At 62.3% G+C, this 53,336-nt stretch carries 60 protein-coding genes and 4 pseudogenes (2 of these 64 running past the window's edge); 34 read left to right on the forward strand and 30 right to left on the reverse strand.

The window, feature by feature from the left end; genetic code table 11:
* Positions 1-750: the 3' portion of an aminotransferase-like domain-containing protein gene (locus tag VOM14_RS01815; RefSeq protein ID WP_327626948.1), read on the forward strand. Its footprint begins 672 nt before the window's first position; the window shows 750 of its 1,422 coding nt (coding positions 673-1,422); the start codon falls outside the window, past its left edge; it ends in the stop codon at positions 748-750.
* 22 nt (positions 751-772) lie between these two features.
* On the opposite strand, the gene VOM14_RS01820 is transcribed toward VOM14_RS01815, so the two are convergent.
* Complete coding sequence (locus tag VOM14_RS01820; protein WP_327626949.1) at positions 773-1,399, reverse strand: LysE family translocator; 627 nt, start codon at positions 1,397-1,399, stop codon at positions 773-775.
* Between the two features lie 346 nt (positions 1,400-1,745).
* Between VOM14_RS01820 and VOM14_RS01825 the strand changes: the two genes are divergently transcribed.
* A complete protein-coding gene (locus VOM14_RS01825) occupies positions 1,746-2,054 on the forward strand; it encodes a hypothetical protein (RefSeq protein ID WP_327627404.1) in 309 nt (102 codons plus the stop codon).
* 38 nt (positions 2,055-2,092) lie between these two features.
* Here the strand turns inward: VOM14_RS01825 and VOM14_RS01830 are convergent, their stop codons facing one another.
* Complete coding sequence (locus tag VOM14_RS01830) at positions 2,093-2,965, reverse strand: endonuclease/exonuclease/phosphatase family protein (protein WP_327626950.1); 873 nt, start codon at positions 2,963-2,965, stop codon at positions 2,093-2,095.
* A gap of 219 nt (positions 2,966-3,184) precedes the next feature.
* Here VOM14_RS01830 and VOM14_RS01835 point away from each other — a divergent pair, with 219 nt between their 5' ends.
* The 3 genes from VOM14_RS01835 to VOM14_RS01845 all read left to right on the forward strand — a co-directional run bounded on the left by VOM14_RS01835 (position 3,185) and on the right by VOM14_RS01845 (position 4,945).
* Positions 3,185-3,631, forward strand: a complete 447-nt coding sequence (locus VOM14_RS01835; RefSeq protein ID WP_327626951.1) for an SRPBCC family protein — start codon at positions 3,185-3,187, stop codon at positions 3,629-3,631.
* A 131-nt stretch (positions 3,632-3,762) separates the two neighbouring features.
* A complete protein-coding gene (locus VOM14_RS01840) occupies positions 3,763-4,557 on the forward strand; it encodes a protein-L-isoaspartate(D-aspartate) O-methyltransferase (RefSeq protein ID WP_327626952.1) in 795 nt (264 codons plus the stop codon).
* Between the two features lie 52 nt (positions 4,558-4,609).
* Positions 4,610-4,945, forward strand: a complete 336-nt coding sequence (locus tag VOM14_RS01845) for a DUF190 domain-containing protein (protein ID WP_327626953.1) — start codon at positions 4,610-4,612, stop codon at positions 4,943-4,945.
* Positions 4,946-5,017: 72 nt separating this feature from the next.
* Here the strand turns inward: VOM14_RS01845 and VOM14_RS01850 are convergent, their stop codons facing one another.
* Complete coding sequence (locus VOM14_RS01850) at positions 5,018-5,434, reverse strand: organic hydroperoxide resistance protein (protein ID WP_327626954.1); 417 nt, start codon at positions 5,432-5,434, stop codon at positions 5,018-5,020.
* 439 nt (positions 5,435-5,873) lie between these two features.
* Between VOM14_RS01850 and VOM14_RS01855 the strand changes: the two genes are divergently transcribed.
* The 5 genes from VOM14_RS01855 (at position 5,874) to VOM14_RS01875 (ending at position 9,641) form a co-directional block, all read left to right on the forward strand.
* Entirely contained in the window at positions 5,874-6,905 is a 1,032-nt protein-coding gene (locus VOM14_RS01855) for an alpha/beta hydrolase (RefSeq protein ID WP_327626955.1), read from the forward strand.
* A gap of 157 nt (positions 6,906-7,062) precedes the next feature.
* Positions 7,063-7,434 (forward strand): GFA family protein, encoded by a 372-nt coding sequence (locus VOM14_RS01860; RefSeq protein WP_327626956.1) that lies wholly within the window; start codon positions 7,063-7,065, stop codon positions 7,432-7,434.
* A complete protein-coding gene (locus tag VOM14_RS01865; protein WP_327626957.1) occupies positions 7,431-7,553 on the forward strand; it encodes a hypothetical protein in 123 nt (40 codons plus the stop codon). Before VOM14_RS01860 ends, VOM14_RS01865 begins: the two co-directional genes overlap by 4 nt.
* Positions 7,554-7,560: 7 nt before the next feature.
* Entirely contained in the window at positions 7,561-8,301 is a 741-nt protein-coding gene (locus VOM14_RS01870; RefSeq protein ID WP_327626958.1) for a response regulator, read from the forward strand.
* A complete protein-coding gene (locus VOM14_RS01875) occupies positions 8,298-9,641 on the forward strand; it encodes an ATP-binding protein (protein WP_327626959.1) in 1,344 nt (447 codons plus the stop codon). The genes VOM14_RS01870 and VOM14_RS01875 overlap by 4 nt, the downstream gene beginning before the upstream one ends.
* Positions 9,642-9,773: 132 nt before the next feature.
* On the opposite strand, the gene VOM14_RS01880 is transcribed toward VOM14_RS01875, so the two are convergent.
* Together VOM14_RS01880 and VOM14_RS01885 are read right to left on the reverse strand one after the other, a co-directional pair.
* The gene (locus tag VOM14_RS01880; protein WP_327626960.1) at positions 9,774-11,477 is read right to left on the reverse strand and encodes a hypothetical protein; all 1,704 of its coding nucleotides are present in this window, start codon (positions 11,475-11,477) and stop codon (positions 9,774-9,776) included.
* Between the two features lie 190 nt (positions 11,478-11,667).
* Positions 11,668-12,219, reverse strand: a complete 552-nt coding sequence (locus tag VOM14_RS01885) for a thioredoxin family protein (protein WP_327626961.1) — start codon at positions 12,217-12,219, stop codon at positions 11,668-11,670.
* Between the two features lie 293 nt (positions 12,220-12,512).
* On the opposite strand from VOM14_RS01885, the pseudogene VOM14_RS01890 reads away from it, so the two are divergent.
* Positions 12,513-13,271, forward strand: a pseudogene (locus VOM14_RS01890) (cytochrome c biogenesis CcdA family protein); the annotation flags it as partial.
* Positions 13,272-13,509: 238 nt separating this feature from the next.
* Positions 13,510-13,947, forward strand: coding sequence for a response regulator (locus VOM14_RS01895; RefSeq protein ID WP_327627406.1), 438 nt, complete (start codon positions 13,510-13,512; stop codon positions 13,945-13,947).
* 70 nt (positions 13,948-14,017) lie between these two features.
* Here the strand turns inward: VOM14_RS01895 and VOM14_RS01900 are convergent, their stop codons facing one another.
* Positions 14,018-14,785: a DUF4410 domain-containing protein gene (locus tag VOM14_RS01900; protein WP_327626962.1), complete on the reverse strand. Its 768-nt coding sequence runs from the start codon at positions 14,783-14,785 to the stop codon at positions 14,018-14,020.
* Positions 14,786-15,402: 617 nt separating this feature from the next.
* A complete protein-coding gene (locus VOM14_RS01905) occupies positions 15,403-15,876 on the reverse strand; it encodes a hypothetical protein (RefSeq protein WP_327626963.1) in 474 nt (157 codons plus the stop codon).
* A 354-nt stretch (positions 15,877-16,230) separates the two neighbouring features.
* Here VOM14_RS01905 and VOM14_RS01910 point away from each other — a divergent pair, with 354 nt between their 5' ends.
* The gene (locus VOM14_RS01910; protein WP_327626964.1) at positions 16,231-16,662 is read left to right on the forward strand and encodes a phasin family protein; all 432 of its coding nucleotides are present in this window, start codon (positions 16,231-16,233) and stop codon (positions 16,660-16,662) included.
* A gap of 282 nt (positions 16,663-16,944) precedes the next feature.
* Here the strand turns inward: VOM14_RS01910 and VOM14_RS01915 are convergent, their stop codons facing one another.
* Positions 16,945-18,018 (reverse strand): zinc-binding metallopeptidase family protein, encoded by a 1,074-nt coding sequence (locus tag VOM14_RS01915; protein WP_327626965.1) that lies wholly within the window; start codon positions 18,016-18,018, stop codon positions 16,945-16,947.
* 117 nt (positions 18,019-18,135) lie between these two features.
* Between VOM14_RS01915 and VOM14_RS01920 the strand changes: the two genes are divergently transcribed.
* The 6 genes from VOM14_RS01920 (at position 18,136) to VOM14_RS01945 (ending at position 23,997) form a co-directional block, all read left to right on the forward strand.
* Complete coding sequence (locus VOM14_RS01920) at positions 18,136-18,558, forward strand: MarR family winged helix-turn-helix transcriptional regulator (protein ID WP_327626966.1); 423 nt, start codon at positions 18,136-18,138, stop codon at positions 18,556-18,558.
* A gap of 80 nt (positions 18,559-18,638) precedes the next feature.
* The gene (locus VOM14_RS01925; protein WP_327626967.1) at positions 18,639-19,058 is read left to right on the forward strand and encodes a MarR family winged helix-turn-helix transcriptional regulator; all 420 of its coding nucleotides are present in this window, start codon (positions 18,639-18,641) and stop codon (positions 19,056-19,058) included.
* Positions 19,059-19,164: 106 nt separating this feature from the next.
* Entirely contained in the window at positions 19,165-20,274 is a 1,110-nt protein-coding gene (locus VOM14_RS01930; protein ID WP_327626968.1) for an HlyD family secretion protein, read from the forward strand.
* 6 nt (positions 20,275-20,280) lie between these two features.
* Positions 20,281-21,852, forward strand: a complete 1,572-nt coding sequence (locus tag VOM14_RS01935) for a DHA2 family efflux MFS transporter permease subunit (protein ID WP_327626969.1) — start codon at positions 20,281-20,283, stop codon at positions 21,850-21,852.
* 10 nt (positions 21,853-21,862) lie between these two features.
* Positions 21,863-23,305, forward strand: a complete 1,443-nt coding sequence (locus VOM14_RS01940) for an efflux transporter outer membrane subunit (RefSeq protein ID WP_327626970.1) — start codon at positions 21,863-21,865, stop codon at positions 23,303-23,305.
* A gap of 146 nt (positions 23,306-23,451) precedes the next feature.
* Positions 23,452-23,997: a DUF488 domain-containing protein gene (locus VOM14_RS01945; protein ID WP_327626971.1), complete on the forward strand. Its 546-nt coding sequence runs from the start codon at positions 23,452-23,454 to the stop codon at positions 23,995-23,997.
* A 16-nt stretch (positions 23,998-24,013) separates the two neighbouring features.
* Here VOM14_RS01945 and VOM14_RS01950 read toward each other — a convergent pair whose 3' ends face one another.
* The 3 genes from VOM14_RS01950 to VOM14_RS01960 all read right to left on the reverse strand — a co-directional run bounded on the left by VOM14_RS01950 (position 24,014) and on the right by VOM14_RS01960 (position 27,488).
* Positions 24,014-25,813 carry a chloride channel protein gene (locus tag VOM14_RS01950; protein WP_327626972.1) on the reverse strand — a complete coding sequence of 600 codons (1,800 nt, stop codon included), beginning with the start codon at positions 25,811-25,813 and terminating at the stop codon, positions 24,014-24,016.
* Between the two features lie 2 nt (positions 25,814-25,815).
* Complete coding sequence (locus VOM14_RS01955; protein WP_327626973.1) at positions 25,816-26,232, reverse strand: MarR family winged helix-turn-helix transcriptional regulator; 417 nt, start codon at positions 26,230-26,232, stop codon at positions 25,816-25,818.
* Between the two features lie 83 nt (positions 26,233-26,315).
* Positions 26,316-27,488 (reverse strand): HPP family protein, encoded by a 1,173-nt coding sequence (locus VOM14_RS01960; RefSeq protein WP_327626974.1) that lies wholly within the window; start codon positions 27,486-27,488, stop codon positions 26,316-26,318.
* Between the two features lie 324 nt (positions 27,489-27,812).
* Between VOM14_RS01960 and VOM14_RS01965 the strand changes: the two genes are divergently transcribed.
* Positions 27,813-28,130: a DUF1840 domain-containing protein gene (locus VOM14_RS01965; RefSeq protein ID WP_327626975.1), complete on the forward strand. Its 318-nt coding sequence runs from the start codon at positions 27,813-27,815 to the stop codon at positions 28,128-28,130.
* A 54-nt stretch (positions 28,131-28,184) separates the two neighbouring features.
* Positions 28,185-28,574: a hypothetical protein gene (locus VOM14_RS01970; protein WP_327626976.1), complete on the forward strand. Its 390-nt coding sequence runs from the start codon at positions 28,185-28,187 to the stop codon at positions 28,572-28,574.
* 25 nt (positions 28,575-28,599) lie between these two features.
* Here VOM14_RS01970 and VOM14_RS01975 read toward each other — a convergent pair whose 3' ends face one another.
* On the reverse strand, positions 28,600-28,758 hold the full coding sequence (locus tag VOM14_RS01975) for a hypothetical protein (RefSeq protein WP_327626977.1): 159 nt from the start codon (positions 28,756-28,758) through the stop codon (positions 28,600-28,602).
* Between the two features lie 37 nt (positions 28,759-28,795).
* The gene (locus tag VOM14_RS01980; RefSeq protein WP_327626978.1) at positions 28,796-28,981 is read right to left on the reverse strand and encodes a hypothetical protein; all 186 of its coding nucleotides are present in this window, start codon (positions 28,979-28,981) and stop codon (positions 28,796-28,798) included.
* Positions 28,982-29,225: 244 nt separating this feature from the next.
* Here VOM14_RS01980 and VOM14_RS01985 point away from each other — a divergent pair, with 244 nt between their 5' ends.
* Entirely contained in the window at positions 29,226-29,732 is a 507-nt protein-coding gene (locus tag VOM14_RS01985) for a universal stress protein (protein ID WP_327626979.1), read from the forward strand.
* Between the two features lie 76 nt (positions 29,733-29,808).
* Here VOM14_RS01985 and VOM14_RS01990 read toward each other — a convergent pair whose 3' ends face one another.
* Both VOM14_RS01990 and VOM14_RS01995 read right to left on the reverse strand, forming a co-directional pair.
* Positions 29,809-31,155 (reverse strand): class I SAM-dependent methyltransferase, encoded by a 1,347-nt coding sequence (locus VOM14_RS01990; RefSeq protein ID WP_327626980.1) that lies wholly within the window; start codon positions 31,153-31,155, stop codon positions 29,809-29,811.
* Positions 31,156-31,381: 226 nt separating this feature from the next.
* A complete protein-coding gene (locus tag VOM14_RS01995) occupies positions 31,382-31,561 on the reverse strand; it encodes a hypothetical protein (RefSeq protein WP_327626981.1) in 180 nt (59 codons plus the stop codon).
* Positions 31,562-31,682: 121 nt separating this feature from the next.
* Between VOM14_RS01995 and VOM14_RS02000 the strand changes: the two genes are divergently transcribed.
* The 8 genes and pseudogenes from VOM14_RS02000 to VOM14_RS02035 all read left to right on the forward strand — a co-directional run.
* Positions 31,683-32,003: a hypothetical protein gene (locus VOM14_RS02000; protein ID WP_327626982.1), complete on the forward strand. Its 321-nt coding sequence runs from the start codon at positions 31,683-31,685 to the stop codon at positions 32,001-32,003.
* Between the two features lie 162 nt (positions 32,004-32,165).
* The gene (locus tag VOM14_RS02005) at positions 32,166-32,291 is read left to right on the forward strand and encodes a hypothetical protein (RefSeq protein WP_327626983.1); all 126 of its coding nucleotides are present in this window, start codon (positions 32,166-32,168) and stop codon (positions 32,289-32,291) included.
* Complete coding sequence (locus tag VOM14_RS02010; protein ID WP_327626984.1) at positions 32,288-33,919, forward strand: hybrid sensor histidine kinase/response regulator; 1,632 nt, start codon at positions 32,288-32,290, stop codon at positions 33,917-33,919. Before VOM14_RS02005 ends, VOM14_RS02010 begins: the two co-directional genes overlap by 4 nt.
* On the forward strand, positions 33,916-34,548 hold the full coding sequence (locus VOM14_RS02015) for a response regulator transcription factor (protein WP_327626985.1): 633 nt from the start codon (positions 33,916-33,918) through the stop codon (positions 34,546-34,548). The genes VOM14_RS02010 and VOM14_RS02015 overlap by 4 nt, the downstream gene beginning before the upstream one ends.
* 126 nt (positions 34,549-34,674) lie before the next feature.
* Positions 34,675-34,920 (forward strand): hypothetical protein, encoded by a 246-nt coding sequence (locus tag VOM14_RS02020; RefSeq protein ID WP_327626986.1) that lies wholly within the window; start codon positions 34,675-34,677, stop codon positions 34,918-34,920.
* 29 nt (positions 34,921-34,949) lie between these two features.
* Positions 34,950-35,159: a hypothetical protein gene (locus tag VOM14_RS02025; protein WP_327626987.1), complete on the forward strand. Its 210-nt coding sequence runs from the start codon at positions 34,950-34,952 to the stop codon at positions 35,157-35,159.
* A gap of 126 nt (positions 35,160-35,285) precedes the next feature.
* On the forward strand, positions 35,286-35,675 hold the full coding sequence (locus VOM14_RS02030; RefSeq protein ID WP_327626988.1) for a cytidine deaminase: 390 nt from the start codon (positions 35,286-35,288) through the stop codon (positions 35,673-35,675).
* Positions 35,672-35,940 (forward strand): annotated as a pseudogene (locus VOM14_RS02035) (nucleoside hydrolase); the annotation flags it as partial. The gene VOM14_RS02030 and the pseudogene VOM14_RS02035, both read left to right, overlap by 4 nt.
* A gap of 157 nt (positions 35,941-36,097) precedes the next feature.
* Here VOM14_RS02035 and VOM14_RS02040 read toward each other — a convergent pair.
* From VOM14_RS02040 to VOM14_RS02055, 4 genes and pseudogenes are all read right to left on the reverse strand, one after another.
* A complete protein-coding gene (locus VOM14_RS02040) occupies positions 36,098-36,442 on the reverse strand; it encodes a hypothetical protein (RefSeq protein ID WP_327626989.1) in 345 nt (114 codons plus the stop codon).
* Positions 36,443-36,518: 76 nt separating this feature from the next.
* Positions 36,519-37,190, reverse strand: a complete 672-nt coding sequence (locus VOM14_RS02045) for a M35 family metallo-endopeptidase (RefSeq protein ID WP_327626990.1) — start codon at positions 37,188-37,190, stop codon at positions 36,519-36,521.
* A gap of 9 nt (positions 37,191-37,199) precedes the next feature.
* On the reverse strand, positions 37,200-37,736 hold the full coding sequence (locus VOM14_RS02050) for a PAAR domain-containing protein (RefSeq protein WP_327626991.1): 537 nt from the start codon (positions 37,734-37,736) through the stop codon (positions 37,200-37,202).
* A gap of 521 nt (positions 37,737-38,257) precedes the next feature.
* Positions 38,258-38,755 (reverse strand): annotated as a pseudogene (locus VOM14_RS02055) (DNA adenine methylase); the annotation flags it as partial.
* 432 nt (positions 38,756-39,187) lie between these two features.
* Here VOM14_RS02055 and VOM14_RS02060 point away from each other — a divergent pair.
* From VOM14_RS02060 to VOM14_RS02070, 3 genes and pseudogenes are all read left to right on the forward strand, one after another.
* Positions 39,188-39,853: pseudogene (locus VOM14_RS02060) on the forward strand (nucleoside hydrolase); the annotation flags it as partial.
* Between the two features lie 129 nt (positions 39,854-39,982).
* Complete coding sequence (gene panE / locus VOM14_RS02065) at positions 39,983-40,918, forward strand: 2-dehydropantoate 2-reductase (protein WP_327626992.1); 936 nt, start codon at positions 39,983-39,985, stop codon at positions 40,916-40,918.
* 58 nt (positions 40,919-40,976) lie between these two features.
* On the forward strand, positions 40,977-41,276 hold the full coding sequence (locus VOM14_RS02070; protein WP_327626993.1) for a hypothetical protein: 300 nt from the start codon (positions 40,977-40,979) through the stop codon (positions 41,274-41,276).
* Positions 41,277-41,348: 72 nt separating this feature from the next.
* On the opposite strand, the gene VOM14_RS02075 is transcribed toward VOM14_RS02070, so the two are convergent.
* From VOM14_RS02075 to VOM14_RS02105, 7 genes are read right to left on the reverse strand one after another with little or no spacing between them, the layout of a single operon-like run.
* The gene (locus VOM14_RS02075; RefSeq protein ID WP_327626994.1) at positions 41,349-42,395 is read right to left on the reverse strand and encodes an ABC transporter substrate-binding protein; all 1,047 of its coding nucleotides are present in this window, start codon (positions 42,393-42,395) and stop codon (positions 41,349-41,351) included.
* A 32-nt stretch (positions 42,396-42,427) separates the two neighbouring features.
* Positions 42,428-43,555 (reverse strand): NAD(P)/FAD-dependent oxidoreductase, encoded by a 1,128-nt coding sequence (locus tag VOM14_RS02080; RefSeq protein ID WP_327626995.1) that lies wholly within the window; start codon positions 43,553-43,555, stop codon positions 42,428-42,430.
* Positions 43,548-44,981, reverse strand: a complete 1,434-nt coding sequence (locus VOM14_RS02085) for an FAD/NAD(P)-dependent oxidoreductase (protein WP_327626996.1) — start codon at positions 44,979-44,981, stop codon at positions 43,548-43,550. The genes VOM14_RS02080 and VOM14_RS02085 overlap by 8 nt, the downstream gene beginning before the upstream one ends.
* Positions 44,978-45,364, reverse strand: a complete 387-nt coding sequence (locus VOM14_RS02090) for a (2Fe-2S)-binding protein (RefSeq protein ID WP_327627408.1) — start codon at positions 45,362-45,364, stop codon at positions 44,978-44,980. Before VOM14_RS02090 ends, VOM14_RS02085 begins: the two co-directional genes overlap by 4 nt.
* A 23-nt stretch (positions 45,365-45,387) precedes the next feature.
* Positions 45,388-46,182, reverse strand: a complete 795-nt coding sequence (locus VOM14_RS02095) for an ABC transporter permease (protein WP_327626997.1) — start codon at positions 46,180-46,182, stop codon at positions 45,388-45,390.
* 27 nt (positions 46,183-46,209) lie between these two features.
* Positions 46,210-47,124, reverse strand: a complete 915-nt coding sequence (locus VOM14_RS02100) for an ABC transporter permease (protein ID WP_327626998.1) — start codon at positions 47,122-47,124, stop codon at positions 46,210-46,212.
* A complete protein-coding gene (locus tag VOM14_RS02105) occupies positions 47,117-48,208 on the reverse strand; it encodes an ABC transporter ATP-binding protein (RefSeq protein WP_327626999.1) in 1,092 nt (363 codons plus the stop codon). The genes VOM14_RS02100 and VOM14_RS02105 overlap by 8 nt, the downstream gene beginning before the upstream one ends.
* A gap of 277 nt (positions 48,209-48,485) precedes the next feature.
* Between VOM14_RS02105 and VOM14_RS02110 the strand changes: the two genes are divergently transcribed.
* Positions 48,486-49,394, forward strand: coding sequence for an IclR family transcriptional regulator (locus tag VOM14_RS02110; protein ID WP_327627000.1), 909 nt, complete (start codon positions 48,486-48,488; stop codon positions 49,392-49,394).
* Positions 49,395-49,511: 117 nt separating this feature from the next.
* On the opposite strand, the gene VOM14_RS02115 is transcribed toward VOM14_RS02110, so the two are convergent.
* From VOM14_RS02115 to VOM14_RS02130, 4 genes are all read right to left on the reverse strand, one after another.
* Positions 49,512-51,047, reverse strand: a complete 1,536-nt coding sequence (locus tag VOM14_RS02115) for an OprD family outer membrane porin (protein ID WP_327627001.1) — start codon at positions 51,045-51,047, stop codon at positions 49,512-49,514.
* A 156-nt stretch (positions 51,048-51,203) separates the two neighbouring features.
* The gene (locus tag VOM14_RS02120) at positions 51,204-52,250 is read right to left on the reverse strand and encodes an ABC transporter ATP-binding protein (protein WP_327627002.1); all 1,047 of its coding nucleotides are present in this window, start codon (positions 52,248-52,250) and stop codon (positions 51,204-51,206) included.
* Positions 52,247-53,242 carry an ABC transporter ATP-binding protein gene (locus tag VOM14_RS02125; protein WP_327627003.1) on the reverse strand — a complete coding sequence of 332 codons (996 nt, stop codon included), beginning with the start codon at positions 53,240-53,242 and terminating at the stop codon, positions 52,247-52,249. Before VOM14_RS02125 ends, VOM14_RS02120 begins: the two co-directional genes overlap by 4 nt.
* Before the next feature lies 1 nt (position 53,243).
* On the reverse strand, positions 53,244-53,336 hold the 3' portion of the coding sequence (locus VOM14_RS02130) for an ABC transporter permease (RefSeq protein WP_327627004.1). The gene runs 822 nt beyond the window's last position; only the last 93 of its 915 coding nucleotides appear in the window; its start codon lies beyond the right edge, outside the window; it ends in the stop codon at positions 53,244-53,246.

A 53,336-nucleotide genomic window follows, 5' to 3' on the forward strand; every position in this document is an offset into this window, starting at 1 on the left:
CTTGGCGTGCCGCGCACGCCGGCGGGCGTCGATACGGATGTGCTCGAAGCGCTCGTCGCGCAACACAAGCCGAAGGCGATCTTCGTCAACACGACGCTGCAGAATCCGACCGGCGCGACCTTCGGCATGTCGGCGGCGTTCCGCTTGTTGCAGATCGCCGAGCGGCAGCGCATGTGGGTGATCGAGGACGACGTGAGCCGCGAGCTTGCGCCTTCCGGCGCGCCGCTTTTCGCCGCGCTGGAAGGCTTGCGGCGCGTGCTGTATGTCAGCGGTTTTTCGAAGACGGTGACGCCGGGGCTGCGCTGCGGCTATGTGGTCGCGGAGCACGCGGTGCTGCGCGAACTGGCGCGCACGAAGATGGCGGTGGGATTGACGTCTTCGGAGGCGATCGAGCGGATCGTCGATAAAGTGCTGCTCGAAGGGCGCTATGCGCGTCACGTGGAAGCGGTGAACGAGCGGCTCAAGCTCGCGCATGCAACCGTGGAGGAGCGGCTCGATTCGCTCGGGCTCGAAGTGTTTCATCGCCCGCGAGCGGGGCTTTTCCTGTGGGCGCGCTTGCCGATCGAGCCGGCGCGCGCCGGCGAGGTGGCGACCGCCGCGCTCGCGCACGGCATCTGGCTCGCGCCCGGCTCCTACTTCCGCCCCGACGACGCGCCGAGCGCGTGGTTCCGCTTGAATGCGCCTTATTCGACCGACGACGCGCTATGGCGCTTCATCGAACGAGTGGGGCGCGGCGCGATCCAGGCGTAGACGAGGCGCGCTCAAGGCGCGCTCAGGCGCCGCCGTGGCCGAGCAGCTTCAGCGCGATCGGATAGAGCGACAGCACGAGCAGCAGCGCCATCGCGATGTTGAACAGGCGCAGACGTTTCGGGTCGGACAGCACGCGTCGCATCGCGGTGCCGAAACCCGCCCACAGGCAGATGCACGGAAAGCCGATCACATAGAACACCACCGCCATCGCCAGCGCGTTCATGCTGTAGCTCTCGCTCAGGTGGATTGTCGTGGCGGCGGTGAGCACCATCATCCACGCTTTCGGATTGACCCACTGGAACGCAATCGCTTCGTAGAACTTCATGGGCCGGCGCTCGCCCTTTTTGACTTTCATCTCGCCCGACGTGCCGATTTTCCACGCGAGATACAGCAGATACGCGACGCTCGCGACTTCGAGCACCGTGTACAGCACCGGAAAGTGCACGAAGGCTTCGCCGAGACCGATGCCGACCGACAGCATCAACAGCACCACGCCGACGCTGATGCCCGAAACATGCGGCAACGTGCGGCGAAAACCGAAGTTGACGCCCGAGGCGAGCAACATGGTGTTGTTCGGACCGGGCGTGATGCTGGTGACGAGCGCGAACAGAATGCCGGCGGGCAGCGCGCTGAGCGTGAGATAAGACATGGCGGGCTCCGTGTCCAGAAAGGGACATCGAGAGCATTCTAGCGAGCGTTGCCGGTACAGTACCGATACGCTTTCAGGGATGGTGCCCAGTACAGGATTCTGTCGCCCCATTGAAATTAAAGAACCCCGAGGACGCTGCCGTAATCCGGTTCACCTGGTAGGCTGATCCCTACCATGTGTGTGTTTGAAGAAGCACTTGGCCAACGCCGTTTATCCGGTGTTGGCTTTTTTTCGACGCAGCTTCCGGACGCGTCGCCGATTGCCGCTTTCTTCGGCGTTTCCACGGGTTATCGCCGTGGATGATCGTGCTACGATGGCCATTGCCAGGGTGCTGGGGGTAAATATCATGGCTACATTTGGTATCGACGCTGTGCGCATCGACCCTATGAACGACAGGATCACGCACGTGCGCTGGGCCGCTGTCGACCCGGCGACCCGTGAGTGGTCGTCGCCAACTTCAATCGCCGATGTGGGCCAGGTCGTGGACGCGATTCATCGCGGCGATGCTGTCTGGTCTCTGTTCACGCTCGGCGGAACGCGCTTTCTCGGACCGAAAATCATCGCCGTCTCGCACACCAATGGGCATGACGGAATCGACACCGACGTCCCCGACGGCCACGTCGAAAAATGCATTGACGACTTGCCGCGCATCTAGCGCGCGGGCTTCGCGTTCGACCTTGCCGGACTCGCCGTTCAGCGCAGCTCCAGCCACATCGGTTGATGGTCCGAGGAGCGGCTGTGGGCGTCCACCTCGCAGCTTGCCACGCGTGGCGTGAGATCTTCGGTGACGAAGATGAAATCGCACGCGAACGGGCCGTCCGGCCATTGCTCGTGATCGTACAGACCCACCGTTGCGGCGCGCGCGGCATGGCCGTGCGCGCGCGTCCACGCGTCGGTGAAGGCGGGCGCGTCGGGAATCGGGGCGAGCATCCTGCGATACGCGGAGGCTTCGAATGCGCTGTTGAAGTCGCCGCAGACAATTGCGCTCATGGGACGGCCGGTGTCCGCGAAAGGACTGTCCTGCTTTTCCGCCCGCGCGGGGCGGCGCGCGTGATCGCAGGCTTCCTTGTGCAGATCGCGCAGCCGCTCGACCTGCGCAAGCCGCTGCGCTTCGGAATAAAACTCCAGATGAGTGCTGATCACGCGCAGCGGTCCGACGTCGGTGTCGATCACCGCTTCGAGCGCGACGCGCAGCATCGAGGGCTTCGCGGGATCGGCGGTCCACGGCAGCGAATGGCGCAGTACCTGCCTGACCGGCAAACGCGTGGCGATCGCATTGCCGAACTGACGCCGGTGAGTGCCTGCGCGAGGCGACGGCAAATCCGAGCCGATCGCGTCGAGCACCGTCATGTCCGGCAGCAGCGCGGCGAGTTCGCTGAACTGATCGGCGGACGGGCCGCCTGCCAGTCCGCCCGCCGACTGCGGCCCATGAAAACCACGCGTCACTTCCTGCATGCATATGATGTCGAAATCGCACAGCGCGCGGGCCTCCCGCACGATGCGGGCGAGATCGACGCGACCATCCACGCCGCGCCCCCACTGAATGTTCCAGTCGACGAGCCGCATGATGTCCTCCCGCGAAAGCTGTCCTGGTAGTCTATCGCCGCAAGGGGGAATTGCGTTGACTTTGAAGAAGCCGCGATCACGGCGATACTTTGGACACCGGCAATTTTTTCCTGTCACACGATGTCGATTGGTGTGCGGCTGGTTCGTCGTTGAAGTGTGCGCGACGCGCACATCCGGCCCGCAGTTGTTCAACTCCACAAGCAAGAGGCGAGACTTACCATGACTACTGGAACCATCAAACTTCATCGCGTGTTGCGCGCGCCCCCGGAACGCGTTTATCGGGCATTTCTCGAACCGGATGCGCTCGCGAAATGGCTGCCGCCTTATGGATTCACTTGTCAGGTCCATCATTTCGAAGCGCGCGTGGGCGGCACCTACAAGATGTCGTTCCGCAACTTCGGCAGCGGGAACAGCCACTCGTTCGGCGGCGAATATGTGGAGCTCGTGCCCTCCGAAAAAATCCGCTACACCGACCGCTTCGACGACCCGAATCTGCCCGGTCAGATGTCGGCGACCATCACCTTCCGCAAGGTGTTGTGCGGGACCGAGGTCACGATTGTTCAGGAAGGCGTGCCGGAGGTGATTCCCGTGGAGATGTGCTATCTCGGCTGGCAGGAATCGCTGATGCAGCTGGCGAAGCTCGTCGAGCCCGAGATTCCCGACTGAGCAGCGCGCCCACTGCGACCTGCCGTTTTGCGCGTAGACTGAAATGAGCTGAAGCTGAGCTGATCGAGGCCACGTCTTCGCAACGCGCCGACCGTTGCGGGGCGCGCGCCGGCTGCAGGACGGAGGTGGCGATGACCGATTTCAACGAGGCCCGCGAGCGCATGGTCGAGTGGCAGATCGCGCGCCGCGGCATTGGCGATCCGCGGGTATTGGCCGCGATGCGGCGTGTGCCGCGCGAGGAATTCGTGTCCGAGGATCTTCGCGAGCTGGCGTATGAAGACCGGCCGCTGCCTATCGGCAATGAGCAGACCATTTCGCAGCCGGCCATCGTCGCGAAGATGATCGAGGCCGCGAAGCTGTGCCCGACCGACGTGGTGCTCGACGTCGGCACCGGATCGGGTTATGCCGCCGCCGTCGCCGCCGCCATCGCCGCGCATGTTTATTCGATCGAGCGGCACGCGGCGCTCGTCGACATGGCCCGCGAAATTCTCGCGCGGCTTTCCATTTCCAACGTCAGCGTGCATCTCGGCGACGGCACCACGGGCCTCCCCGAACACGCGCCGTACAACGCGATCATCGCGGCGGCGGGCGGCCCGCGCATTCCCGACGCGTGGCGCAGGCAGCTTGCCATCGGCGGCAGGATCGTCATGCCGGTTGGCCGCGACCGGCATTATCAACGCCTCATCAAACTGGTTCGCCGTGGCGAGGACGAGTACGAAAGCTCGTCACTCGGCGAAGTGAGCTTCGTGCCGCTGGTGGGCGCCGATGCGTGGCCTGCTCCCGACGCCGAGCCGCACGACGCCGGCGGCGGTGGCGGTGGCGGCGGTGATGGCGGCGGCGATATGAGCCGTGGAGTCCGCCGGCGTCCTTGTCCCATGAGCGCCGCCGACGCCGCGTGCCGGCTACGTTTCCTGTCACTGTCCTGAAACGCATCGCATGGCGTCGCATTGCATCGCATCACACCGAGGAGGCCTCGACATGAACGGCTACCAGATCACCTTTTTCACCCAGCACGACCGCCGTCATCACGGCAAGCCGCTGGCCGACTGGCTCGTGCATCTTGCCAGCGAACTGGGTCTGCGCGGCGCGACCGTGATACCGGCAAGCGAGGGAATCGGACATCGCCACCGGATGCATTCCGCGCATTTTTTCGAACTCGCGGATCAGCCGTTGTCGGTCATGATGGCCGTGACGAACGAAGAAGCGCGCACATTGTTCGAGCGGCTGCGCGCCGAGGGCGTGCATCTGTTCTATGTGAAGACAGCCGTGGAATTCGGCGTGATCGGCGATGACAGTGGCAACCTCAAAACCTGAACGCGCGAACACGACGACGCCGGATTCCGCGAAGGCGTACCGGCGTCGTTGAGCTACGTGATTGCGGCGAGCTTAAACAACCGTGATAAGCACATCGATATTGCCGCGCGTGGCCTTCGAATAAGGACACGTTTGATGCGCCATATCAGTCAACGTCCGCGCCGTGTCGCGCTCGATGCCCGGCAAGCTCACATTCAGCCGCGCCTGCAGAAAGTAGCCGCTGTCGTTCATGGCGAGATCGATTTCCGCATCGACGGCTGTCTCTGAAGGCAACGCGATGTGCAGCTTCTTCGCGGCAAGACCCATCTCGCCGATGAAGCACGCGGACCATCCGGCAGCCAGCATCTGTTCCGGATTCGTGCCGGTAGCCGAAGCGCCCGGAGAACCGAGCTTGACGTCGAGGCGGCCATCGGCGCTGCGCGACGCGCCATCGCGTCCGCCGGTGGTGTGAGTCTTGCCTGTGTACAGCACTTTGTCTGATTGGCTCATGATCGGTATCCAGTGATGAAATGAGTGAGAGTGTCGTGATCCAGCAGACGGTTAGCCACGTTTATCGAGCTATCCGGAATGTATTGCCCGGAATCCGTCGTTGATGCATTAGAACCGCGCCGCGTATCTCGCTTGTGTCTGGAAAGAAGCCGATTGCAATGCTGTGTATCTATTCGAGCCGCCTATACAGTGCGATACAAATGCGCAGCAAGGCGGGAATAACTCATCGCGCGGCGCTGTTTCATTGATGTGCCGCTGCTTTGTGTCGCAATGTATCCGCGCCGCGCGGCGGTACGTTTCGTTGCACTCGCGCCATTGCGCGACATAAGCCTGATACGTCCACCGGTTCTAATGGCTTCACGCCAGTACACGGCGAACTTACCGGAGCGCAAACTGCGTGTTGCGCGGACAGAGCTTCTGCACGCAAAGGAGAATAAGCATGTCGGAGAGAATCGATACGCGCCGTCGTCGTCTGCTGGGAACCACCGTTGCGGGCATCGGCCTGATGCAGTTGGGACTGAGCGGAATGGCCAACGCGCAGTCGAGCAACACGAAAACGGCTATACGTACCCCTTCGTTTGCAAATATCCGGCAGATCGACGCCGGCGCGCTCAATGTCGGCTATGCAGAAGAAGGACCGCGCCATGGCCCGGTCGTGATTCTGCTGCACGGCTGGCCGTACGACATTGACAGCTTCGCCGAAGTCACGCCGCTGCTCGTTGCCGCCGGCTATCGCGTGATCGTGCCGTACCTGCGCGGCTACGGCTCCACGCGTTTTCTTTCCGCCGAGACTCCACGCAACGGACAACAAGCGGTTGTCGCCGTCGACATCGTCGCGTTCATGGATGCATTGAAGATCGACAAGGCTATCTTCGGCGCTTTCGATTGGGGCGCGCGCACGGCGAACATCATCGCGGCGTTGTGGCCCGAGCGATGCGCGGCGCTGGTATCCGTGAGCGGCTATCTGATAGGCAGTCAGGCAGCGAACCGCGCGCCCTTGCCGCCCAACGCGGAACTCGCCTGGTGGTATCAGTTTTATTTCGCCACCGAGCGCGGCGCAGCCGGTTACGAAGCGAATCGCCACGACTTCAACAAACTGATCTGGCGCACGGCATCGCCGAAATGGAATTTCGACGACGCAACCTTCGAGCGTTCCGCGCAATCGTTCAACAACCCGGACCACGTGGCGGTCGTGATACACAACTACCGCTGGCGTCTCGGACTCGCGCAGGGCGAACCGCAATACGACGAACTCGAACAACGCCTCGCGATGGCGCCGGTCATTTCGGTCCCGACCATCACCATGGAAGGCGATGCAAACGGCGCGCCGCATCCCGATCCGGCCGCGTACGCGAAGAAGTTCACGGGCAAGTATGCGCATCGCAATGTGAGCGGCGGCGTTGGCCACAACCTGCCGCAGGAAGCGCCGAAAGCATTCGCGGACGCGATCGTCGATGTGGCGCGTCTTTAACGCGCATCTTTAACGCGCATCTTTAACGCGCATCTCTAACGCGCGGCCAACGCGCCGGTGCAATGTTTTGTGTCAGGTGCAGGCGCAGATACATTGCGACATAAAACGAAAGCCGCCGCACGTTATAAAGCAGGCATTGCCATCACGGAGGATTCAGATGAAAGCCGATTTGCTAAAAGGCTCTTGCCACTGCGGGGCCGTCCAGTTCGAAGTGCGTACCGCCGTTGTGCCCGCCGCGCGCTGCAATTGCAGCTTGTGCCGGCGCAGGGGCGCTTTGATGTCGCCGCCGTTCGAGGCCGGTGAATTGACCATCACTCAAGGCGAGGACGCGTTGACGCTCTATCAGTTCAACACGCGCGTGGCGAAGCATTTCTTCTGCAAGCATTGCGGTATTTATCCGTTTCATCAAATGCGTAAAGATCCAAAACTGTGGCGCGTCAATATCGGTTGCCTGGAAGGGATCGATCCGTATACGCTGGAAGCCGGACTTTCCGACGGCGCGAGTCTTTCCATCGTGGAGGGCGCATGAGGCGGCTACTGGCGATCATCGCGTTCATCGCGGGCGGCGCGGCTGCGGAACTGGCGCATCCGGTGCAGTGTTCAATGCTGAATACCCGCCGCGTGCAGATGAAACGACACAAGAGATGATCCATCGATGGACACGATCGACCACGTACTGATCGTCGACGACGATCGCGGCATCCGCGAACTGATCGCCGGCTACCTGGAAAAAAGCGGCATGCGCGTTTCGCTCGCGGCGAACGGACGGCAGATGCGCGCCGCGCTCGAACAGGGCGCGCCCGACCTGATCGTGCTCGATCTGATGATGCCCGGCGAAGACGGTCTCGTGCTGTGCCGCGAGCTGCGCGCCGGCAAATTCCGCGCGGTGCCCGTTCTGATGCTGACCGCGCGCAACGAGGAAGCGGACCGCATCCTCGGTCTGGAAATGGGCGCCGACGACTATCTGCCGAAGCCCTTCGCCGTGCGCGAATTGCTCGCGCGCATTCGCGCGGTGCTGCGCCGCGCGCGCATGCTGCCGCCCGGCATGCAGGTGACGGAAACCGCGCAAATGCTGGGCTTCGGCGATTGGCGGCTCGACACCACGGCGCGCCATCTGCTCGACCCGGAAGGAACGATGGTCGCGTTGAGCGGCGCCGAGTATCGACTGCTGCGTGTGTTTCTCGATCATCCGCAGCGGGTGCTGACGCGCGATCAACTGCTCAATCTGACGCAAGGCCGTCAGGCGGATCAATTCGACCGCTCCATCGACCTGATGGTGAGCCGCTTGCGCCAGCGTTTGCGCGACGTCGCGCGCGAACCGCGTTACATCAAGACGCTGCGCAGCGAAGGCTATGTGTTCTCGGCGGCTGTTCATGTGGTCGGGGATCAGCCATGAAATTGCTTCTTTCGCTGCACTGGCCGCGCACGCTGTTCGCGAGATTGACGGTGATCCTGTTCGTGGGGCTCGCGTCGGCGCAGGCGTTGTCGTTCTGGCTCACCATGACCGAACGCGACCAGACCATGACCAACGTGATGATGGGCTACATCGAGCGCGAGGTGGCCAGTTCGGTCGCGCTGCTCGATCATCTGCCCGCGGGCGAACGCGCTCAATGGTTGCCGCGCCTCGCGCGGCGCAGCTACGAATTCATCCTCGGGCCCGGCGTGAGCGGCGGTCCCGTGGACGCGGATCTGTCAGCACGCGTCGCGCGCTCCATTTCCGAAGGCATCGGCACCCACTACCCGCTGACGGTGAATGCCGTGCCCGGCGACAGTGAGCGCTTGCAGGTTCACCTGAAGCTGACGGACGGCACGCCGCTCACCATCGACATGCGTCCTATGTCCGGCGCGCCGCTGTCGCGCTGGTTGCCGCTCGTGTTGTTCGTGCAGCTCGCCGTGCTGCTCGGCTGTTGCTGGCTGGCGGTGCGCACGGCCACGCGGCCCTTGCATGAGCTGGCCGTCGCCGCCGACGCGCTCGGCCCCGATCTCAAGGCGGCGCGTCTTCGCGAGAGCGGACCTTCGGAAGTCGCGCGCGCCGCGCGCGCGTTCAACGCGATGCAGGAACGCATTGCGATGTACATCACCGAGCGCATGCAGATTCTCGCGGCCATTTCGCACGATCTGCAAACGCCGATCACGCGCATGCGCTTGCGAGTCGACATGATGGACGCCGAGTCGGAAGGCGCGAAACTGCGGCAGGATTTGCAGGAGATGGAAGCGCTCGTGAAAGAGGGCGTCACGTATGCGCGCACGCTGCACGGCGCGACGGAGTTGCCGTGCCGCATCGATCCCGACGCGCTGTTCGACAGCCTCGTCTGCGATTACGTGGATGCCGATCAGGCCGTGTCGCTGCAGGGCCGCTTCGGCATGCCGCTCATGACGCGGCCGCAGGCGTTGCGGCGCATTGTCGGCAATCTGGTGGATAACGCGCTGAAGTTCGGCGGCGCGGCCGAACTTCAGATCGCCGTGCTGCCCGACGGGCAGGCCACGATCTCCGTGCTCGACCGCGGTCCCGGCATTCCCGCCGATTCGCTCGAAGATGTGTTTCAGCCGTTCTACCGGCTCGAAGCATCGCGTAACCGTCAGACCGGCGGAACCGGTCTCGGCCTCGCCATTGCGCGTCAGCTCGCGCTCGCCATGGACGCCACGCTCGCGCTTCATAACCGCGCAGGCGGCGGCCTGGAAGCGAGGCTTACGTTGCGCAACGTGGTGAAGGCCGAGCCTGTAGCGGCGCAGTAAAGACCATGAGCGCCCCGTTTGTTCCGTTCGCTCCGTTCACTCCGTTTGCCCCGTTTGCCCCGTTTGCCACGCGAGCCGCCGTGCCTTGACCGGCGGCCTGGTTAATGGACTGCGCGCGCCTCGTCGCAGCCGTCACGAGCCATCGCGTTTCAATACCAGCAGTTCCCTTCGGAAGGGCGGCAGCCAGCCTTCGGCGTCGGCGCTCGCGACGATGCGATAACCGTCGCGCGGCTTGAACTGCACGATGTATTCGTCGTCATGCACCCACCAGAAGCTCTTCGACGCGGAGACGACATACGCCGGGTCGTACATATGCAGACCGTTGAACTCGAAGCCGCCGTCGATACGCTCCGGTGCCACGCCCTCGGCGGCGAGTTGTTGAAGAAGCTGCCAGCGCGCGCGATTCCAGTTCATATAGTCGTGCGTGCCGGCCACGGAAAACGCGCACATGTAGAGCAGCGTGAGGGTCGAGATGAAATTGATCGATTGCGCGGACCACCGCCGTTGGGGCGCCGAGGTTGCTTCGGCGCGCCCTTCGAGCATGATCAAGGCAATCAGCAGGAAAGTCGGCGGCATCAGATAGCGGTCGTAGTAGCTGATCGCCATGATGGGCCCGAGATACGCGCACACGCCGATCAGCACGAAGACACGCAGGCTCGTCGCGGCGTCGATCTGGCGGGCGCGGAAGTTCGCGACAATCGTGCGGATCGTCAGGCCCACGTCGAGCAGAAGCAGAATGCCGCCGACCGCCGCGAGAAACGTGATCGAGATCCAGAATGCAGCCGGAAGCGCCGCAAGGTTTCCGTTGTCCGCATCGTGCATGAGAACGGGACCGAGGCCGCTGGCTTGCACGATGTTCGTGGCCACCGGCATGAAGTGATGAAAGGCGACCATCGCGACAAACCACGCGAGTGCAATGATCGCGGCGACCATCAACAAGCTCTTGCCGAGCGTCACGCTTGCATATTCGCGGACGATTGCGGGCAGACGCCACATCAGCACCGGAAACAGGAACCAGCCAAGATACGCGAGCGCGCGGCGCACGTTTTGCAGCACGCCGATAACAAACGTGATCGGCGAAGCGAGTTGCCTGAAAAGTACTTCGGAAGGCTTTCCATACAGAGCCGGTGTTGCGTGACGCGCGTTCAGCCATGCATCGAATGCATACAGTAATGCCATGCTCACGAGCAGGGTGGCAAGCGCGAGCGCGATTGCGCGCCAATCTTTTTTTCTCTCGACAATGAAGGCCGCGAGCATCGCTATCGGCAGAAAGAGCGCAAGCTGTCGCACCGACAAGGCGGCGATGGCGAAGACCATCGCCCACAACAGTCGGCCTGGTTGCCGCGCGACCAGATAGCGCCAGAAGAACAGCGTGGAGAACAGCGAAAGGGTCGCGAAGCCCACGTCGGTCATGAACGTATTCGCGAGATTGAGGTAGATCGGATTGAAGCCGAATAACACCATGGCGAAGGCCGTTTTGCGTCGATCGCAACCCAGCGCTTGCAGTAACGCGCAGAACGCGATGAGTCCGAGCGCGCCCGCGACGAGCGTCGCGATTCGCAATGCATTGAACGAGAAGCCCGACGGCAGACAGAACAACGCGCCCCAGAACACATGGCCGACGAGCGTCATCGAAGTCCAGCCGAGCGGCCTGAACTCTCCAGTTGCGAGCAGATGACGCACCGCGAGCGCGAACGACCAGTCGTCGTTCAGAGGAAAGTTGCCGAGCGGATTGATCACGGCCACAGCCACCATCCACAACACGATGGGCAGTGCGAGAACCGCGTGACCGGCGATGGAGCCGGCGGGGAGTCGAGGTGTAAAAGTAGCGGTCATATCCCTGTTGCCCGGTGCGCGCGCAAGGCCCGCGTCAACATTGGAAGGACTATGTTTTGCCGTTCGCTTTTCCCGCAGACAATAGCGTAGCTTCGTGAGACTGTCGTCGGAATGCGCTCGCTATCGTCTGATATCGGCTAGGTTTTCGTACAAAAACGCTGAGGCGCAGGGGCTTTTGCGCTGCAGTGCATCAACCGGGTTGCGCGAGCAGTTCGCGGATCTTCGCTTCGGTCTTTGCATAATCGCCCTCGCCGAAATGGCTGTAGACGATTTTTCCCGTCTTGTCGAAAAGATACAGCGCGGGCCAATACTGGTTGTTGAACGCATTCCAGGTGGCGTACTGATTGTCGAGCGCAACCGGGTAGCGGATATCGAATTGCTTCACCGCCGCGCTGACGTGCGCGGCATCGCGTTCGAACGGATACTCGGGCGTGTGCACGCCGATGACTTCGAGCCCCTGATTGCCATATTGTTTGTACCAGCCCTTCACGTAAGGCAGCGTGTTGACGCAGTTGATGCACGAGTAGGTCCAGAAATCGACCAGCACGACCTTGCCGCGCAATTGCGCCAGCGTGAGCGGCGGGCTGTTGATCCACTTGTCGATGCCGGTTATTTGCGGCGCAGCGGGCGCCGCGCGCTCCTGTGCGCCGACAGTGTTGCCGCGCGTCGCGACCAGGCTCGCGAGCAACGCGAGTGCGATGAAAGCGGTGATGGAAGCAAGCGTTCTGAGTCGTGCGGACATGATGGATTCTCCAGAGAAGAGGTACCGCGGTTAGCGTGACCTCATTGGAAGCCGTGGACGTATCCGGCGTGTGTCGTTCACTGCGCCGCTACGCAACGTTGTGTGTCCGCGCGCTGCTCCGATACGTTGAGATACAAACTCGTCCGCGCGCGCGATCCGCCAGGCGTTTTATGTCGCCATGTATCCACGGAGCCTTCGATACATGCGTATGCAGAATGCCGCGTTCGCCGACACAAGCCGGATACGCGCGGAGCGTTCAATGCAAGGCAATCATTGAACGAAAGGAGGTCTCCATGCTGCTCACACTTCTCGCCTTTGCCGGGGGCATGCTCACCATTTTGAGCCCGTGCATTCTTCCCGTTGTGCCGCTCGTATTTGCACGCGTCGATCAGTCGTTCGTTCGACACGGCTTGCCGCTTCTCGCCGGCATGGCGCTGACGTTCGCCACCGTGGCGAGTCTCGCCGTGGCCGGCGGCGCGTGGGTCGCGCACGTCAATCAATACGGCCGCTGGATCGCGCTCGCTTTCTTCAGTGTATTCGGCACGGCGCTGCTGTTTGCGTCGATGGCCGAGCGGCTCACCCATCCGCTCGTCAGCGTGGGCGATCGTCTCGATCGCGTGGTGCGCCGCGACGGCGGTGAGCCTCGCGCGATGTCGTCGGTGTTGCTCGGCATCGCGACCGGATTGTTGTGGGCGCCGTGCGCGGGACCGATCCTCGGACTCGTGATGACGGGCGTGATCCTGCATCGGCCGGGCGCCGCGGGTGTCTGGCCGTTGCTCGCGTTTGCGGGCGGCGCGGCTACTTCCTTGGCCATTGTGCTCGCAATCGGCGCACGCGTGCTCGCCCTGTTCAAGCGCTCGTATGGTGTGAGCGAGCGCGTGCGCCAGGTGCTCGGCGCGGCAGTGATTCTGTCCGCTGGGGCGATCGCTTTGGGTCTCGATACGCGCGTGCTGGCGCTCGTGCCGTCGCTGAATACCACCGGTATCGAAGACAAGCTCGTGCAGCGCTGGTCGCCTCGCACGGATTCGGCGCGGCAAAACACGGTCGCACTGTCGGCGCGGCGCTGAGCGCCGGTCGGTGGGCAATCCAGGGAAAATACCGAGTGATTCAGGTAATCGCTCCCGCTTGCTCTTCCTGCCTGGCGGCCTCGTGATGTGCTTCTCCACGGCGGCGCGCTAGCGCGTGAAAGGAGCACACGACCCAGCAGCGCCACCCGGCATGCGTCGATTGAAACGGGTGTGGAACGAACCTTGCTGCGCTGCGGTGGTTTTCCTTCGCAAGTTGCCACACATGCCCAGAACAATGAGCACCTGCCAAAGGTGGAGCGCCCGCGAGGTGCGGGTATTGCACGAGGTTCCGCGCGTCCTCGTGGTCGATGACAACGCGGGCGCGGCGGAGGCCCTCGCTACCTACCTTTCGTATGAAGGTGTGGAGGCGCGCTCGGCGACCGGTTGTAACGATGCACTGCGCTGTGTAAAAGATTGGGTGCCCGACGTCGTCGTGCTCGACATCATGATGCCCGAGCACGACGGCTACGAAACCGCGAGCGCGCTGCGCAGTTATCTGCCGACGCCCAGTCTCGGCATCGTCGCATTCACGTCGCTTGATGAAGACCACGTCAGGGAAACCGGCCGTGCCCGGCACAATTTCGACGGCTATTGTCAAAAGGGCACGGCGCCCACGGTGCTGCTCGCGTTGATGCGCAATCTCTGGCGCGAAAGAAACTAGAAAGGGCGGCCGGTTTATCCGGACCGCCCTTTTTGTTCGAGCGTGAGTTGCCCGCGCCGCGCCGCGCCGCTCAACCCTTCACGTGTTCGGACGAGAGCCAGCCGCCGCTCACGCCGATCTGGGCGATCTGTTTCGCGACGGCGTCCGCGAGGCGCGACGCGTCGGCGGACACGCCGGCACGCTTCGTTTCCGATACCGCGTGCAAGCCGCCGCCCACGGCCGCCGACGTCGCGATGCTGCCCGCCGCCGCGCCCACGCCGGCCGTCTCCACGATGCCGGGCGCCTTGCCGCTGTCGCCGCTCGCAGTGAAGCTTTGCACGAGCCGCGGGGCGCCGCCTGCGGGCTTGTAGAAGATCTGCACCGAACTGCTCACCTCGCTCTTGCCCGCGCCCAGACCGATCAGCATGCGGCGGCGGCGATTGCCCGCGTCGATCGTGTCGAAGCTGCCTTGCACCATCAGCACGTTCTGATCGGCGGGGGCGGGAATGTCCGAGCGAATCGCGCGCAAACCCATCGACTGCAATCGATGCACGATTTCGTTCGCGACCTGCTCGCGCACCCTGGCGGCATCGTCGGATTGTTTTTGCGCGGACGATGAACCGTCCATTTGCGTCTTCAGTTTCTGCAGCATGCCGCCGTCGAGCTTCACCTGGTCGGCATGCGTGTCGAACGTGTACACGTAGATGTTGTCGGGGCGCACAGTCGGCTGCGCGACGGCGGCGCTCGTGTTGGTGACGCTGCTGCCTGCGCAACCGGTCAGCAACGCGCTGACGCTGATCATCGCGATGCAGGCGAAGCGAGCGGTGTTCTTCCTGACGAGCTTGATGGAGGTGAACATGTTTTGTCCTGTTCTCGGCACGCGGTGCCGTAGTGTTCGAACCTGTTCTTCCGATGATCGGCAACCGGGGGATCGTGATCATCGGCGACAGGCATCGCACGTAAAGCACTCTTGATCTCATGCGTTCTGTTTCGTACGCACCGGCAGCGAAACGAAGTATGGGGGAGGCGCTTCGCCGACTCCATCGAACATTTATTTCGCGCAATGTCACGCGCCGAACGGGCGTTTTACGCGGCCAGAAAGGGCGCGTAAGGAAGGGAGGAAGTCGATGAGTCCGCGTGCTGACGCGTGACGTGTCGCGCGAATCGGTTCAGTGCAAAGCAAGCGTGACGATGCAGCCAAGCACGAACACGAGCAAAGCGGCGGCAACGGCCAGATCGACTGGATAGCGCATGCTGTACTCGCACTCGCGTTTTCACAGCCACTATCGTAATCAACAGACGTTAGACCAGAAAGCCGTCAGTGGATCGCAATGTGCGAAAAGTAACGCTGCGCGTCGCGGCTCCGCGCGAGGCACGGTGTCGTTCAGGCTTTCGAAAGGCGTGGCAAGCGGCGTGTTTGCAAAGCCGTATCGCCACGCGGGTGAGTGGTTACTGCGGTTACTGCGGTTACTGCGGTTACTGCGGCTGCGAAGGCGCGCTGCTATCGGACGGCATGTGCGGCGGCATGTGCGGCGGCTTGCTGGCGGCGGCGAGATCTTCCGAGAGGCTCGTGCGCAATGTGGCGATGGCCTGCTCGGGATTGGCGGGCTTCAACTGCTCGCGGGCAAGCGAGTCGTACACGTAGTGACGCAGCAGCGGGTCTTGCGTTTTGTTCAACACCTCGTGATACACCACGACGATCTCGCCCGGATGTCCGCTCAGCGCATAAAGGCGGCGCAACTGTTCGAGGTCGTTGATCACCGCGAAGCCGGGACCGATCGGACCATTGATGCCATGCGGCCCATGCATGCCCGGCGGCCCGTCGCCGCGCGGGCCATCGCCTTGCGCGCGAGACGGCGGGGGCGGCGGCAATGCGTCGTCTGCGAATGCGGCCATTCCGGCCATGGTCAGCACGGCGGCCAGTGCCGCGCCCAGTATCTTTTTGCTCATGATGTCGCTCCCATCGACAGAGCGCCGGCGCGACACTGCGCCGGCTCATCCAACGATAGACGAGATGCCCGGTTGCCGGGTTACTGAGTCCTTGCCTTGACTTACGAAGTCTTGCGCGCGGAGTCGGCGTCGGTGCGCGGCGCGTTTCTCCCGGCATGCGGGAATGGCGCGTGCGCTGGCGCAATAGCGTCGGATGGCGCATGATTGACCCAATGTGCCGTCCGACCCCAAGCGTCCACACGCTGCTGCGTGGGCGCGATGTGGCGGGGCGCACCGGAAACCGCCGGCATAGCGTCGTGTGAATTTTGCGGCGCGGCGCGGTGGCGATTGTTCAACCGTTAAGGAGGATTTCGCATGGACCGACCTGACACCGCCAATCCGTTTGGCGATTTCACCAAAATGCTCGAGCAGTTCAAGCTGCCCGGCTTCGACGTGCCCGCGATCATGGAAGCGCGGCGCAAGGACGTCGAAGCGCTGGTTCAGGCGAATCAGACAGCGTTCCAGGGCATGCAATCGCTCGCGCAAAAGCAGGCCGAGATGTTGCGCACGACGCTGAGCGAATTGCAATCGCTAACGGGCCAGCTATCGGCGAGCGGCGCAGCGCCTTCCGCGAAAACGGCCGAGTTGATCCAGCAAAGCTTGCACAAATCGCTTGCCGATATGCAGCAGCTCGCGCAGGCGGCGTATCAGACGCAAGCGGAGTCGTACGCGGTGATCGCGAAACGCGTAGAGGAAAACGTGCAGGAATTGCGCTCGCTCTTGCAGCAACAGCAGTCGAAGAAGTAGATCGGCGCAAGAGCACGGCTGATTTTGCATGCGCATGCCGCGAAGGTTGACTGAACCCTTCGCGGCATTTTTTACGTGTGGCGTATTTGAGAATTGCAGCGCGCGCTTACATTGTCTTCTTCGATGCGCGTCACTTCGTCCTTCTTTCCCGACGTGTCCGCTCGTTTTGCCTGGCCCTCTGCTTTAACGCGTGCGCGGCGAAAATGGCCGCCGCCCCTAAGGTTTCGCGCCGCCGCTCCGTAGATGCATTCACGCGCGGGCCCGTACGTCGCGTATTGAAGTTCACGCGGGCTCGCAGGAAGCCGCCGCAATCACGCGATGAACGAAGTGCAGTTTGTCCACCACGGGCGCGGCCAGCGTGAAGGGATAACCGTCCGGCATGCCGAGGCTGCGGTTCAGGTTGTTCAGCGCATACGTGAGCGGAAACCAGCGCTTCATCAGGTTATCGAAGCTCGTCTCGTCCTGCGATGTGCGGCCGGTCAGCGTCGGCTCGTCTCGCGCGTCGTCTCGCGATAGCGTGACGCCGTGCGAGGCCGACGTGTCCAGCACGTCGACGATCAACAAATAGTGCGCCCATGTCTCGGCCCAATCTTCCCACGGGTGCATCGTTGCATAGGCGCTGATATACGACGCCTGCCAGTCGGCGGGCGCGCCGTTGCGATAGTGAGCGTCGAGCGCTTCGCGGTAGTCGGCGCGCTCGTCGCCGAAAAGTTGGCGGAACGGTTCGAGCCAGCGTGGACTGTTCTCCACCAGCCGACCGAAGTAGTAATGGCCTGTTTCGTGGCGGAAGTGACCGAGTAATGTGCGGCACGGCTCGCCCATCGCGGTGCGCACTCTCTCGCGATGTGCGTCGTCGGCCTCGGCGATGTTGAGCGTGATGAGCCCGTTGTGGTGACCGGTCATGATGCGAGAACCGTCGCCCGTGTCTTCGAGAAACTCAAACGCAAGACCCTGCTCGGGATCTTCGTGGCGCGATTCGACGTGCAGGCCGAATTCGTCCAGCGTGTACAGCAACCGCCGTTTCGCCACTTCGAGGCGGTACCAGTACAGCCGGTTTTCGGGCGCGCTCAGGTTCGGTATCGTGCGTGTCAACTGGCATGATGGGCACAGCGTGTCGGGTGAGTCGGCGGGAATCATCCAGTTGCAGACGTTTTCGACGGCGTAGTTGTGGCACTGCCGATACAGCGCGCCATTCGCTTGCGGATGCAGACTGCGCCAGCGGTCCTGGCCGGCATTCTCGAAGGCGCTGATCTGGCGCAGTGCCGGAATATAGCCGAGTAGTGCCTCGCAGCGCTCGCAAAGCACATTCTCGAAGAACACCAACTGCGAGCAGCGATTGCAGTGAAACGTTTTCATGAACGAAGCCGAGGCGGTCAATACAAGGCGGGGATAGAACATCATTGCAATGTTCATGCCGCATCGAAGCATAAAAAATACTTGCGTCTGTGCGTATGCACATATAGACTGCGGAGCATGAACGGACCTCTCTCCTACGACGAATGCAACTGCTTTGCGCTGCGCCAGGCGGCGCGGCACATCACGCAGCTTTACGAGCGTCATCTCGGCACGGTCGGCGTAACGGCGGCGCAGTTCACCATTCTGGCCAAGCTCGCTCGCACGCCGAACGTGCCGATCCTGGATCTGGCCGACGCCATGGTGATGGACCGCACCACGCTCGTCCGCGCAATGAAACCGTTGCAGCGTGACGGTTTGGTGACCACGGAATCGGCGGAGCATGACAACCGCACCTATCTTTTCAGCCTGACGGAAAAAGGCGAAGAGACGTTCGATCAGGCGGCGATTGCATGGCGCGCGGCCCAGGAAGAGTTCGAAAAGAAGTTTGGGCATGGGCGCGCGAAGGCGCTGCGCGCAGAATTGTTCAGTATCACCGGCTAACGCCGGCGCATGTGCCCGTTTTAGCGGACACTTATTGTGCCCTGACATGTGCATACGCACTTTGAAAAGAAAACCCAGCAATGGACGAACCATTCAGCGACGATTGTTTTGCGATCCGCCAGGCCACGCGTTACGTCTCGCAGATCTACGACCGGCACCTGGCGAGCGTCGGCCTCACGATCACGCAGTTCTCGGTGCTGTGCAGACTCAGGCGCACCGGCCCGATGACGATGAAGCAACTGGCGGACTCTATGCGCATGCAGCGCACCACGCTCGTCCGCACGATCCAGCCGCTGCGTCGCAACGGACTTGTCTTGAGCGAAGCGCCGCTCGCGGACGCGCGAGCGCTGTCGCTTACGCTGACAGTCGAAGGACAAACGCGGCTCGAAGCAGGGCGCAAATACTGGTACGCCGCACAAGCCGAGTTCGAACAGAGCTTCGGCGCGCAACGCGCACACGCGTTGCGCGGCGAGTTGTTTGCCATGACAAACCACCTATGATGCTTGCCGAAGGCAACTGTCATCACGCATACAACCAGCAGAAGCGGGCGCAATGAAAGGCGCCAATTTTTTTAACTCATCGAGTGCATACGCACATACGCCCACCATGTCCACTACACCTTCGACTATCGCGCCCGTTGGCGCGGCGCAGGCCGCGAAACCGGCAACCCGTATTCCGTGGATGCTCCTTGCGATCATGACCGTGTTCGCTGTGCTGGCGCTAGCAGCGTCGTACTGGTTCTTCGTGGGACGCTTTGTCGAAACGACGGACGACGCTTACGTGGGCGGCGATGTCACCGTGATGGCGCCGAAGGTGAACGGCTTCGTGGCCGAGGTGCTGGTGCGGGACAATCAGTTTGTCCGCGCGAACCAGGTGCTGGTGCGGCTGGACGCGCGCGATTTCGACGCACGTCTTGCGCAAGCCGCCGCCGAGGTCCGAAGCGCACAGGCCGCCATGACCGAATTGCAGGCGAAGAAGTCGCTGCAACTCGCGACCATCAACGAGCAGGCCGCAGAAGTTCGCGCGTCGGGCGCCGAACTCACGCGCAGCGCGGCGGATCAGGCGCGCTATCGCGAACTCGTGAAGAACGATGCCGTATCGAATCAGGTCGTGGAGCGCGCCGATGCCGATCTCACGAAAGCGCACGCGGCGGTGGAGCGAAGCAGCGCCGGATTGATCGCGGCGCAGCGCCAGATTGCCGTGCTCGACGCGCAGATCGGCGACTCAGAGGCGCGCATCGCGGCCGCGCAAGCGGCGCAGCGCGTCGCGGCTCTGAACGTGGAGTACACCACCGTTCGTTCGCCGATCGACGGCTATATCGGCAATCGCTCCGCGCGCGTCGGGCTGTTGGCGAATACCGGCGTCTCGCTGCTGACGGTTGTGCCCGCAAGCGGTTTGTGGATCGACGCGAACTTCAAGGAAGACCAGTTGAAGAAGATGCGTGTGGGTGACACCGTCGATGTCGATCTGGACGCTTCCAGCAAGCACATTCACGGTGTGGTCGAAAGCCTCGCGCCCGCAACCGGCGCCACCTTTAGCGTGCTTCCCGCGGAAAACGCCACCGGCAACTTCACGAAGATCGTTCAGCGCGTGCCCGTGCGCGTGCGCCTGAATGTGCCGAAGGACATGCAAGGCGTGCTGCGCCCTGGTCTCTCCGCGACGGTCAAGGTGCACGTCGATCACGCCGATGCGCAAAGCGTGTCGGCTCGCGGATGAACCATCATGACTCACGTTCCCGCTAATCCCGCCGATCAGCCGACGCGCACGAAGGCATTCGCGTTCGCGCTGATGTGTCTCGGCTTTTTCATGGCGACGCTCGATATCCAGATCGTGGCGTCGTCGCTCAAAGACATCGGCGGTGGATTGTCCGCGAGTCAGGACGAACTCTCGTGGGTGCAGACCTCGTATCTGATCGCCGAAATACTTGTGATTCCGATGTCCGGCTGGCTCACACGCGTGTTTTCCACGCGCTGGCTGTTCGCCTTTTCCGCACTCGGCTTCACCGTCACGAGCATGTTGTGCGGCCTGGCATGGGACATCAATTCGATGATTCTGTTTCGCGGCTTGCAAGGCGCGCTCGGCGCCGCCATGATTCCCACGGTGTTCACCACGGCCTTTGTGCTGTTTCCCGGCAAGCAGCGCCTGATTGCGTCCACAACGATCGGCGCGCTCGCTTCGCTGGCGCCGACCGTGGGGCCGGTTATCGGCGGCTGGATCACGTCGCAATGGTCGTGGCATTGGCTGTTCTATCTGAACCTCGCGCCCGGCCTCGCCGTCGCGCTGATGGTGCCGAAATACGTGCACATCGATAAAGCCGATCTGTCGCTGCTGAAAAAGGGCGACTACGTCGGCATGCTCCTGATGTCCGGCTTTCTCGGCTGCCTCGAATACGTGCTTGAAGAAGGGCCGCGCAAGAACTGGTTCGGCGACGACGCAATCATTCTGTGCACGTGGATCTCGGCAATCTGCGGCTTTCTCTTCATCGTGCATGCGTTCACGGCGAAGGAACCGATTGTCGATCTGCGAGCGCTGGCGATTCGCAACTTCGGTATCGGCAGCTTGCTGTCGTTCATCACCGGCATTGGAATCTTCTGCACGGTGTTTCTGACGCCGGTGTTTCTCTCTCGCGTACGCGGCTTCGATTCGTTGCAGATCGGTCTCGCGTTGCTGTCGGTCGGCTGTTTTCAGTTGCTTGCGCTGGCTGCGTATTCCACGCTCGCGCGCGTTGTCGATATGCGCCTGCTGATGGTGTTCGGCCTCGTGCTGTTCGGCGCGGGCTGTTATCTGTATGTGCCGCTCACACACGATTGGGGCTGGCACGAGTTGCTGATCCCGCAAGCGCTGCGCGGCATCGGCCAACAGTTCTGCATTCCCCCTATCGTTACGATGGCGCTCGGCTCGCTGCCGCCGTCGCGCCTTCGTTCCGCGAGCGGCCTGTTCAATCTGATGCGCAACCTCGGCGGCGCAATCGGCATTGCGGTCAGCAGCACGATGCTGAACGATCGGCTGAATCTGCACTATGAGCGGCTCGACGAACATCTGGCAGCGGGACGTCCTGTCGTCGAATCGATCTTGCAGCAGCAGGCCGCGCACTTCGCGGCTATCGGCGGAAACGCGCTGAATGCGGCCAACGCGGGACTCGGCGCATTGCATACGGCGCTGATGCGCGAAGCGTTGGTGCTCACGTTCTCCGACACTTTTCTCGCCGTGTCGCTCTGTTTTGTCGTGGGCTTGTTGAGTGTCTTTTTCTCGCGCCCCTTCGGCAATACCGCGCCGCCGCCCGATGCTCATTGAGGACTTCAAGATGAAAACGATCGCTATCAAGGTGCTTGCCAGCGCCGCCTTCCTCACGCTTGCTGCGTGCGCGGTGCAACCGGCGACGCATGCGGATTTGCCGCAAACGGTGAAGACCCTCGCGCCGGCCGCGTGGAATGTCGACGCCCCGCAAGACAGTGTGAATGCGACCGCGTGGTGGGAGCAGTTTGGCGACCCCGTCATGCATGAACTGATCGACTCGGTGTTGACCGGCAATCTCGACGTGCAGGCGGCAACGGAGCGCGTCAAGCAGGCACAGGACCTGGTGACGCAGAACCGCGCCGCGTTGCTGCCGGAATTGAATGCCAGCGCGCACGCATCGGATTCACGTCAGAACACACCGCCGCCGCTCGGTTATGTGCGTCAAGCCGGTGTCGGCTTGACCGCGAGCTGGACGCCGGATGTATTCGGCGGCGAACGTCTGGCCGTTCTGGCAGCGCAGGCTCAACTGTCCGGACGTCAGTCCGCGCTGAATCAGGTGCGGCTCGCGCTCGCCGCGAATACGGCTGCTGCTTATATCGATCTGCGTTGGGCGCAGACGCAATTGCAGATTCTCAGCGAGAACGAGCAGATTCGCGCGCATGCGTTGAAGCTCACACAACAGCGGTTGCACTACGGATTGTCGACGCAACTCGATGTCGCGCGAGCGCAGAATCAGTTGCGGGATTTGCAGGCGCAAATCCCGCGCGTGCAGACAGCAGTGCAGCATCAGCTCAGTTTGATCGCGGTGTACTCGGGACGCACGCCGGAAAGCGTGGATGATCTGCTGCTCGCGAATGCGCGAGAGGTTCCGGTGCCCACGCAAAGCGTGCCGCGAACGCTGCCTTCCGAAGCGCTTTTGCAGCGGCCCGACGTGCGCACGGCGTATGCCACCGTCGAACAGCGCGCGGCTGAAGTGGGTGTGTCGAAGGCGGAGCGCTATCCGAAGTTCAGGCTCAATCTCACTGACGGCTTGCTGGCCTCGTCGTACCTCGGACTGCCCACGCTGACCGACAACCTCTTCAGCGCCGCATTGAACGCGACAAGTCCGATCTTCAACGCGGGCCGGATCACCGCGAATATCGACGCGAGCGAGAGCCGCATGCGCGAGTCGCAACTCCGCTTGCGACAGACGATGCTCGAAGCGTTGAAGGAGATTGAAGACAACCGCAGCGAGTTGGTGAATGGCGCCGTGCAAGTCGAGCGTCTTGGCGGCGCGCTCGATGCATCGAATCACGCGTTGCGTCTATCGAGCGAACTGTACAAGGGCGGCGCGTCGAGTTTCCTCGATGTACTGACCGCGCAAGAGGCGTATCTGCGCGACGCCGAGTCGTTGAATCAGGCCAAACGCGAGCATGCACTGGCTGCTGTCGCGCTGTATCGTTCGCTGGGAGGCGGTTGGGATGTGGCGGGCACAGTGACGGCGGCTTCGCCGGTTGCATCGAATAATTGAGGCTGTGACGCGACCTGAAACTCCCGCAGCTTGCGAATCGGGCAGGCACGCGAAATGCGTGTGGATCATGCGAGAGGAAGGCGCACTTGATTTGCGCTTTCCCGGCGATACAATCCAATGCCTACCCCGAAACCGGCGAGGTCACGATGACGCGACCCTTCTTCACGATCGGGCATTCCACCCGCGCGCTGTCCGATTTCATCGATTTGCTAAAAATTTCGGATGTCGAAGCATTGGTCGACGTTCGCAGCATTCCACGCTCACGCACCAATCCGCAGTTCAACCGCGAGACGCTGCCGGACTCGCTGGCGCCCGCTCATATCGAGTACCTGCATCTGGCGGAACTAGGTGGGCGGCGTGGCCGTCGCAAAGACGAAGGCCCTTCGGTGAATGAGTATTGGACGCACCCTGCGTTCCGTAACTACGCCGATTACGCAATGACGGAAACTTTCCAGAATGGTCTTGCGGAGCTGCGCGAACTCGGTCACCGCCGCCGTTGCGCGATCATGTGTTCGGAAGCAGTGTGGTGGCGTTGCCACCGGCGCATCATCACAGATTACCTGCTGATGCGTGGGGAAGAGGTGTGGCACATCATGGACGCCCACCACGTGAACGCAGCGACTATCACGCCGGCTGCGCAGGCGCAGCCGGATGGTTTGCTGGTATATCCGGCAGAGTCCGCTTCACACTGAAGCGGACGAAACACACTTAGCCCGCTTTGCCGACCGGAGCAAACCGGCGCTTGCTGCGCGCGGGCGTGAGCCGGCGGAAACGCTCCATCTTGTGTTCTTCTTCGAAGTGGGTGAGCGACGGCTTGACGAGGTCACTGCGCGACACGATGCCGACGAGACGCATCGACTTCGCGTCGGCCACCACGGGCAGACGTTCCAGGCTATGCACAGCCAGTCTCGTCGCGACGAGGCGGCAAGTTTCGGACGGTAGCGCAAACGCTGGAGCCCGGTGACTGAACACGTTCGCTACGCTCATGCCCGGCCGGATGTTCGTGTCTTCGTCGCGGAATCGTTCGAGCGATGCGCGATCCGCCACGCCGATCACCGCGCCTTCACGCACGACCGGATAGGCGCGACGCGTTTGCGCCGCGCCGAAGAACTTGTCTAGCGCCGCGCCGACGGTCATGCCGGCATCGATCGAATCGACCGAAGCGGTCATGACTTCATCCACGTGATGACGCTCCAGCGGATCGACACCATATTCGCGATAGATGTGATAGCCGCGACGCGCGATTTTCTCTGTCATGATCGAGCGGCGCATGGTGACCGTTGCGAAGCCGTGCGCGACGAGCGTCGCGGTCAGGAGCGGCAACAGCGCGTTGCTGTCATGCGTGAGGCCGAACGCAAACACGATTGCGGTGAGCGGCGCACCGAGCGTCGCGCCGAGCGTGGCCGCCATGCAGACGAGCGGCCACAATGCAGGTTCGTTGCCAGGCAGCCAGTGCGACAGAACAGTGCCGAGTCCCGCGCCGAGCATCAGCAGCGGCGCGAGCACGCCGCCCGACGTGCCGGAGCCGAGCGCGACGACCCACATGACCGCTTTCACGGCGAGCAGCAAAAGCGCGATCTGCAATGCAATGTGCTGATGCAGCAGATCGCCGATCACGTCATAACCCACGCCGAGCGCGCGCGGTTCGAGCCATCCGCCGATGCCGACGATCACGCCGCCGAGCGCGGGCCACCACATCCAGTGGATAGGCAGCTTGCCGAACAGATCTTCGGTTTTATAGAGCGCTGAGGAAAGTCCCGACGCGAGCGCGCCCGACAAAAGCCCTGCAATCAGGCACGAAAACAGCGACCAGCCATCGGGCGCGGCGGTTTGCAGCGGAAACAGCGGGCCTGTGCCGAAGAACGCCGCGCGCGCAAATCCCGCGACCGCGCACGCCACGGCAACCGGCAGAAAACTGCGCGGCCGCCATTCGAACAGCAGCAGTTCCACCGCGAGCAACACGGCCGCCACCGGCGTGCCGAACACGGCGGTCATGCCCGCCGCGGCGCCCGCGACGAGCAGCGTCTTGCGTTCCGCCGACGTAACCTTGAAGCACTGTGCGATCAGCGAACCGAGCGCGCCGCCGGTCATGATGATCGGGCCTTCGGCGCCGAACGGGCCGCCGCTGCCGATCACGATGCCCGACGACAACGGCTTGAGCACCGCGACTTTCGGCGACATCTTGCTCTTGCCGAACAGGATGGCTTCGATCGCTTCGGGAATGCCGTGCCCGCGGATTTTTTCGGAGCCGAAACGCGCCATCATTCCGACGATAAGGCCGCCGATCACCGGCACGGCAATGACCCACAGGCCGAGGTTGTTAAGAGCAGGTGAATGTTCGGCGAACGACAACGTGCCGAAGAAGAACAGATTCGTGAACAGACGAATCAGGTTCAGCAATACAAAAGCTGCGAACGTGCTGACCGCGCCAATGCATGCGGCCAGAACGAAAATGCCTGGCAGGCGTGCGTTGGCGGAAAAGTCCCGCTTGTGAGAATCCATGCTCATATTTAGTCGAAGTCGATTTGTGGAACCTGAAATGCGCCCTCAAGCGAGGTCAGCTCGGCGCGGTGAAGCTCCGCGAGTCTCGCAAGCACCCGTTCCCCCGCTTTTTCAAGGTGAACTTCGACCTGGCGGCGATCGGTTTCGCTCGTCTGGCGGCGCACGAGGCTGAGCGCTTCGCAGCGCGACACGAGCGCCACGACGCCGTGATGCTGCGCCTGCAAACGCTCCGCCAGTTCGCCGACAGTGGCCCAGTCGCGCTGCGGATAGCCCTTGATATGCAGCAGCAACAGATATTGCAGCGGCGTGATGCCCTCGCTCTGCGCGGCCTGCTCCGAGAACCGTTCGAAGCGCCGCATCTGATAGCGAAACTCCGACAGCTGTTCAAAGTCGACCTTGCTCAGCCCGCGAACCCGTTCTTTCATTGATCGTCTGCCAATGCAAATAAACGAAAATTATATCACATAATGATGTAATTCGCGGTAAAGGCGCGGCAATTAAGCGGTAATCACGCGGCTTGAGCGTGCTGCACGTTCGCTACGGTCTGACGATACAGGCCGGAGATCAGATCGACCTGCGTAATCATGCCGACCACGTGCCCCACGGAATCGAGCACCGGAATATGGTGGTGACCGTAGTTTGCGAACATCGGCACGAGGTCGGTGATCGGCGCGTTGGCTCTGACGGTGGCGACGTCGGTGGTCATCACGCCGCCGACATTCGGTGCGCGCCGCGGATCGCCGCGCAGCCATCCGTCGAAATACGTCACGAACGGCGAGAACGAACCAAAGATCCGTTTATCGACCAGGTCGGCGCGCGTCACGATGCCGATCAGGCTGTGCTCCGCGTCGATCACCGGAAGCGCCTTCACCTTGTTGCGTTTCAATAGCGCCCATGCCGCCGCCGCACGCGTCGCAGCCGATACCGACACGACGTGACGCGACATGATGTTTTCGCACGTCAGCTCATTGAAGCTGCGCGAGAAGGCCTGAAGCTGCGTTTCGCGCAGCAGCGATTCGAGATCGGTCGGGTCGATGTCGAGCATCTCGCTGCGGCGCTTCAATACGGCCTCCAGGTCGGCGCGAGTGAAGCCGGCACGCGAGGCGGCATCCGCGGTGCTACCCGCGGCGCCGCGCGCCGGCCGCACCGAATGCGGATAGCGGTGACCTGTCGCGGCGTGATAGGCGAGGGCGGCTGCCAGCAGCGCGGCGGACTGGATCGCAATCGGCTCCAGCACGAACCGGTAGCCCAGCGCATGAATGGCGGGACCGCCGAGCACCGCGGTCAGTGCGACCGCGCCCGAAGGCGGGTGCACGCAGCGCAACGCGAACATCCCGCAGATAGCAAGCGCAACGGCCATGGCCGCCGCGAGCGTCGGGTCGGCAATGACGTTCGCGCAGGTCACGCCGATCGTCGCGGACACCAGATTGCCGCCGATGATCGACCACGGTTGCGCGAGCGGACTCGCCGGCACGGCAAACAGCAACACGGCCGAGGCGCCCATCGGCGCGACGAGTAGCGGAATGTTCGCGCCGGAGCCGAGGAGCAGGTACATCGACCCGCCGGTAAATGCAATGCCGAGCAGCGCGCCAAGAGAGGAGCGCGCGCGCTCCTGCCATCTGACGGTAACCGGCAGGGGAATGAAGCTGGAAAACCAGCGCAATACGAGAGAGCGGGACAAGGTACGAAGGGCAAATTAGTCGATTGTAGGGTGCGACGATACGGGGAAACCCCTGGCAAAGCGAATACCGTCTGGTCATAATTATATTTCAATATGATATAAAACGCCTCTGCATCGATTCCGACCCCGAATGCGCGACGAGCGCCGGTTACGCAACGAATCGCCGCGGACTCGCTTTTCAGGCCGTTCGGCGTGAGGTGTACATTTCATTTAAATCACGTTGTGATATAAAATGGATGCACGCGCATCGCGCCCGGCCCCAGCGAGGCGGGAGAGCATTTGCCTCGCTGTGACACGGTCCCGCGCATTGGAAGAGGAGCTAACATGCTGATCACTTTTCAATCCACTGCATCCCCGGACGTGGTGATGCTCCGTGACCTTGCCCAATACCTGCTGGGTTTGATAGGCAAGCGTCTGAATGAGCGGGGCGTCATCATGCACGACGAACTGCCGGGCGCGATCAACCGGCTCGAATCCGCCATCACGGAAGACGCTACCGCGGAAGTCGCGCTCGAAGCACTGCATTGCTCGCCGGGTAATCGAAGGGAGTCGCACAACGGGCTTTCGCAACGCGCATGGCCGTTTCTGGACATGATGCGGGAAGCGAGCAAGCGCGGCGCGGACATCATCTGGGGCCTTTAACAAGGCGTTATCACGCTGGCGCTGTGCCGGTTGCCAGTGCCACGAAAGAGAAAGATGGACCGTTATTTGTCAAAGCGGCGCCTCGCGAAGCTGCTCGCGGCAAGTGTCGCCGCATTGATTGTCTGGCCCGCAATCGCGCAAGCGAATGAGCGCCATTTCGCCGGTGCCGGTATTGTGGCGCCACGCAACCAGCCGCTAAGCAGTGCGCGGCCGGCGCGGAGCGCGCCGTCGCCGTATTTCGCCGACATTCCGATCACCGTGGCCGGCGTGTATGGCGCGACCATGCTCGATATGGTCGCCGGAGCGCCCATCTTGCTGGTGAGGTGGCCGAAGGGTTGTTGTCAGCGAAGCCGCAAATGGCGCATGGTGCGAGGCACGACATTGGCGCCAGTGCATCCGAAGGCGGACGACAGGCACGTTTTCTTTCTCTGGCCGCAGTCGTAGCGCGCCTCTTTCCCGCGTGGGGCAATCAATGCCCGTTCCGAGTCCGGTTCCACCAATGCCGACGCGCGTCAGTGTGACGAAGCCGTTCGCGCAGACCGGCGCGGCGCCCTTGTGCGACCACGGAAAAAACGACCAGCACGAGTATTGCGCCGGCGACTGCCAACTGCACGAGGAGATCCATCATGACGCGTCTCCAGCATCATGGCGCGCTGCTCGCGCGCTCAGGTAAGCAGCGGCACGGCCTCGATCAGCGCGAAGCCGACAAGCGCGCCGACCGCCGCGCCAATGAGCCGTGGATGCAGCCTTTGCATATGCAATGTATCGAGCAAAGTGCCGATCAGAATGATGCCGAGCAGCGCAAAGGCGATGAGCAGATAGCCGATTTCGAAGTCGTTGCCAATGATCATTTGATCCTCCCATGCGAGCCGCGCTCCGAACCGACAGCATGTCGTATCGGTTGCCCTTGCAAACAGTATATGTCACGTTTTGATATATATAGGAATTGATGTTTAATGTACTCATGGGGCAGTGGCGCGACACTCGCGCGGCACTCGGCGCGGCGTTGCAACATCTATCACGGATTGACATATACTGGATTTGCGGGATTCGAAATTGCGTTAGAGCCTTGCAATGGACACAAGGGAGAGCGACATGTCGGCCTTTAATCGCATTCTTCTCTGTTATGACGGAACCGGCGAAGGACAGCACGCGCTCGCAGACGGCGCGCGTCTCGCGCAGAATCTCGCAGCCGAAGTGCATTTGCTCTCCGTCATCAATAATTTTGCGTGGGTGCAAGGCGCGGACATTACTTCCGCGGTACCGACCGAAATCATCAGCGACTCGGTGAAAAGTGTGCTCGAAGAAGGCCTGAAGAAACTCGCGGCACGGGGAATTCGCGCAACAGGGCACTTTGCGATTGGCGACCCGCTCGATCAGATTCCTTTTTTCGCCAAGGACCTGAATGTCGATCTGATCGTGGTGGGACACCATCGAACCAGCCGGCTCGCGCGGTGGTGGGGCGGCCGAACCGACGGCCTGTTGCTCGACAGGGTGAGTTGCAGCGTGCTTGTCACGATGGGGCCTGAAACGGCAACCGGCGCGCAAACGGTCGGCACCTCGGGCGTTGGTGAAACGGCGTTGCCGGCCGAGCATTCGTGACGCAGGCCGGCGCGTGTCGCCCGGAGATAAAGATGAATCAACGAGATGAATCAACGAGATGAATCAACGAGATGAATCAACGCAGCGTTGTCACGCTTGCGCTGTCCACGTGTTCGAGCGCGTGCTCTTGCGCTGCATCTGGCTGATACATATAGGTGCGATTGAACGGATAGTCACTGCGAGCATGGGCGATACGACCGGCCGCGTGGCTATCTGACCTGATCGTCTCGGAGGGGCGCGACGCGACGATCTGAAAGAGCGACGTCCACCCAAGCTCGAATCCCATCGCGGAGCCGGCCAGATAAAGCCGGTACGCGCGAATGATCTTCTCCGCATCGTTGCCCAGCACGCGGCGCGCATCATCGAGACGAGCCTCGAGTGCATCGGCCCAATGCCATAGCGTTCGCGCGTAATGGGGACGCAGGCATTCGGCGTCCACGGGTTCGAGATTGCCGCGCGTCATGGCCTCCATCATCACGCTGACGTGTACGAGTTGACCGCCCGGAAAAATGTATTTGTCGATGAATTCGCCCATGCCGCCGCCCACGTCCGGATTGTCGACGCCGCCGGCAGTAATGCTGTGATTCATCATGAGACCGCCTGGTCTCAGCAATCGCCGCATTTTTGCAAAGTACACCGGCAGGTTCGGACGGCCCACGTGCTCGCACATGCCGACCGACGCGATCTTGTCGAAAGGCACCGATTCGTCGATGTCGCGATAGTCCAGCAATAGCATTTTGACGCGCTCTTGCAGTCCTTTCTGCTCGATGCGCCGGTTGACGTACGCATGCTGGTTTTTCGACAGCGTGATGCCCGTGGCGGCAACGCCGTAGTGTTCCGCAGCCCACAGCAACAGCCCGCCCCAGCCGGCGCCCACATCGAGAAAACGCTCGCCTGAGCGCAGCATCAGCTTCCGGCAGATGTGATCGAGCTTCGCTTGCTGCGCCTCGGCAAGAGACATGGAGGGTTTTGAAAAATACGCACACGAGTACACGCGCAACGGGTCGAGCCACAGCGCGTAAAAGTCGTCGGAGACATCGTAATGATGCTGCACCTGGGCGGCGTCTTTTGCACGACTATGATGCGTGTGTGCCCAGATGGCGCGACGCGTATCGTTGATGTGACTCATCAGCCAGCCATGCGTTTCGTGTGTCGGGTCGCTGCGCAAGAGCGCGGGCGCGACCGCCATCAGGTCATGCATGTTCCCCTCGATTTCGAGGCGGCCTTCCACGTAGTCTTCCGCCAGCCGCCCGATTGCGCCTTGCCTCAGATGCAGCAGCGCCAGCCTGTCGCGTATCACGAACGACAAACGCGGCTCTTGCGCGCCGATGTGCTGGCCGTCGGGCAGCGTCACGGACACGGGTACCGGCAGGCCGGCGATCTGTTGTTCAGCGGATGAACGCAAAAGACTCGAGAGCGTCATGGTTTGTCCTCCTGGCAGCCACGTTGCGGTGCTTCAACCGAGCATCATTCATGCCGCGCCGGCAACGCAAACCTGTCGATGTTCAGGCGGAGCCTGTTGCCAATTCGAATAATGGATCGTCTAAAAACACTTAGCTATCCGGATAGTTTCCCTCTGACTTCCTTTGCATGCGGCTCAGGGTTTTCCTGCATTCGCCACCGCCACACTTTCCCTCATTGCAAGGCTTTCATGCTAGTGACACCATGCTTTCATAACCGGGGCGCCCAAAGAAGCTCGGGCGCACCTCATTGAATGTCAAAAGCATCATGCTGCGCAGGGGATTTGTACGTGCGGCGTTGGGCGCCGCATATATCCGCGGCAAGGCCGGTTGCTGCGAACGCGCGTGCTTTTTAGCCGCGATGTTCATCAGGATTTCCTTACTGTCGAATAGGGATACCCTTCGCGGATTCTCCGCGCTGCCTGACTGTGATGCGATTACTGTCGTTCTATGATTGACGCGTCGAAACGGTCTAAGCCGGTAACAGCACATGATTCCCTATCTGTCGGAGCGTGAAAATGAGGTGGAGCACATCAACTCGATCTGCTTCCGGCTATTCGATATCTGGTGCGAGCGGCGCAGCATTACGCCGCTGGGATATCTGATGCATTGCTGGCCGCTCGTCGATAGCGGGCCGAAGGCGATCCGGCGAGTCGGCGAGACGTTGCGGGAACTCAGAAAGTCGCATCCGGCCGAGCTGGATGGCACAACCGGGGACATGCTTCTCGAACTGGCCGATTGCGTGGACGATCTGCTCGTTCGCGCAGTCCCCGAGCCGGCAGGCTTAATGGGAATCCGGCTGCTGTCATGAATTGAAAGCGCTCGCGAGGAGCACCGAATAGCGCAGCGCTCGCGCATGACGTCAAAACACAGCAACCGCTTTTTTCAAGTGGGTCGCCGATAAACCGCAGTCGCCGTACGAGCGCGGAACAGGAACTGCGATAGGCAGGAAGTCGCGCAATGGGCCGAACGCATGGCAGCGCAGGATGCGCAATACGCGCCGTTCGCCGCGTGCATTCTCAACCTCGCGAAAGGCTATCAGTCGAGGGCGCTGCTGAATCCCGTTCAGGAACAACTGCACAGCAAGGCCGCACCATGAACGACGCGTCTCTTTCCGCCCATGATCCGCCGACCGTATTGATCGCAGACGACAACCCGGCCAACCTCGCCGTCGTGGTCGAGAGTCTGGTGGCGCGCGGCTTCAGAGTGCTCGTTGCGCTCGACGGAACGGAGGCGATTCAACGCGCCCAGTTGTCGTCGCCCGATCTGATTCTGCTCGATGTGAGAATGCCGGGCATAGACGGTTTCGAAACCTGCCGGCGGCTCAAGTCCGACGCGCGCACGCGCGACATCGCCGTGATCTTCATGACGTCGCTCACCGGCAGCGAGGACATGGTCGAGGGCTTTTCGGCGGGCGGTGTGGATTACCTCACGAAACCCGTGCACGTCGACGAAATGATGGCGCGCATCAGCACGCATCTCGCGCTGCGCGGCATGCATCAGAAACTGATTGCGCAGAACCGGCAACTGCATGAAGAAGTGCTTGTGCGTCAGCGGGCCGAGGCCGCGTTGTCACGCGTGCGCGACGGGCTTGAAGTGAGCGTCGCGCAGCGCACCGACGAACTCGCGCGCGCGAACGCGACGCTCCAGTCGCAGATCGAGGAACGCCGACGCGCCGAAGCGCGGCTCGTCGCGAGCGAGTTTCGTTTTCGCACGATTGTCGAAACGAGTCCGGTGCCGCTGTGCATCACGTCGATGCCCGAGGGCCGCATTCTCTATACGAATAAGCCATTGCGCGAACTCTTCGGCATCGACTACGTGCGCACGCATGTCGCGAATATTGCCGAGCTGTATGCCGACGAAGCGGAGCGCGACGTGCTAGTCGAACATTTGCGTCATGAAGGAAGTTTTCGCAATGGCGAGGTGCATTTCAGGCGCGCGGACGGCACGACGTTCTGGGCCATCGCGACCGCGCGCGTCGCGACATACGACGACGCGCCCGCGATTTTTGTTGGCCTGAACGACATTAGCGAGCGCAAGCGGATCGAGCAGGAACTGGTCGAATCGCGCGAGCAATTGCGTGAGTTGTCCGCGTATATGGAGGCCATTCGCGAAGAAGAGAGAAAGCGTATCGCGATGGAAATACATGATGAATTGGGCCAACTGCTCACTGCCCTCAAGATGGATGTGTCGCTGCTGAAAATGCGCCTGTCCGGCGATCAGGAAGTCGCGAAACGAACCGACGACATGCGCGAACTGGTCGAGCGAACTATCTGGATGGTGCGCAATGTCGCAAGTCACTTGCGGCCCGCCGCGCTGAATTACGGCATCGTGTCGGCGCTCGAATGGCTCGTCGACGATTTCGGGCGGCGCAGCGGACTGGCCTGCCAGTTTCGACTGAACGGCAACGAGCCCGTGCTTTCCGATGCGCACGCAACCGCCATGTTTCGCATCGTGCAGGCCTCGCTGACGAATGTCGCGCGTCACGCACGCGCAACGCGAGCCGACGTCACGCTAACGAGTACGGCAACGGCATTGGACCTGCACGTCAGCGACGACGGCTGCGGCTTCGATCAGGACGCCGCGCGAAGAGACTATTCGTATGGCTTGCTCGGCATGGGCGAGCGTGCGCGTCTGATAGGCGGTTCGTTGCTGATCGACAGCGCGCCGGGCACGGGTACTTCGGTGTCGATTCATATACCGCTTCAGGATGGGCTTCAAACATGATCAACCTTCTGATTGCCGACGATCACCCGCTGGTGCGCGGCGGTCTCAAGCAGATAATCGAAACGACGCCCGACATCGTGGTCGCGGGCGAAGCGGCGCAAGGTTCGGAAGTGATCGACAAACTGCGGACATGTCAGGTCGATCTGTTACTGCTCGACATGACGATGCCCGGCATCAGCGGTGTCGATCTGATCCGGCGCGTGCGCGCGGAGCGTCCTTCGCTGCCGGTTCTCGTGCTGAGCATCCATAACGAAGCGCAGGTCGTCTCGCGGGCGTTGCGTGCGGGCGCAACCGGTTATGTCACGAAAGACAGCAACCCCGACGTGCTGCTCGCGGCGATTCGCAAGCTGGCGGAAGGCGGCCGCTTCATCGACCCAAAGCTCGTGGAAGGCATCGTATTCGAAACCTATTCCGGCGATGCGCCGCCTCACGAAATACTGTCCGACCGCGAGTTTCAGGTTCTGCAAATGCTCGCGCTCGGCAAGAGTCTGAATGACATCGCCGACGACCTGGCGCTCAGCGCGAAAACCATCAGCACGCACAAAATGCGGCTGATGCAGAAGCTCGGGCTCGCCAATAACGCGGACCTGATTCGCTATGCGATCCGGCACGGACTCGTCGCCGAATGAGCCGTGCAAACACGTCAGGAAATCCTGAAGCGCGAAACAGGCATTCCTGAATCGACATTCCGCCGCCGCCGATGGAGGCATTGCCGCCGCCGCCTTACGATGCGTGGATGGACCAGCGGAGGATGTATGGCAGCGTCAGAACGAACATTACGCGAACTCATCGAGAAGTGGCTGGAGGCGACAGGCGCGGGATCGGCTCGCGTGCAGTTGCAGCCGTGCCCGCTGCCGGGACTCAGACGCTGCGTCTGTGTCGAGGCGCAACGCGAATCCGGCGTGCTGACGTTGTTTTTCTTTCGCCATGGCGACGGCTTCTGGCATGTCTTTCCGCCTGAGCGACGGCTGGCGATGAGCCTGTTCACGATGACCGCGTAAGCGGCGAGACGCGTGACGGAGACAGAATCATGAGCCATGAAGAATGGGGTTTTGCTTCACCGGAAGTGTTAGCGCTGCGCATGTGGATGAGCGTGTGGTACGACCATGCTGTCGTGTCCGGCTTCATTCGCGCGCCGTTTACCCTCGATGACGCCGATGCCGGGCGTCTCGAAGGCTATTTCAATCTTGGCCTGACGCCGCAGGAAGGCGCCGTGGTGTTCTTCGCCAGGTCTCACTGATTCGGCTTTCGTCCATTCTCTCTGCGGCCGTTGCCGCGCGCCAGATAGCCGTGGCCTGCATGCGCTCGTTGCGCGTACCATTGCTACTCTTCTGGTTGCGCATTGCATTGATCCGAGGACGTCTGCATGAACATGAAAGAACTGCTGGAACGCGCGGCGCTCGCGCGAGAAAAGGCCTATGCGCCGTATTCGACCTTCAAGGTCGGCGCGGCATTGCTGACTCGGGACGGCCGTATTTTCGACGGCTGCAACGTTGAAAATGCGGCGTACGGTTTGTGCAATTGCGCGGAACGTACCGCGTTTTTCAGCGCGATCGCAGCGGGTTATCGGCGCGATCAGTTCGCCGCCTTGGCCGTGATCGGCGACACGGAAGGTCCGATTGCACCGTGCGGCGCGTGCCGTCAGGTGATCCTCGAACTGGGCGGCCCCGAGTTGCCCATTCGCCTCGGCAATCTGCATGGCGCGACGCGCGACACCACGGCGCGCGAACAACTGCCGGACGCGTTTTATCTATGAGCACGCACAAGCTGATTTACGACACGGACCCTGGCGTGGACGATGCAATGGCGCTCGTCTTTCAGGCGCTGCATCCGGATCTCGAACTGCTCGGCGTGACGAGCGTATTCGGCAACGCGACGATCGAGACCACCACGCGCAACGCGCGCTTTCTCGCGGGCCGGTTTGCGCCCGGCGTGCGCGTTTGAGCGGCGCGGGTGCGCCGCTCAAACGCGCTGCGCCGCAGCCGCTCGCGTGGATTCATGGCGACGATGGGCTCGGCAACATCGCGCCTGAAGCGTCGCGCCGGGTTTGACACTATTTTTCGATGCATTTGTCACGTCGCTCATTGATCAGCTTTGCGGGCTTTTTGGCACTTCTCAAGACAGCAAAAAGCCGCCCTCAGGCGGCTCGATCGAACTCCTTCTCCGTCTCACGTTGCGCTATTGCGCATCGCAACAGTTGTTCGGACAGCCGGGGTTCAGGTCAATCAGCACGGACCTCGCCTTTTCCCCATTCAATTTCGCCGCTTCCGGTGTATTGACATAGCTGTTTGCTTCCACCGGCGATTTGGTTAGACCGAACTGCACCGTAAGCATCCTCACCGCAGCAGCCCTGCTTGCGGCAAGCGCGGACGCTTGGGCCTCGTCGGGTGCGGCCCTGCCTCCAATGCTCATCCATTGGTGAATCGGATACTTCTGCTTCATATCGATGGCCCACGAAGCCAGGTCCACAACTTCCTTTGACGGAACAACCGCCGAATTTTTATCGAACAGTATGACTTTCACCTCGGCCGGCCGATTTCCCGATGATTGGCATGCTTGAACCGGTACAGCAGCGATAGCCAAAACTAGCATCGCATAATTAACTATGCTTCTCTTCGCCATAGACGACATACCCCGCAATGCTGTCAGCGTTGTTGATGGCAAGACTAGGATTCGAACGACCCCAGATCATCATGTACGAGTTGAGCCCATACATATTGTCCAAAGTGCCGAACGTGTCAGTGAAGTGCGTTGCTTCGTGAATGATCGTCGCTAACTGCGACTCCCCAAACATGTCAGTAGCGGGCAATATACAAAAGTTTTCCCTAATGCAGATCGTATGTGTGGCTGTGTTCGGCGCGCAAACATGGGCAATTTCGTCTTTGACGCTCTTCAAGTTCGGCAAGCATCCGAGATACCGGTCCAGCTCGAGGGAGGCTCGTAGAAAATTCTTCGGTTCGAGACCTTGAAGCACCGTTTTCAGTTTCGGGAACCCAGACATTAGGCAGTCACGCGTGGCAGCGTCGCTCCTGCCGAACCAGTCCGCGACCCGTGCTCGCGCTTCGGAATCCCATTTCACCAACTCGGCGAGTCGCTTGTCTACCAAGATTATCGCCTTGTCTCTCAATCGCAGGACGTTCTTTCGAAATTCCGAATCAGGCACATTCGGGCAGATTGGAGGCCCGTTGAGCGACAGGAACACGTCTTGATTTGACTCCTCCGTCGTGTTCGCTTGCCCGTTGCCTACGTGCACATAGTCATCTACTGGCATTTCTTTACTTTATTCCTGGATTTCAAGTACGAGTTTTTCTGGCCCCTGCACCTTGACGCGCTGCGTCCGGCCACTGTCATCAGTGACACCGGTAAAGGTCGCGCCTGACGCGGCTCTGATCCGGTATGCAACGCCACTTAACGGTTTGTGGGACGTCTGATCCCGCAGCGTGAACTGCTCGTCAAAGCGGCTCCCGCCGACCATCCAGTTATTTGCGCCGGTCTCTCCGGGCGTTACAACGCCCATTGTCTCGGCCATGTCGTCATGACGAGCGTTGCTTTGCATAGCTGCGATCATCCGCGGATGCCTCGGGCACTTGCAGAGCAGGGTATCGCCGTCGAGGGCAATTTCGTGGCCGAGATGCTTCATGCGACGCGGCCCACCAGTCTTCGCGATCACGCCAACGCTTCGGCAGGCGAAGCAGTAGGCATGCGCACCGATATAGGTTGCCGGATGCCCATAGAACTTGAACGGCGGAACCGGGCTGGGCTCGATGCGGCCGCCCGTCTCGGGCTCGTCACCAACGCAGAGAATCAGACGCATCATTTGCTTGTGTCCTTATGCATGGGCGATTTCGAGTGTTAGTTTTTCCGCGCCGGGGCATTGCACGCGCTCCGTTCTTCCTGTCGCGTCAGTGACGCCGCTCACCACCTGACCGGATGCCGTCCTGATCCGGTAGCGCACATTCGCGACAGGGGGCCGGCCTTCTGGTCGCGCAACGTGAACTGCTCGTCATGCAGCAACGATTTGCACCCATCGGGCGCGTAGCGGGTATCTGACTCTTCAATTCCCGTTCCGTGCGTCGTTTGTGAGCCCAGCAAACGCGGCGGCGGCCATCCATTCCATCTCAAACCCAGTTGTGACAACCCCGCTCGCCGTTGTCAGATCGCCGACAAAAATGAAATTGCGCTGCCCCATCTCCCGAGCATCTCCTTAGAGGAAACCAGCCAGGCTGGCATGCCGTGGCGTTAAAAAATCCATCGTACCGGTCGGAAGATGTGTGCGGAGCAGACCTGACAACTTTTGACATTGCGGTACTTGCCAAACGCCTCGCGGCTGTATGGGGCCTAGAAGAGTCCTCCGTTCTGCGTGCCAGGCTCCCAGTTTGTAATCACCAGCTCGCGGCTCGTCTGCGCCTTGCCGGCGCTGGTGTTGTTGACGCTGTACCGGATGTCCAGCCCGAGCATATGGAGGCCTTCGAACACACGCCGGATGTCCGGGTGATCGTTGATGCTCACCATCACCTTGCCCTTGCATGAGCGCATGATGCCGGCCATCCGCTCATACTCCTCGAACGCGAACGGCACGCCATAGCCCTCGGTCTGCCAGTATGGCGGATCGCAGTAAAAGAACGTATGCGGCCGGTCGTAGCGTTCCATGCAGTTCGCCCACGCGATATTTTCGATATGCGCGGCAGCCAGGCGCAGATGCGCGGCCGACAGGCTTTCCTCGATGCGCAGCAGGTTCACGGAAGGCGCAGTGGTCGCGGTGCCGAACGTCTGTCCGTCGACTTCGCCACCAAAAGCATGCTGCTGAAGGTAATAGAAACGGGCCGCACGCTGGATACGTAATTTTGATCAACCGAACTGATACGCACGCCTCGGCCGGTTTGTATGTACTGAGAATCGACGGCGATCTGTTTGTGAAATGACTGCAGCGCTTGCCTGAGGGAGTTATAGAAGTGAGCAGCGCAAACGGGGCGTACAGGCCTTTCACCATCAGCGTGTCGAACCCGCCATCGGACTTCGACATTATTGGACGCGTCGTCTGGTTCGGGCGTCAGGTCTGAGCCTGACCACTTTTGCTCGTTCGTATGCCAAAAAGTGCGCGAAAAGTGATCATTTCGCGCCTATTTTTGGCGAAAGGATTTCGCGCCTCGCGCCGCAGCCTGAATTCCGCTAACCGCGCCCTGCGTGGCGTTGCGCCAATCCGTCCGCTGTTTACTGGCAGTGACAAAACGAGCACCACCCCATACTGAAGCGTCGCGCGACGCGCCGCTCGATTCGCGGCCCGCGCATCGGTTCATCATCGACACCGTGCGCGAGCATCCGGGCGAAGTCACCTTGCTCGCAGTCGGGCCGCTCACGAATCTGGCGCTTGCGCTCGCCGACGATCCGCTGATCGCGCCGCTCGTGAAGCAAGTGGTCGTGATGGGCGGTGCATTCGGCACGAACGGCGTGCTCGGCAACGTTACGCCCGCAGCGGAGGCCAACATTCTCGACGATCCGGATGCCGCCGACATTGTGTTCGGCGCGCCGTGGCCAGTGGCGATTGTCGGGCTGGACGTCACGCAGCGCACCATCATGAGCGAGGACTATCTGGCGTCGATCCGCGATCGCGGCGGCGCGGCGGGCCAGTTCCTGTGGGATGTCTCGCGGCATTACCAGGCGTTTCATCAGCAGAGCGCGCAGCTCAAGGGCATCTATGTGCACGATTCGTCGGCGGTGGCGTATGTGCTGGCGCCGCATCTGTACGCGACCCGAAGCGGCCCGGTGCGCGTGCTGACGGACGGCATCGCGGTCGGCCAAACCATTCAGAAGCCTTCCACGATGCCGGTGCCCGCGCCCGACTGGGACCAGCGGCCCGACTGCAAGGTATGCATCGGCATCGATGTAAAAGGCATGCTCGCGCTGTACGAGAACACGCTGTGCGGCGCGCGCTGAGCATTGCCATGCGTTGAGCCGGCGCGAACCGGGCTGCAAGATGGCTCGCTCCGGGTCAGCTTGTCCGATGCGTTTCCTCAATCTTTGCTACATTGCAGCGAGGGACGACACTCTCTCAAGAGGCCAAAGATGCGAATTCTAGTGGTAGGCGCGGGCGCCGTGGGCGGCTACTTCGGCGGACGGCTCGCAGAAGCGGGACACGACATCACCTTCCTCGTGCGCGCGGGACGTGCTGAAAGGCTGCAACGCGACGGCCTGGTCATCAAAAGCCCGCGCGGCGATTTCACGCGGCGCGATGTCAAAACGATCCTGGCCGGCGTGAACGCCGAACCGTTCGATCTCGTGCTGCTGAGCTGCAAGGCCTACAGTCTCGACGACGCGATCGATTCCTTCGCGCCGCTCGTCGGCGAATCGACGCTGATTCTGCCCATGCTCAACGGCATGCGCCATATCGACGTGCTCACCGAAAAATTCGGCGAATCGCGCGTGCTCGGCGGTCAATGCGTGATCGCGGCGACGCTCAATGCCAATCAGCAGATCGTGCATTTGAACGACATGCATGCGATCACTTTAGGCGAACTGGCGGGCGGCATATCGGAGCGGGTGCAAGCGATTGCCGATTCCATGGCCGACGCGAATTTCGACGTGTCGGTCAGCGAAAACATCTTGCTGCGCATGTGGGAAAAATGGGTGTTTCTCGCCACGCTCGCGGCGAGCACGTGTTTGATGCGCGGCTCCATCGGCGATATTCTGTCCGCGCCCGGCGGCCGCCGTGTGATCGAAAATCTGCTCGGCGAGTGCCGCGCGGTGGCGGAGCACAATGGCTTCTCGATGGCGGCGGACTTCGACGCGCGCGCCGCGCAAACGCTCTTCACGCCGTCGCCGCTCACGGCGTCGATGCTGCGCGATGTGGAAAACCACTCGCATACCGAAGCGGATCACATTCTCGGCGATCTGATTTCGCGTGGCGACGAGGCACAGAAGGACGAGCACGCGTTGTCGTTGCTGCGCATTGCCTATAGCCATCTGAAGACGTATGAAGCGAGGCAGACGCGCACCTCGTGAACGTTGCGAGCGTCAAGAATAAAAGCTTGGCGTCACCGCTCAATGACCGGAGGTCAACATGGCGGCTCCAATCGGATCAGTGCCCGCGCTCAGCTCCGCATCCTCCACCATCTTCTCGATCGGCATTGCGTTTCTCGGCTACTGGGGCTTGTATGAACCCAATGCGTGGCGCGCGACGGACGTCGTCGTGTTCGTCCTCGCGCTGCTCGGCTTTGCCTGCCTCGGGCTCGTCCCGTGGATGGCAACCAGCCCGGTCGAGCCCGACACCAGCGACGCCAGAATACGCATTGCGCGGCATCTGTTTCTCGCGGGCGTCGCGTCGATCTGGCTCGCGGTTTCCATTTCGGTCATCTTCTAGGCTGTAATCCCGCAAGAAAAAACGCGTGCCTCACTGTAGCGAGGCGCGCGTTTTCATGACGCAAAGGGACGCCTAGCGTTCGATCTGCCGGTTCCAGCGCGTGTCCCATTGCGCCCGATGCGCATTGATCGTGTCCCAATCCACCACCGTCACTTTGTGCACCAGATCTTCCAGGTTGCCGAGGCTTTGCTGCATCGCGGGCGGCATCTTCGCGAGACGGTTGGTCGGAATCTGCTTGCCCGCTTCAGCGGCTTTCGTCTGCGCGGGTGCAGAGAGCAGGAATTGCGCGAGCTTCTGCGCGAGTTGCGGGTCCGGGTTGTTGTTCACCACGCACAGATCGACGAGCAGCAGCACCGGGCCTTCCTTCGGATTCACATACGCGACCGGAATGCCCTTGTCGGCCAGATCGCCGACGGCGGTCGGCGTCAATGGAAAGAGACCTGCTTCGCCGGTCTGCACCATTTCCGAAATCTTCGCCGAGTTCGGCACATATTCCACGACGTTCGGCCCCACCGTGCTCGCCCATTTCGTGAAGGCAGGCTCGACGTTCTGCTCGCTGCCGCCCATCAAACGGTTGATGGCGAGAAAGCCATGCAAGCCGAACGTGCTGCTCGACGCGGACTGGAACACCACCTTGCCCTTGTATTTCGGATCGGCGAAGTCCATCCACGAAGTAGGCGGCGCCCAGCCTTTCTCAGCGAACAGTTTCTTGTTGTATGCAATGCCGGTCATGCCGAGCTGCACGCCCGCGCCCATGTCGTCCTTCATGCGCGCGAACGGGTACAGTTCCTTGAGCACCGGCGCGTCGTCGAGCTTCTTGCAGACGCCCATGCTGACCGCGCGCGCCATCACGCCATCGTCGAGAAACACCACGTGGATTTGCGGACTCGTCTTGTTGGCGAGCAACTTCGCGAGAATATCCGACGACGTGCCCGGCACGACCACCACTTTCACATTGTTCGCTTTCTCGAAGTCGGGTAGCACCTGGCTCGTGTACGCCTTTTCCATCGGACCGCCGTTCATGCCGATATAGATCGTCTTCGTCTCCGACCATGCGGGCGCGGCCGCGCCGAATGCACACAATGCGGCCAGCGCCGCGATCGTCCTGAACATTTTCATTGACTAGCTCCTGAGTGTCATAAGCGTGGGGTTTAAACGACGGATGAAGCGGCAAGCGGCGCGAAGCGGCCAATCGAAAAAGCGTCGAGCGGCGTGGCTGTGGCGCCGTCGATGACGAGATCGGCCAGCACCTCGCCGACACCGGGCGCGAGCAGAAAGCCTGCGCCAGAAAAACCGAATGCATGCAACAGACGCGGCACCGCGCGGCTCGGCCCAATGATCGGATTGCTGTCGGGCGTCTCGCCCTCCACGCCGCTCCAGGTGCGAATCAGCAGCGCCTCGCGCAGCGCGGGCAGGAGCGCGCACGCGTCGCGCATCACGGCGCGTGTGGTTTCCGTCGAAGGCCGGCCGTATTCGCCGTCGCCATGCCCGCGTCCGCCGCCGATCACGCAATTGCCGCGCGCCACTTGCCGCGCGTAGATGCCGCCGCCGTACACGCCGAGGCTGTGCGTGATGAAGAGCGGCAGCGGCTCGGTGACCCACATGTTCGGGTAGATCGGCTTCATCGGCGCGCGCTCGCCGAAGTAGCCGGCGACGGTGTTCGCCCACGCGCCGGCGGAGTTGATGAGCCAGTCGGCGCTGATGCGCGACTGGCCCGCGCGCAAGTGGAAGCGTGTGCCGTCGTGATGAATGTCGCTCAGCTCGGTTTGCTCGCGCACGTCCGCGCCCGCGGCACGCGCGGCGCGGGCGAATGCGGGCGACACGAGGCGCGGATTCGCGTGACCGTCGCTCGGACACAACGAGCCGCCGACAGCAGCCAGGCCGAGCCACGGATAGCGCTCGCGAAACTTCGTACCGCTGATCAACTGCGCGTGCAGACCGTAATCGCGCGCCATGTCGGCCCATTGCTGGAGCGCGGCAAGATCGCCTTCGCTGCGAGCAAGGCGCAAGTGTCCCGACACGGTCAATTCACCGTCGATGCCGATCAGTTCCGGCAAGCGGTCCCAGATGCGTCTCGCGCGCATGGCGAGCGGGATCTGTTCGACCGGACGGCCCTGGCAGCGCACGCCGCCGTAGTTCACGCCGCTCGCTTGCGCGCCGCAAAAGCGCCGCTCGAACAGGCCGACGTGCAAGCCGCGCCTGGCCAGTGCGAGTGCCGCCGACGAACCGACGAGTCCGCCGCCCGCAATCGCCACGTCATAGTGCGGCGCGTCACTCATCGCGGGCCTCCTCGGGAATGTCGGCGACATCGTCGTTGTACATGGCAGGCGACAGCGGAATGGGTTTGACCGGCGGCTGGCTGCGCAGACGGCCTACTGCTTCGAGCGGCCGGCCGGTTTCCTCGGCAAGCAGCAAAAGGGCGGCTTCGCCGCACATGCGGCCCTGGCAGCGGCCCATGCCGACGCGAGTCAGCGCCTTCAGGCGGTTGATCTCATTCGCCTCGCCGCCGCGGATGCATTGCCGCAAGGTGCCCGCGTCGATTTCCTCGCAGCGGCAAACGGTCATGTCGTCGGGCCATGACGACGCGCATTGCGTGGGCGGCGCGAAGGCGGCTTCGATGCCCGCGCGAAAAACGGCGATACGTTTCAGCTCGCGTTCGAGCGATGCCGCGCGAGGCATGCCGGGTCCGCGCGGATGCTCGATGCCCAGATCGTCGAGCAAGGCGAACGCGGCGCGGCGTCCGGCGAGTTCGGCGGCGTCGGCGCCCGCAATGCCCGCGCCGTCGCCGGCGAGATAGAGGCCCGGCACGGAGCTGCGTCCGGCGGCGTCGAGTTCGGGCAGCCAGCAACGGTTGAGCGCATCGAAACGGAAGCGGCAGCCCGCGAGATCGGCAAGCTGGGTTTCGGGCTTGAGGCCGAAGCTGATGCCGACCGCGTCGCATGACATTGTTTCGGTAACCGAACTATTTTCATTCGCGCGCCATTCGATCGCATCAACGTGTTGCGTGCCGTGAATGCCGACCAGTTGCACGCCGCGTTCGATCCGAATGCGCCGGGCCTTCAACCAGCCGACGTAATACACACCTTTCGCGAAGGTGGACGGAGCACGCGCGAGTTGGGGCGCGGCGGCGATCTGCTTCGAGAACGGGCTCGTGTCCAGCACGGCTATCACCTGCGCGCCCGCTTTCACGTATTGATACGCGACGAGATAGAGCAACGGCCCGGTGCCCGCGAGCACCACGCGTCGGCCGATAGCGCAGCCTTGGGCTTTTAGCGCGACTTGTGCCGCGCCGAGCGTGTAGACGCCGGGCAAGGTCCAGCCCGGCACCGGCAGCACGCGGTCGATCGCGCCGCTCGCAATGATCAGATGCGAGAACGGCACGCCGATTTCGCGCCCGGCTTGTAGCGTGTCGAGACGGCCCGCTTCGCAAGCCCATGCGAGCGTGCCGGGGCGATAGTCGAGATGAGGCAGCAGCGCGGCCATGGTCGTGTGCAACGCGTGGGCCTTGCCCGCTTCGAAACCGTAGAGCGCTTTCTTCGAGCGCTGGAAGCCGCCGTTCGCGGGCGGCTGACGATAAATCTGCCCGCCCCAGCGCGCGTTTTCGTCGATCACGACGGGCCGCACGCCGGCCGCGACCAAGGTTTCGGCGGCGCGCACGCCGGCTGGTCCCGCGCCGACAATCACGATGCGGCGGTCGTCGGTCATTGCGTGTCTCCGCTTGCTGCAACAGTCGCGGCAGCGTGACCGGCTGGCTGGACAATCGGGCCGATGCGCGTCAGCACGCGCATTCCCTCGCTGACGAGCGTCGAGCATGCACGCAGACGCTTGCCGTCTTCGGTGCGCATCCAGCAGTCCTGGCAGGCGCCGATCAGACAGAAACCGGCGCGCGGCGAGCCGCTGAATTCGCTGTCGCGCACGCGGCGCTGTTGCGTCAACACGGCAGTGAGCAGCGTATCGCCTTGCAGCGCGAAGACTGCGTGGCCGTCCAGATAGAAGCGCAGCGATTCGCGCCGCGTTTCCGCAAGGCGCACGAATTGCGGCTCGCGCGCGGGCGCGGCGATCTCGGGTGACGGCAAGTGAGACGGCATGAGAGCGTGGACGGAAGAAGACATCAGTGCTGGCCGATCAGAATGCGATTGAGTCCATACACGCGATCGAGCAGCAGCATCGCGCCCGCCGTGATGAAGATCACGAGCGCCGAGACGGAGGCCATCATCGGGTCGATGGATTCGGTCGCGTACATGTACATGCGCACCGGCAGTGTGACCGTTTGCGGCGACGTCACGAAGATCGACATCGTGAGTTCATCGAAGCTGTTGATGAACGCAAGCAGCCAGCCGCCGGTAATGCCGGGCAGAATCATCGGCAAGGTGATGCGGCGAAACGCGGTCCACGGGTCGGCGCCGAGCGAATGCGCGGCATGCTCGACGCTGCGGTCGAGTCCGCTCACGGAGGCGAGCACGAGCCGCATCACGAACGGTGTGATGATGATCATGTGCGCGACGATCAGCCACGCGAACGAACCGGTCGCGCCGATCAGCGCGAAAAAACGCAGCAGCGCGATGCCGAGCACGAGGCCCGGAATCACGAGCGGCGAGAGCAGCAAGCCGTTGAGGAACGCGCGGCCAGGAAAACGCGCGCGGCCGATGGCGAGCGCCGCGGGCAGCGCCACGATGAGAGAAAGCGTCGCCGACGCGAACGCGAGCTTCAGGCTGTTCACGAACGCGGAGATGAAATCGGGGTAATTGAGGATCGCGCGAAACCAGCGCAGCGAGACGCCGTGCGTCGGCAAGGTGAGCGTTTCGTCGGGCGTGAAGGCGACCAGCACGACGATCACGAGCGGCGCGAGCACGAACGCAATGACGAGCGTATGGAAAATCAGTGCAACAGGACCGTTTTTTCTCATGATGTTTCCGCGCGATGAACCGTCATATCAACCCAGGCTTCTGGCATACCTGCGCTCCAGAACCCGGTAGTAAGTGAGCATCACGATCAGGTTCGCGACCAGCAGCAGGAGCGCGATGGTTGCGCCGAGCGGCCAGTTCAGCGAGCCGAGGAACTCGTCGTAGACAGCGGTCGCGGCCACTTTCAGGCGGCGTCCGCCGAGCAGGCCGGGAATTGCAAACGCGCTCGCCGACAAGCCGAACACCATCAGGCTGCCCGACAGAATGCCCGGCGTGAGTTGCGGCAACACGATGCGGCGCAGCGTGGTCGCGGGCGAAGCCATCAGCGAGAGCGCGGCGTTTTCCGTTTGCGGATCGAGCTTCTGCAACGCGGTCCACACGGGAATGACCATGAAGGGCAGCATCACGTGAACGAGTGCGATGACGATCGCGAAGGTCGTGTATTCGAGCTTGTAGGGCCCGAGGCCGACCAGCGCGAACGCCTGATTCACGAGGCCGCCGCTGCTGAGCAGCATGCTCCAGCCGAACGCGCGCACCACGACCGAGACGAGCAGCGGCGCGAGAATCACGAGCAGAAACAGCGAGCGATACGGATCGCGCATGCGCGACAGCACATACGCTTCAGGTGTGCCGATCGCGACGCACAACAGCGTGACGACAAATGCGATGCCGAACGTGCGCAGAAAGATCGTGTGGAAATACGCGGAGCCGAGCACTTCCGCGTAATTGCCGAACTGGAAGGCGGCGAGCGGGCCGCTTGCCGGATCGAAGCGATAGAAGCTCAGCACCAGCGTCATCAGAAGCGGCACGAGCACGAGCGCGACGAACAGCAAAAACGCCGGCAGACACATGAGCCACAGCGGCACGAACGCGCGCCATGGCGCGCGGCGCGCGCCGGTGAATGGCGCGTTGTCGTTTTCCGTGGCGGGCAGCGTGCTATCCATGATGCGCGTCCCGTTGAATGAAGCGGATCGCCTCGCTGTTCCAGTCGACGCCGACCGCCGCGCCTTCCTGCAGCGGCGCATTGCCTTCGTTCTGGCAACACACGAGCACTTCGCCGAGCCGGCTGTCGAGGCGATACAGCCATTGGCTGCCGAGGAAGAAGCGGCTCGTCACCGTGGCCGGCACACGTCCCGCGTCCGGGGCGCACAGGCGCAATTTCTCGGGGCGAATGCACAGCGTGACAGCATCGCCTACGCCGATCACACGCTCGCGCGTCGGCAGTTGCGCGGTGTGGCCGGTTTCGCGCAGATCGTGGCCGAGGTCGATGCGGATCGCGTCGCCGTCACGCGCGATCACCGTGCCCGGCAGCATATTGGCCTTGCCGATGAACTGCGAGACGAAGCGATTCTCGGGCCGCTCATACGCCTCGTAAGGCGTGTCGATCTGCGTGATGCGACCCGCTTCCATGACGACCACGCGATCGCTGATCGACAACGCTTCGGACTGGTCGTGCGTGACCATGATCGTCGTCGTGCCGATCTTGCGTTGAATGCCGCGCAATTCGAATTGCATGTCCTCGCGCAGCTTGGCGTCGAGATTCGACATCGGTTCGTCGAGCAGCAGGACGGGCGGCGCGATCACGATGGCGCGCGCAATCGCCACGCGTTGCCGTTGGCCGCCGGACAATTCGCGCGGGAAGCGATGCGCGAGCTGATCGAGCCGCACGAGCGACAGCGCTTCGCGCACGCGCTCCTTGCGCTCCGCCTTGTCGATCTTGCGCATTTCGAGCCCGAAGCCGACGTTGTCCGCCACGCTCATATGCGGAAACAGCGCGTAGCTCTGGAACACCACGCCGAGTCCGCGCCTGTTCGGCTTCATGTGCGTGATGTCGCGGCCATCGAGCGTGATGCGTCCGCGCGTCGTTTCGAGGAAGCCGGCGATCATCTGCAATGTCGTGGTCTTGCCGCAGCCGGACGGCCCCAGCAACGAAACGAACTCGCCTTTCTCCACCGACAGGTTGACGTCGACGACCGCCTGAAGCTCGCCGAACGACTTCGCGACGTCTGTGAGTGTAAGGAACGACATGATGTGGCCTTTGGATGCCTCGATGGAACCGACTCTAGCCAGCCAAATTACGAGGCGTCAATTTGAAATTCCATAAGGCGAGAAGATATTCAAAATAATTCCGTGTGACGGAATAAATCGGAGGGCCGCGTGCCAAGTTATTCCGCCCCGCGGCCTCGGTAAAAGCCCTAGGAAACATGGCCATTGCTTTGTCGGCACGGAAAGCGGCGCGTTGTTCCGCTGACAGGCAAAACGCTTTATAGTGTTCCAGTCAATGAAATAAACATGAGTGCGCGCGATGAAAACTGCCGCTAAACGAGATTCGAGAACCCAGCCAGCCGAATCAGAAACCGAAGCCGGAACGGGCGCCGCGCCCGGCACGGGCATGCTGGAACGCGCGTTTGCCGTGATTCGCGCGCTGTCCGACACGCACGCCGAGGGCAGCCGCGTCACGCGTCTCGCGAAAGCGGTGGGTCTGACGCAAGGCACGGTGCATCGCATCCTGCATGCGTTGATCGCGGAGGGCGTCGTCGAACAGGACGAGAACTCGAAGCTTTACCGGCTGAGCGTCAACTTCTTTGCGCTCGCGGCGCAGGCCGGCAATCCGAGTGGCATGCGCACGTTATGCCGCCCCGCGTTACTGAGGCTTTGCGCGAGTCTCGGCGACACGATCTTTCTGCTCGTGAAAAGCAGTTTCGATGCAGTGTGTCTCGACATCTGCGAAGGGCCGTTTCCGATTCGTTCGTTCACCGGCGATATTGGCGGACGCGTGGCGTTGGGTGTGGGGCAGGGGAGTCTCGCGATTCTTGCGTTTCTGCCCGAGGCCGAGCGCGAGGAAATCATTCGCTTTAACGTGCCGCGTATTCGCGGCTACGGCGTGCTCGACGAAGTGTATTTGCGCACCGAGATCGAACGCGTGCGGCAGTTGGGATATGCGGACCGCAATAGCGGCGTGCTCGACGGCATGGCGGGCGTGGCCGTGCCGATTCTCGATCGTGCCGGCGTGGCCGTGGCGGCATTGAGCGTCGGCACATTGGCCGCGCGTCTGGGCGGCGGCCGTTTGCCGATGGTGGTCGAATTGCTGCGCCGTCAGGCCGAAGCGATCGGCCCGCAAACCAATCCGTTCGATGTCGCGTTGCGCCGGCCCGTGCATGGCCTGTCGCGCGCCATGACGAGCATGCGCATCGAGGGCTCGGCGCAGGAGTGAGCGGCTCGATAGCGGCGCGTTGAAAAAGGCGTCACTTACGGAACCCGCGCAACCCGCGCAACCCGCGCAACCCGCGCAACGTGACGCCTTCTCATCCAGCGCGAAAATACGCCGCGCTTAGAACACCTTCACCGGCACGTTCACCACCAGGCGGTACTCCATGTTGTTGCCGTCCGAGTAGTAGTGGCTGGCGTTGTGCCACATCGCGATGAACGTGATCTTGGTGTCCTTGAAGCGGCCGCTTTGCAGCGTATAGCTCGGAATGAAGCCGAACTCGTGATGAGTGCCGTGCACCGGCTGTCCGTTCTTCCAGTACAGGTCGTGCAGCGCGGCCGAGGGCGACGCGTTCGCCGCGGCGCCCGCCGACGCATCCGCGCCCCAGCCGTACGCGCCCCACAACATCGCCTTCAGTCCGGGCACGCCCGCGTATTTCCCGTCGAACGTGTAGCGCAATTGCAGCGATTGCTCGTGCGGCGCGTTATAGTCCACGTCCATCGAGTTGGTCAGATAGATGCCGTTCGTTTCGTTCACGTAGTCGAAGAACTGGTCGCCGAGTATCTGCTGATAGCCGAGCAGCAGCGCATGCGGTCCGTGTTGCGCGGAGACGGACAAGCTATAGGCGTTGCTGTTGATGTGCCCCTGACGCGATGCGCCGGTGTCGTGCGTCGAGTAGATGTTCGCGAGGCCGCTCCACTTGATCGTGCCGGGATCGCCGAACGACTGCGAGACGGAGCCATAGTATTGACGCCATACGTCGTCGGCCTGATCGACGTAAAGCGCCATCTCGCCATTCTTCGCATAGTGCCAGGTGCCGCCCACGTAGGTCACGCGGTCGATGCGCGTGCCGCCATACGACGTGGTGAGGTTGCTCAGATTCGTGTGGCCGCGCGCATCGACTTTGGTGAAGCTGCCGGCCTCCAGCGTCGTGTGAGCGAGGTCGTTGCTGACGACCGACACGCCGAGGAAAGTCGGCGGCAACGCGCGGTTGTCGTGCGGTTCGAGAAACGGATTCGTCACGTCCTGCAAACCATACTTCACGACCGTTTCCGAAATGCGTCCCTTGATGTCGTACATGCCGGGATACGCCCACGCGAGTTGTTCCGAGCCACCGCCGCTCTTGCCGACGTGCACCATGTTGCTCGCGCCGTTGCCGCCGTCGAGCTTGAGCGCGCCGAACAGCGAGGCGTCCACGCCGAAGCCGACCACGCCTTGCGTGAAGCCGGATTCATAGTTGGCTTGCACGCCTTGCACCCATGCATGACGATAGATCGTGTTGGGCGCCTGGAAGTAATCGGCATAGTTGCGAAGCAGCAAGTTCAAATGGCTGTCGGCGATGAAGCCCTTGCTGGCCGCCTGGCTCGACGGCGGCGCGGGCGGCGTGACGGACTGGTCAGCCTCCGCGTTGATGACAGCGTTCGTGGTGTCGGGCTGATCGTTGCGAATCTGCCCGCCTTGATCGGCGCGGCGTTTTTCGGCGGGCTGAGCCTGCGTCAGTTGCGGCGCGGGCGGCAACGTTTGCGCGGCGGGCTGCGTGACGCTGTCGTCGGCATACGCATTCGCGGCGACAGTGAGAGCGGGAAGCGTGAATGCACAGCAGATTGCGGCAGTGACTCCGGATCTTTTCGACCGGTATGTTGTTGAATTGTTTTTCATCGAAAAATGTCTCGTCTATTGTGATGAAACTTTGGCCGGCGCTGAGCCAGTCCACGCTGATCGCCCGTCATGCGGATGGCAGGACGTGCGAATCCAACGGCGCGGCGAAATCGCCGTGCCGGGGAATCGAGGTCGTTGCTTTAAAGGCTGCTGGCTTTAGCCGTCGCCGGCACGGATGCAGGCCACGCGCGTAGCGTTTGCACTGTTCGCACCGTTCGCGCCGTGCATGACAGGCTGCGGAATCTGCGTGGCGCAAGCGTCGATTGCATCGGGGCAGCGCGTGCGAAACGCGCAACCGGAAGGCGGCTTGAGCGGTGACGCGATCTCGCCGCGCAGCAGCAGATGGCGACGCCCGCGCTCCACTGCCGGATCGGGCACCGGCACCGCGGAGAGCAACGCGCGCGTGTACGGATGACGCGGCGTGCCGTACACCTCGCGCTTGTCGCCGAACTCCATCGCACGGCCGAGGTACATCACCAGCACGCGGTGACTGATTGCCTTGACGACCGCGAGATCGTGCGCGACGAATAGGAGCGAGAGCGACAACTCGCGTTGCAGATCGCGCAGCAGGTTGACGATCTGCGCCTGGATCGACACGTCGAGCGCGGAGACGGGTTCGTCGCAGATCACGAGTTGCGGTTCGCCAATCAGCGCGCGCGCAATGCCCACGCGCTGACACTGGCCGCCCGAAAACTCATGCGGATAGCGGCGCAGATGCTGCGCGTTCAGACCCACGCGCTCCAGCAGCGTCAGGACGCGGCGCTGCACGTCGGCGCGCGCGAGGTCCTTGCGATGCGTGAGCAACGGCTCGGCCACGATCTGTTCGATCGTCATGCGCGGATCGAGCGACGCCAGCGGGTCCTGGAAAATCATCTGCACGTCGCGGCGCAAGCACGACGTATCGCGCCGCGCGTCAGGCAAAACCGTTTCGTTGCCGAGCCAGCGCACGCTGCCGCTTGCCACCGGCGCGAGTCCGATGATCGCGCGCGCAAGCGTGGACTTGCCGCAACCCGATTCGCCGACGAGCCCGACCGTCTCACCGCGCCGCACGCTGAACGACACGCCGTCCACGGCGCGCAGCGTCGCCTTGCGCGACCACGGGTAGCCGCCGTGGCCACCGCCCGGCACGCGAAAATGCACCTTGAGCTGATCGACGGAAAGCAACGTGCTTGCTGCGTCGCTTGCAATGGAAGTCGCGTTCATATGTGTTGGGCCTCCAGGATTTCTCCCACCGGACGATGGCACGCGCGCCGCGCTTCGCCAGAGCCGTTGGCGGCAACGAGCGCCGGACGCGACTCGCGGCAGGGATCGCTGCAATACGCGCAACGTGGCGCGAATGCGCAACCCGCGCCGACTTCGCCGGCCAGCGGCGGATTGCCGGGAATGGTTTGCAACGGGCGGTCGTCGTCGTCGGTGAGGCGCGGCAATGCGTTGAGCAGTCCGAGCGTGTACGGATGGGTGGGCGCGGCGAACAGTGACGCGGCGCTCGCCTGTTCGACCGTCTGCCCGGCGTACATCACCATCACGTCGTCGCAAAGGCCCGCGACGACGCCCATGTCGTGCGTGATCAGAATGATCGCCGTGCCGCGTTCGCGATTCAGTTCGCGTAGCAACTCGATGATCTGCGCCTGCACGGTCACGTCGAGCGCGGTGGTGGGCTCGTCGGCGATCAGGATTTCGGGCTCTGACAGCAACGCCATGGCGATCATCACGCGTTGCCGCATGCCGCCTGAAAACTCGTGCGGATACATGCCGATGCGGCGTGCGGCGTCGGGAATGCGCACGGTTTCCAGCGCTTCGATCGCGCGGCGGCACGCTTCGCGGCGCGACATCCGGCGATGCAGTTGCAGCGTCTCGGTCATCTGCCGTTCGATGGTGAGGAACGGATTGAGCGAGGTCATCGGGTCCTGAAAGATCATGCCGATGCGGTCGCCGCGAATCCTGTTCAGCGCCGCCTCGTTCATGGCCAGCAGGTTTTCGCCGCGATACAGCGCTTCGCCCGAGACGCGGCCGTTGCCCGCGAGCAAGCCGAGCAGCGCCATGACGGTCTGACTCTTGCCCGAGCCCGATTCGCCGACAATGCCGAGCGTGCGGCCCGCTTCGAGTGAAAACGACACGTGTTGCACCGCGTCGACCGGCGCGCCTTCGCGGCGCGTGAAGCGCACGCTCAGGTCGTTGACTTCGAGTAGCGGCATGTCAGCGGTCCTTGGGATCGAAGGCGTCGCGCAGACCGTCGCCGACGAAATTCACGCAATAGAGCGTCATGCACAGCATCACAGCGGGGCACAG

This window comes from Paraburkholderia sp. MPAMCS5, from assembly GCF_036016995.1.
Lineage (GTDB): Bacteria > Pseudomonadota > Gammaproteobacteria > Burkholderiales > Burkholderiaceae > Paraburkholderia.

What these genes read in the sequence shown, in the direction of transcription:
- VOM14_RS01820 (WP_327626949.1), bottom strand. Translation starts at nt 1,399, where the DNA reads ATGTCTTATCTCACGCTCAGCGCGCTGCCCGCCGGCATTCTGTTCGCG.
- VOM14_RS01825 (WP_327627404.1), top strand. Translation starts at nt 1,746, where the DNA reads ATGGCTACATTTGGTATCGACGCTGTGCGCATCGACCCTATGAACGAC.
- VOM14_RS01830 (WP_327626950.1), bottom strand. Translation starts at nt 2,965, where the DNA reads ATGCGGCTCGTCGACTGGAACATTCAGTGGGGGCGCGGCGTGGATGGT.
- VOM14_RS01835 (WP_327626951.1), top strand. Translation starts at nt 3,185, where the DNA reads ATGACTACTGGAACCATCAAACTTCATCGCGTGTTGCGCGCGCCCCCG.
- VOM14_RS01840 (WP_327626952.1), top strand. Translation starts at nt 3,763, where the DNA reads ATGACCGATTTCAACGAGGCCCGCGAGCGCATGGTCGAGTGGCAGATC.
- VOM14_RS01845 (WP_327626953.1), top strand. Translation starts at nt 4,610, where the DNA reads ATGAACGGCTACCAGATCACCTTTTTCACCCAGCACGACCGCCGTCAT.
- VOM14_RS01850 (WP_327626954.1), bottom strand. Translation starts at nt 5,434, where the DNA reads ATGAGCCAATCAGACAAAGTGCTGTACACAGGCAAGACTCACACCACC.
- VOM14_RS01855 (WP_327626955.1), top strand. Translation starts at nt 5,874, where the DNA reads ATGTCGGAGAGAATCGATACGCGCCGTCGTCGTCTGCTGGGAACCACC.
- VOM14_RS01860 (WP_327626956.1), top strand. Translation starts at nt 7,063, where the DNA reads ATGAAAGCCGATTTGCTAAAAGGCTCTTGCCACTGCGGGGCCGTCCAG.
- VOM14_RS01865 (WP_327626957.1), top strand. Translation starts at nt 7,431, where the DNA reads ATGAGGCGGCTACTGGCGATCATCGCGTTCATCGCGGGCGGCGCGGCT.
- VOM14_RS01870 (WP_327626958.1), top strand. Translation starts at nt 7,561, where the DNA reads ATGGACACGATCGACCACGTACTGATCGTCGACGACGATCGCGGCATC.
- VOM14_RS01875 (WP_327626959.1), top strand. Translation starts at nt 8,298, where the DNA reads ATGAAATTGCTTCTTTCGCTGCACTGGCCGCGCACGCTGTTCGCGAGA.
- VOM14_RS01880 (WP_327626960.1), bottom strand. Translation starts at nt 11,477, where the DNA reads ATGACCGCTACTTTTACACCTCGACTCCCCGCCGGCTCCATCGCCGGT.
- VOM14_RS01885 (WP_327626961.1), bottom strand. Translation starts at nt 12,219, where the DNA reads ATGTCCGCACGACTCAGAACGCTTGCTTCCATCACCGCTTTCATCGCA.
- VOM14_RS01895 (WP_327627406.1), top strand. Translation starts at nt 13,510, where the DNA reads ATGCCCAGAACAATGAGCACCTGCCAAAGGTGGAGCGCCCGCGAGGTG.
- VOM14_RS01900 (WP_327626962.1), bottom strand. Translation starts at nt 14,785, where the DNA reads ATGTTCACCTCCATCAAGCTCGTCAGGAAGAACACCGCTCGCTTCGCC.
- VOM14_RS01905 (WP_327626963.1), bottom strand. Translation starts at nt 15,876, where the DNA reads ATGAGCAAAAAGATACTGGGCGCGGCACTGGCCGCCGTGCTGACCATG.
- VOM14_RS01910 (WP_327626964.1), top strand. Translation starts at nt 16,231, where the DNA reads ATGGACCGACCTGACACCGCCAATCCGTTTGGCGATTTCACCAAAATG.
- VOM14_RS01915 (WP_327626965.1), bottom strand. Translation starts at nt 18,018, where the DNA reads ATGAAAACGTTTCACTGCAATCGCTGCTCGCAGTTGGTGTTCTTCGAG.
- VOM14_RS01920 (WP_327626966.1), top strand. Translation starts at nt 18,136, where the DNA reads ATGAACGGACCTCTCTCCTACGACGAATGCAACTGCTTTGCGCTGCGC.
- VOM14_RS01925 (WP_327626967.1), top strand. Translation starts at nt 18,639, where the DNA reads ATGGACGAACCATTCAGCGACGATTGTTTTGCGATCCGCCAGGCCACG.
- VOM14_RS01930 (WP_327626968.1), top strand. Translation starts at nt 19,165, where the DNA reads ATGTCCACTACACCTTCGACTATCGCGCCCGTTGGCGCGGCGCAGGCC.
- VOM14_RS01935 (WP_327626969.1), top strand. Translation starts at nt 20,281, where the DNA reads ATGACTCACGTTCCCGCTAATCCCGCCGATCAGCCGACGCGCACGAAG.
- VOM14_RS01940 (WP_327626970.1), top strand. Translation starts at nt 21,863, where the DNA reads ATGAAAACGATCGCTATCAAGGTGCTTGCCAGCGCCGCCTTCCTCACG.
- VOM14_RS01945 (WP_327626971.1), top strand. Translation starts at nt 23,452, where the DNA reads ATGACGCGACCCTTCTTCACGATCGGGCATTCCACCCGCGCGCTGTCC.
- VOM14_RS01950 (WP_327626972.1), bottom strand. Translation starts at nt 25,813, where the DNA reads ATGAGCATGGATTCTCACAAGCGGGACTTTTCCGCCAACGCACGCCTG.
- VOM14_RS01955 (WP_327626973.1), bottom strand. Translation starts at nt 26,232, where the DNA reads ATGAAAGAACGGGTTCGCGGGCTGAGCAAGGTCGACTTTGAACAGCTG.
- VOM14_RS01965 (WP_327626975.1), top strand. Translation starts at nt 27,813, where the DNA reads ATGCTGATCACTTTTCAATCCACTGCATCCCCGGACGTGGTGATGCTC.
- VOM14_RS01970 (WP_327626976.1), top strand. Translation starts at nt 28,185, where the DNA reads ATGGACCGTTATTTGTCAAAGCGGCGCCTCGCGAAGCTGCTCGCGGCA.
- VOM14_RS01975 (WP_327626977.1), bottom strand. Translation starts at nt 28,758, where the DNA reads ATGATGGATCTCCTCGTGCAGTTGGCAGTCGCCGGCGCAATACTCGTG.
- VOM14_RS01980 (WP_327626978.1), bottom strand. Translation starts at nt 28,981, where the DNA reads ATGATCATTGGCAACGACTTCGAAATCGGCTATCTGCTCATCGCCTTT.
- VOM14_RS01985 (WP_327626979.1), top strand. Translation starts at nt 29,226, where the DNA reads ATGTCGGCCTTTAATCGCATTCTTCTCTGTTATGACGGAACCGGCGAA.
- VOM14_RS01990 (WP_327626980.1), bottom strand. Translation starts at nt 31,155, where the DNA reads ATGACGCTCTCGAGTCTTTTGCGTTCATCCGCTGAACAACAGATCGCC.
- VOM14_RS01995 (WP_327626981.1), bottom strand. Translation starts at nt 31,561, where the DNA reads ATGAACATCGCGGCTAAAAAGCACGCGCGTTCGCAGCAACCGGCCTTG.
- VOM14_RS02000 (WP_327626982.1), top strand. Translation starts at nt 31,683, where the DNA reads ATGATTCCCTATCTGTCGGAGCGTGAAAATGAGGTGGAGCACATCAAC.
- VOM14_RS02005 (WP_327626983.1), top strand. Translation starts at nt 32,166, where the DNA reads ATGGCAGCGCAGGATGCGCAATACGCGCCGTTCGCCGCGTGCATTCTC.
- VOM14_RS02010 (WP_327626984.1), top strand. Translation starts at nt 32,288, where the DNA reads ATGAACGACGCGTCTCTTTCCGCCCATGATCCGCCGACCGTATTGATC.
- VOM14_RS02015 (WP_327626985.1), top strand. Translation starts at nt 33,916, where the DNA reads ATGATCAACCTTCTGATTGCCGACGATCACCCGCTGGTGCGCGGCGGT.
- VOM14_RS02020 (WP_327626986.1), top strand. Translation starts at nt 34,675, where the DNA reads ATGGCAGCGTCAGAACGAACATTACGCGAACTCATCGAGAAGTGGCTG.
- VOM14_RS02025 (WP_327626987.1), top strand. Translation starts at nt 34,950, where the DNA reads ATGAGCCATGAAGAATGGGGTTTTGCTTCACCGGAAGTGTTAGCGCTG.
- VOM14_RS02030 (WP_327626988.1), top strand. Translation starts at nt 35,286, where the DNA reads ATGAACATGAAAGAACTGCTGGAACGCGCGGCGCTCGCGCGAGAAAAG.
- VOM14_RS02045 (WP_327626990.1), bottom strand. Translation starts at nt 37,190, where the DNA reads ATGCCAGTAGATGACTATGTGCACGTAGGCAACGGGCAAGCGAACACG.
- VOM14_RS02050 (WP_327626991.1), bottom strand. Translation starts at nt 37,736, where the DNA reads ATGATGCGTCTGATTCTCTGCGTTGGTGACGAGCCCGAGACGGGCGGC.
- panE (WP_327626992.1), top strand. Translation starts at nt 39,983, where the DNA reads ATGCGAATTCTAGTGGTAGGCGCGGGCGCCGTGGGCGGCTACTTCGGC.
- VOM14_RS02070 (WP_327626993.1), top strand. Translation starts at nt 40,977, where the DNA reads ATGGCGGCTCCAATCGGATCAGTGCCCGCGCTCAGCTCCGCATCCTCC.
- VOM14_RS02075 (WP_327626994.1), bottom strand. Translation starts at nt 42,395, where the DNA reads ATGAAAATGTTCAGGACGATCGCGGCGCTGGCCGCATTGTGTGCATTC.
- VOM14_RS02080 (WP_327626995.1), bottom strand. Translation starts at nt 43,555, where the DNA reads ATGAGTGACGCGCCGCACTATGACGTGGCGATTGCGGGCGGCGGACTC.
- VOM14_RS02085 (WP_327626996.1), bottom strand. Translation starts at nt 44,981, where the DNA reads ATGACCGACGACCGCCGCATCGTGATTGTCGGCGCGGGACCAGCCGGC.
- VOM14_RS02090 (WP_327627408.1), bottom strand. Translation starts at nt 45,364, where the DNA reads ATGCCGTCTCACTTGCCGTCACCCGAGATCGCCGCGCCCGCGCGCGAG.
- VOM14_RS02095 (WP_327626997.1), bottom strand. Translation starts at nt 46,182, where the DNA reads ATGAGAAAAAACGGTCCTGTTGCACTGATTTTCCATACGCTCGTCATT.
- VOM14_RS02100 (WP_327626998.1), bottom strand. Translation starts at nt 47,124, where the DNA reads ATGGATAGCACGCTGCCCGCCACGGAAAACGACAACGCGCCATTCACC.
- VOM14_RS02105 (WP_327626999.1), bottom strand. Translation starts at nt 48,208, where the DNA reads ATGTCGTTCCTTACACTCACAGACGTCGCGAAGTCGTTCGGCGAGCTT.
- VOM14_RS02110 (WP_327627000.1), top strand. Translation starts at nt 48,486, where the DNA reads ATGAAAACTGCCGCTAAACGAGATTCGAGAACCCAGCCAGCCGAATCA.
- VOM14_RS02115 (WP_327627001.1), bottom strand. Translation starts at nt 51,047, where the DNA reads ATGAAAAACAATTCAACAACATACCGGTCGAAAAGATCCGGAGTCACT.
- VOM14_RS02120 (WP_327627002.1), bottom strand. Translation starts at nt 52,250, where the DNA reads ATGAACGCGACTTCCATTGCAAGCGACGCAGCAAGCACGTTGCTTTCC.
- VOM14_RS02125 (WP_327627003.1), bottom strand. Translation starts at nt 53,242, where the DNA reads ATGCCGCTACTCGAAGTCAACGACCTGAGCGTGCGCTTCACGCGCCGC.